Annotated in this window: 22 protein-coding genes and 2 pseudogenes (1 of these 24 only partly in view); 17 read left to right on the top strand and 7 right to left on the bottom strand. The window is 71.8% G+C overall.

Going from position 1 to position 46,594, the window contains the following annotated elements; all coding sequences use genetic code 11:
- Both AB0K82_RS15105 and AB0K82_RS15100 read left to right on the top strand, forming a co-directional pair.
- Positions 1-380 (top strand): annotated as a pseudogene (locus AB0K82_RS15105) (cobalamin-binding protein); the annotation flags it as partial.
- 110 nt (positions 381-490) lie between these two features.
- Positions 491-2,326 carry a glycoside hydrolase family 76 protein gene (locus AB0K82_RS15100; RefSeq protein WP_364397021.1) on the top strand — a complete coding sequence of 612 codons (1,836 nt, stop codon included), beginning with the start codon at positions 491-493 and terminating at the stop codon, positions 2,324-2,326.
- A gap of 70 nt (positions 2,327-2,396) precedes the next feature.
- Here AB0K82_RS15100 and AB0K82_RS15095 read toward each other — a convergent pair whose 3' ends face one another.
- The 3 genes from AB0K82_RS15095 to AB0K82_RS15085 form a co-directional block, all read right to left on the bottom strand.
- Entirely contained in the window at positions 2,397-3,932 is a 1,536-nt protein-coding gene (locus tag AB0K82_RS15095) for a cellulase family glycosylhydrolase (protein ID WP_364397018.1), read from the bottom strand.
- Between the two features lie 427 nt (positions 3,933-4,359).
- Positions 4,360-4,905, bottom strand: coding sequence for a DUF1990 domain-containing protein (locus tag AB0K82_RS15090; RefSeq protein WP_364397015.1), 546 nt, complete (start codon positions 4,903-4,905; stop codon positions 4,360-4,362).
- Entirely contained in the window at positions 4,892-5,815 is a 924-nt protein-coding gene (locus AB0K82_RS15085) for a YndJ family protein (RefSeq protein WP_364397013.1), read from the bottom strand. The genes AB0K82_RS15090 and AB0K82_RS15085 overlap by 14 nt, the downstream gene beginning before the upstream one ends.
- A 131-nt stretch (positions 5,816-5,946) precedes the next feature.
- Here AB0K82_RS15085 and AB0K82_RS15080 point away from each other — a divergent pair, with 131 nt between their 5' ends.
- Entirely contained in the window at positions 5,947-6,552 is a 606-nt protein-coding gene (locus AB0K82_RS15080; RefSeq protein WP_364397031.1) for a response regulator transcription factor, read from the top strand.
- On the opposite strand, the gene AB0K82_RS15075 is transcribed toward AB0K82_RS15080, so the two are convergent.
- Complete coding sequence (locus AB0K82_RS15075) at positions 6,478-8,355, bottom strand: histidine kinase (protein ID WP_364397011.1); 1,878 nt, start codon at positions 8,353-8,355, stop codon at positions 6,478-6,480. The two genes, AB0K82_RS15080 and AB0K82_RS15075, sit on opposite strands and share 75 nt — an antisense overlap.
- A gap of 66 nt (positions 8,356-8,421) precedes the next feature.
- On the opposite strand from AB0K82_RS15075, the pseudogene AB0K82_RS15070 reads away from it, so the two are divergent.
- Both AB0K82_RS15070 and AB0K82_RS15065 read left to right on the top strand, forming a co-directional pair.
- Positions 8,422-9,078, top strand: a pseudogene (locus AB0K82_RS15070) (ATP-binding cassette domain-containing protein); the annotation flags it as partial.
- 52 nt (positions 9,079-9,130) lie between these two features.
- Positions 9,131-9,382, top strand: coding sequence for a hypothetical protein (locus tag AB0K82_RS15065; protein ID WP_364397034.1), 252 nt, complete (start codon positions 9,131-9,133; stop codon positions 9,380-9,382).
- 33 nt (positions 9,383-9,415) lie between these two features.
- On the opposite strand, the gene AB0K82_RS15060 is transcribed toward AB0K82_RS15065, so the two are convergent.
- Positions 9,416-10,867: an aminotransferase class V-fold PLP-dependent enzyme gene (locus AB0K82_RS15060; RefSeq protein WP_364397008.1), complete on the bottom strand. Its 1,452-nt coding sequence runs from the start codon at positions 10,865-10,867 to the stop codon at positions 9,416-9,418.
- Positions 10,868-11,105: 238 nt separating this feature from the next.
- Here AB0K82_RS15060 and AB0K82_RS15055 point away from each other — a divergent pair, with 238 nt between their 5' ends.
- Complete coding sequence (locus tag AB0K82_RS15055) at positions 11,106-11,669, top strand: hemerythrin domain-containing protein (RefSeq protein WP_364397006.1); 564 nt, start codon at positions 11,106-11,108, stop codon at positions 11,667-11,669.
- A gap of 4 nt (positions 11,670-11,673) precedes the next feature.
- Here AB0K82_RS15055 and AB0K82_RS15050 read toward each other — a convergent pair whose 3' ends face one another.
- Positions 11,674-14,991, bottom strand: coding sequence for a right-handed parallel beta-helix repeat-containing protein (locus tag AB0K82_RS15050; RefSeq protein ID WP_364397003.1), 3,318 nt, complete (start codon positions 14,989-14,991; stop codon positions 11,674-11,676).
- 157 nt (positions 14,992-15,148) lie between these two features.
- Here AB0K82_RS15050 and AB0K82_RS15045 point away from each other — a divergent pair, with 157 nt between their 5' ends.
- Both AB0K82_RS15045 and AB0K82_RS15040 read left to right on the top strand, forming a co-directional pair.
- Positions 15,149-16,405, top strand: a complete 1,257-nt coding sequence (locus AB0K82_RS15045) for a S8 family serine peptidase (protein WP_364397000.1) — start codon at positions 15,149-15,151, stop codon at positions 16,403-16,405.
- A 291-nt stretch (positions 16,406-16,696) separates the two neighbouring features.
- Complete coding sequence (locus AB0K82_RS15040; protein WP_345350311.1) at positions 16,697-17,254, top strand: sigma-70 family RNA polymerase sigma factor; 558 nt, start codon at positions 16,697-16,699, stop codon at positions 17,252-17,254.
- Positions 17,255-17,335: 81 nt separating this feature from the next.
- Here the strand turns inward: AB0K82_RS15040 and eccCa are convergent, their stop codons facing one another.
- Positions 17,336-21,283 (bottom strand): type VII secretion protein EccCa, encoded by a 3,948-nt coding sequence (eccCa, locus tag AB0K82_RS15035; protein WP_364396997.1) that lies wholly within the window; start codon positions 21,281-21,283, stop codon positions 17,336-17,338.
- Positions 21,284-21,619: 336 nt separating this feature from the next.
- Between eccCa and eccD the strand changes: the two genes are divergently transcribed.
- The 9 genes from eccD to AB0K82_RS14990 form a co-directional block, all read left to right on the top strand.
- Positions 21,620-23,017, top strand: coding sequence for a type VII secretion integral membrane protein EccD (eccD, locus tag AB0K82_RS15030; RefSeq protein ID WP_364396995.1), 1,398 nt, complete (start codon positions 21,620-21,622; stop codon positions 23,015-23,017).
- Positions 23,018-23,050: 33 nt separating this feature from the next.
- A complete protein-coding gene (eccB, locus tag AB0K82_RS15025) occupies positions 23,051-24,607 on the top strand; it encodes a type VII secretion protein EccB (protein ID WP_364396993.1) in 1,557 nt (518 codons plus the stop codon).
- Positions 24,608-24,766: 159 nt separating this feature from the next.
- Entirely contained in the window at positions 24,767-25,093 is a 327-nt protein-coding gene (locus AB0K82_RS15020; RefSeq protein WP_364396991.1) for a WXG100 family type VII secretion target, read from the top strand.
- A gap of 49 nt (positions 25,094-25,142) precedes the next feature.
- Positions 25,143-25,466, top strand: a complete 324-nt coding sequence (locus tag AB0K82_RS15015) for a WXG100 family type VII secretion target (protein ID WP_345350326.1) — start codon at positions 25,143-25,145, stop codon at positions 25,464-25,466.
- 126 nt (positions 25,467-25,592) lie between these two features.
- Positions 25,593-26,060 carry a type VII secretion system-associated protein gene (locus AB0K82_RS15010; protein WP_364396988.1) on the top strand — a complete coding sequence of 156 codons (468 nt, stop codon included), beginning with the start codon at positions 25,593-25,595 and terminating at the stop codon, positions 26,058-26,060.
- A 58-nt stretch (positions 26,061-26,118) separates the two neighbouring features.
- The gene (locus AB0K82_RS15005; protein ID WP_364396985.1) at positions 26,119-29,514 is read left to right on the top strand and encodes an AAWKG family protein; all 3,396 of its coding nucleotides are present in this window, start codon (positions 26,119-26,121) and stop codon (positions 29,512-29,514) included.
- 59 nt (positions 29,515-29,573) lie between these two features.
- Positions 29,574-30,059 (top strand): YbaB/EbfC family nucleoid-associated protein, encoded by a 486-nt coding sequence (locus AB0K82_RS15000; RefSeq protein WP_364396982.1) that lies wholly within the window; start codon positions 29,574-29,576, stop codon positions 30,057-30,059.
- Positions 30,052-30,411, top strand: a complete 360-nt coding sequence (locus AB0K82_RS14995; RefSeq protein ID WP_364396979.1) for a hypothetical protein — start codon at positions 30,052-30,054, stop codon at positions 30,409-30,411. The genes AB0K82_RS15000 and AB0K82_RS14995 overlap by 8 nt, the downstream gene beginning before the upstream one ends.
- A 9-nt stretch (positions 30,412-30,420) precedes the next feature.
- Positions 30,421-46,594 carry the 5' portion of a protein-glutamine glutaminase family protein gene (locus tag AB0K82_RS14990; protein WP_364396976.1) on the top strand. Its footprint extends 32,042 nt past the window's final position, so 16,174 of the gene's 48,216 nt are visible here — the first part of the coding sequence; the start codon lies at positions 30,421-30,423; the stop codon falls past the right edge of the window.

Here is a 46,594-nt window from a genome sequence, read left to right as displayed (position 1 = left end):
AGCCGGTGGACGACCTGCCGCATCTGGCCGACCAGGAGTACACCCTGGTCACCCGCAGCGCGCCCCGGCTCGTCGCGGCGGTCCTGACCGCCCTGCAGGAACGCTTCCCAGCCATGGCGAACTACAGCGAACGACAGCGCCAGCACACCGCAGAGGACATCGCCCATATCGCCGAGTTCCTCGGTGTGGCCCTCTACCTGGACGACTCCGCACTGTTCACCCGTTTCATCTCCTGGACCGGCGACATCCTCACCGCACGCGGCGTCCCCGCGCATTCGGTCGCCCTGGGTCTGGAACTGCTGGCCGAACAGCTCAAGGACTTCCCCCGCGCCGTCGCCCTGCTCCGCGAGGGCCGCGCCGCCGTCCCGGCTCCCCGCTGACGAGGCGCGGGACGCGGAAATCCCACGGAATCCAACACGGCGATTCGGTCGATTCCCACAAGCTCGCCAGCTTATTGACGGAATTGACCATTTCGTTTTACTAACGTCAGATGCGACGTAATTCGCTCGGCCGTCTCGCCGCCGCCATCGCCGGACTGGTCCTGCTCTGTGTCGTTCCCGGCGTGCGCGCGGCACCGGCGGCCGCCGCGTCCCAGGTGTGCTTCCTGTCCTGCGACACCCTCGACCCGTCGCGGGCCGGGCAGGAGACGTTCCCGGTGCCGCAGAAGAACCTCAACGGCCGCAAGCTGGTGCTGCACGTGTCGGACGCCGACGGCATGGCCTGGGGAAGCATCGACGACGGCACCACCGGCGACGCCGTGTGGCTCGACCGGTCCTGGGACGGTGGACAGACGTGGGAGGGCCTGCTCGGAAAGGCGAGCATCCCCAGCACGTGGACCGGCACGCGCACGCTCATGTACAACATCTCCGACCCGCGCGGCCACCGTCGCGGCCTCATCCGGGCCTGCGGTGACGCCGACGCGGTCGCGTGCACGGACTGGGTCTACCCGACGGTCTGCGACGTCCGCTGCGACCGCACCGACGCGGGCCAGGCGAACGGCGACAGCCGGCCCGTCCCGGCGACCACCCTCTCCGGCCGGGTGATCCGGTTGCACGTCGATCAGAACGGGATGGCCTGGGCGAGCATCGAGGCGGGGGCCCCGGGCGACGAGGTGTGGCTCGACCGCTCGTGGGACGGCGGCGCCACCTGGCCCGACGGCTCCTCGCTCGGCCGCCTCTCGGTCGCGAGCGGCGCGACCGGCACCCGTACCACGATGTTCGCCACCCGAGACCCGCGCGGCCGGCTCTACGGCGGAGCCGTCCGCGCCTGTGGCCGGGCGGTGTCCGGACAGAACGGCAGCTGCACGGCATGGGCCCGGCCCGCGCCGTCCCGCGCCCCGGCGGCCGCGGACGCCCTGATGTACTCCTACGACCCCTACACCGGCTGGTGGCCGAGCAGTTGGTGGAACTCCGCGGCGACGCTCACCACGCTCATCGACCACGGCGACCACCAGTACGACTGGGTCATCGCCCGCACGTTCGACCAGAACAAGGGGGCGTTCTCGGCCGGGCAGCGCGGCACCGACCCGATCGAGGGCGACTTCATCAGCCGCGCCATCGACGACAGCGCCTGGTGGGGACTCGCGTGGGTGGCGGCGTACGACCACACGGGCGACCAGCGTTACCTCGCCATGGCCACGACGATCGCGAACTACGTGAACCAGTACTGGGATCCGGGCACGTGCGGCGGCGGGGTCTGGTGGGACCGGGAACGCACGTACAAGAACGCGGTGACGAGCGGCCTCTACCTGCGGCTCGCCGCGTCGATCCACCGCCGCACGCCCGGCGACACCGTCTGGCTGCAGCGGACCCGTACGGCGGCGACCTGGTATCTGAACAGCGGCCTGATCAACTCCGCGAACCTCGTCAACGACGGCCTCACCCAGGACTGCCGCAACAACGGCCAGACGGTCTGGACCTACAACCAGGGCCTCGCCATCGGCGGCCTGGTCGAGGCCTGGCGCGCCACCGGCGACGCCGCACTGCTCGCGGCCGCGCGGCGACTCGCGGACGCGGCCATGACGGGTCTCACGCAGAACGGGATCCTGGCCGAATCGTGCGACGTCGGCCAGAGCACCTGCGACGACAACCAGAAGCAGTTCAAAGGGATCTTCAGTCGATACTTCGCCGATCTGGCGGCGGCGACCGGAGCCTCCGCCTACCAGTCGTTCGCCCAGCGGCAGGCGGACTCGATCTGGACCGCCGACCGCGACCCGCTCAACCGGATCGGCCAGCGCTGGGCGGGCGGCAGTCCCAATCCGTCCGACTGGCGCACCCAGGCCAGCGGCCTGGGCGCCCTCACCGGGCCGCCCCGCACCGGCCCCTGAGCCGGTTCGCCGGCGGTGTGGCGTGGCGGCCGGTGGCCGCCACGCCCCACGCGCGGTGTCCTCTCCGGAATCAGGTGGCGGCGCAGGTCGGGGTCGGGGCGGGGTTGGAACCGGAGTAGGTCGCCTGGAACCCGAACGACGTCGAGGCGCTGGGGTTCAGGGCGCCGTTGAAGGAGGCGTTGGTCGCCGTGACGGCGGCGCCGGACTGGGTGACCGTGGCGCTCCAGCCGTTGCTGACGGACTGGTTCCCGCCGAAGGACCAGGTGACCTTCCAGCCTCGCGTCGCCGCGGTGCCGGAGTTCTTCACGGTCACGGTGGCGGTGAAGCCGTTGCCCCAGTCGTTGTCCACGTGGTAGGTCGCGGTGCAGGCCGAGGTGCCGCCGCCCCCACCGCCGCCTCCGCCTCCGCCGCCGCCCGAACCGCCGCCGACCGGGTCGAAGGCGGTGGACTTGACCGAGGACAGGTAGGCGTCCTTCGTGGTGTTGACGGTCGTCCAGTCGTCGTTCAGGATCCCGCCGGTGTCCCCGGAGTTCGGGTTCAGGCACCAGAAGGTCCACTGGAATGAGTCGGTGCCGGTGCCCATGTATTTCACCAGGGCGGCGAGCCACTGCTGGTCGATGGTGGACTGCAGCGTGGTGCCGAACTCACCGACCCAGACCGGCGCGACGTTCTGTTTGAACAGGTAGCCCCAGAACCTGTCCCACACGCCGGGCAGGTTGTTGGGGAAGTCGGAGGCGTGGAACCAGGTCTGGTCGGACACGCTCGTGGCGTAGTCGTGCGCGGAGTAGACCAGGCGGTTCGCCACCGAGAGGCGGACCGGGTAGGTGCCGGCGCCTTCGAGGTTGCCGCCCCACCAGCCGGAGTCGCCGTTGTAGGTCTGCACGCCCTCGACGAAGATGAGGAGGTTGGGGTTGACCGAGAGCACCGCGTCGCCGCCGCGCTCGGCGGCCAGCCGCCAGTCGGTCGAGGTGTCTCCGCAGCCCCAGCAGGCCGGATCGTGCGGCTCGTTGTGCAGGTCGATGCCGACGACGGCGGGGTTGTTCGCGTAACGGCTCGCGATGGCCTTCAGGTTCGCGATCCAGGTCGACTCGGGGACGCTGGAGGTGTACCAGAGCGCGGACTGGCCGGAGGAGTCGGGGCGGTGCCGGTCCAGGATGACCCGCAGGCCGATGGACCCGGCGTAGTCGACGATGTGGTCCATGACCTGAAGCGAGTTCAGGCCCTGCAGGTCGGCGTTCTTGCCGCTCGAGAAGTCGATGCTGTTGGGCACCGTGCCCGGCTTGAAGATGTCGTCGGAGTACGGCAGGCGCAGCGTGTTGTAGCGCAGCGACTTGATCTGGTTGAGCAGGTCCTTGTAGTCCCTGCTCCACAGCCCGTGCACCACGTAGTTCGCCGTCTCGAAGCCGAACCAGTTGATGCCCGCGATGCGTACCGGATCGCCGTTCGAATCGAGGATCCGCCGGCCGCTGGTGTGCCAGTAACCGGTGCCCGCGGCGCGTGCCTTCGGAGCGAGGGAGACGCCGCCGGTGAGCGCGGCGAGGAGGGCGAGGAGTAGGACGACCAGCGGGATGGATCTGGCTTTCAGGCGTGCTCCATGGGCGAGCATGACACCACCTAACGTCGTTCACTTCGTGCGGTTCAGACCCGACGCCCCCGATCTCCCGGATTATGGGAGCGCTCCCAAAGCTCCGTCGAGGCGACCCTCCACGACGGTGCGGCGGAGGCCCGCGCCGCGATGTCCGCGCCGGCGCCCCCGGGCCGCGAACCGCCGGGGGTGACCTGCGGCCCGACGCGAGCACGCGCCGCGCCGTCGCCCGCCTCCGCCGGGCCGCGGTGCGGGCGGCGCACGCCCGTGAGCATGAAAGTTTCGCCCCACGCCGTCAGTCCCACGCCGTCAGTCCCACGCCGTCAGCCGCGCGCTGTCAGCCGCGCGGCGTTGGTCACGCGCCGACTGGTCACGCGTGGTCGGCCACGTGCCGGTCGGTCGCGCGCCGTCGGCTCCGCGGCCGGCGCCGATCCGCTCGGGCGATCGGTCACCGCCCAAGGGGCGGCCGGCCCCGCTTCGTGGCGAGACGGCGCAACGCGCTCGCGTACGCCCGCGCGTACGCGCGCTGCAGCAACGGGGCGGCCGGCCCCGCCAGGCGCGTCATCCAGCGGGCGGGCCTGCTGAAGGCGGTGACCGTGAACCATACGGCGTCATCGTCGTCGCGTTCGAGGACGAAGCTCTCCTCGCCGCATTCCGGGTGCCCGGGCAGGGTCCCGTACCCGAAACCGGCGCGGCGCTCGCCGTCCTCCGCCCAGACGACGAGGCACGGCGCGACCAGCCGCAGCGGCCCGATCCCGAGGGAGATGCGGACCTGGACGCCGGACCGGGCGCGGGGGGCGGCGCCGCCGACGCGCGCGCCCGTCGCCCGGTGCATCCGCCACTCCAGGAGGTCGTCCGTCGCCGCCCGCATGACCTCCGGTCCGTGGCCGATGAGGGCCCGGTGACGCAGGTGGTGGTAGCCGGGCGGCAGCGGGCCGCGCCACGTGGCGCCCACCTCGGCGTAGGTCGGTTCGGCGGGGTCATCCTGCGGCATGGGAGCCTCCGATCGCCGAGTCCGGTCCGGCCGGCCGCAGGCGCCGCCAGGCGAGGACACCGCAGAACGCGAATCCGAACGCGTTGAGGGCGCCGTGGGTCGCGGCCATCCAGGCGATCGGCAGGTGCGGCAGGCCGGTGGCCTCGCCCAGGGCCCAGTCCAGTGCGAGCAGCATCGTCACGGCCAGCACGGAGGCCGACAGCGCCAGCAGCCCGCGAGCGACCGGATCCGTCTCCGCCCCGCGTACGTCCCGCCAGGTGAGCCAGCCGACCAGCCACATCCCGGCGGTCAGGATCGCGGCCCCGGCCAACTGGACCCAGTCACCCACGAAGAATCCGACGAACACCACCGCGGTCCCGCCCGGGACGGTGAGCGCCGCCGCCCGCGCGGGTGCGCTGTCGCCTTCCGCCCGGCAGACCAGCCCGGCGATCAACGCCGCCGCGAAGCCCGCGAAGTGGAAGTGCGCCTCGGTGAGCCGGAGCGTCTCCAGCCGGAAGCCGAACAGCCGGAACCCGGAACGCTCCGCGACCATGGCCGTGCCCGCGACCGCGGGCGTGACGAGGGCGGTCAGGAAGGCCAGTTCACGCGGGAGCGGCGAGCGGCCCGGCGGCGGGCCGGAGCCGGCCGCCGGCGGAACGGACCGAGCGGCCGTCCGGCGACGGACGATCCGCCAGGGTGCCTGCAGGGCGAGCGCGGCGGTGAACAGGGCGTACGCGCCGGCGAGGACGCCGGCGGTCGCGCCGCGCGGCAGCCATAAGGCGATCGAGCCCAGTGCGGCGCCCGCCGGCCACAGTCTGCGGAGTCGGGTCAACCCCGGCCCGTCCATCAGGGTCAGTCCCATCGGAACGACGACGAGCATCCCCACCGTGATCACGATGTCGACGAGCGCGATCATGTCGATCGACCCCACATTTGAACGTGTTCAACGTCGCGCCCAGCCTACACCCCGAATCCGCTGGATCGACGGGCTCCCTCCGCCGGGTCCCCAGGCGTTTCGCATAATTGGATCTTGGGAACGTGCTGACAGATCGGGGTGGGCGAGTGATCCGGGTCCTCATCGCGGAGGACATGCGCCTGCTCCGCGAGGCGCTGGTCGAGCTGCTCCGCTATGAAACCGACATCGAGGTGGTCGCGCAGGTCGCGGTGGGCAGCGAGATCGTGCCGGCCGCCGAGCGGGAGCGGCCCGACGTCGCGGTGATCGACATCGACCTGCCCGAGCTGGACGGCGTCACGGCCGCCGAGCGACTGCGTGAGCGGCTGCCCGGCTGCCAGGTGCTGATCCTCACCGCGCTGAGCAAGCCGGGTGTGCTGCGCCGGGCGCTGAGCGCGCAGGTGGCCGGGCTGCTCGCCAAGGACACCCGGCCCGCGGAGCTCGTCACCGCGATCCGTACGATCTTCGCGGGCGGCCGCGTGGTCGATCCGGCCCTGGCGCTGTCGACGATGCAGGCTCCGGAGAGCCCGCTCACCCAGCGGGAGACCGAGGTGCTGCGGCTGTCGGCCACGGGCGCCCAGCCGCTGGAGATCGCCGAGCGGCTCTTCCTGACGTACGGGACGGTCCGTAACTACCTGACGTCAGCGGCGACCAAGCTGGGCGCCCGCAACCGGATCGACGCGATCCGGATCGCCACCGAGGCCGATTGGATCTGAGCCCAGCTCGGCCACGACCTCGAACCCGCCACCCGGACGGTGTCCCGCGCTCAGCCGCCCCCCGGTGCGCTCGGCCAGACCGGCCAGCCCAGAGCCGCCCGGCGACCGCGCCGGGCCCGCGCCGTCGTTGCGGACCCGCAGCCGTACGGCGCGGTCCGTGCCGGTGACGGAGATGGCGCAGGTACGCGCCTTGCTGTGCCGGAGGATGTTGGTGACGCTCTCGCGAAGGACGGTGGCCAGCGCGGTGTCGAGATCGGCCGGGAGCGGGCCGACGTCGACGTTGGTCTCGACCGCGACGCCGGCCGCGGCCAGCACTTCCAGCGACGCCTCGATCTCGGCGCGCAGTGACAGCCGGATCCGGCCACCGGTGATCGAGCCGAGCTCCACCTGCGCGCGCTCGGCAAGGGCACAGAGGGCGCCCGACTCGGCGGCGGCGCGCTCGGGGTCGTGGTCCAGCAGCCGCAGCACCAACTCGCCGCGGAGCACCACCGCCGACAGGCTGAACCCGAGCACGTCATGCAGGTCCCGGGCGATCCGGGAGCGCTCCGCGGCGATCGCCGTCTGCGCCAGCTCGTGTCGGGTTCGGTCCAGCAGCACGACCAGGTCGGCCAGCCGGGTCAGACAGTAGACCAGCCACGCCAGGATCACGTGCGAGATCAGCTCTTCCGGCATGGCCGTCCACGGAGACACCGGCGGGTAGGGGAGCAGCGCCGCGAAATGCCCGGCGAGCAGCAGACCGACGACCGCCCAGGATCGCGGCGGCCGCCAATGGGCGAGCACCGCGCCGCTGAGGAACCCCCAGACGGTGGCGAACCCGTACAGCACCGGCACGAAGTAGCTTCCGGGCAGCGCCGCGGGCACGAGCAGCAGTCCGAGGAGCAGCAGCCGGGCCCGGGTCGGCCGCCGCATCAGCGTCATCTGCAGGACGACCATCCCGGACAGCAGGGGAAGGCCGAGGATGAGCAGGGAGGGATGGCCGATGTCCGGAGTCAGGCTGATGAACGCGAGTACTTTGACGCTCTGGAGGAGCAGGATCGCCAGGAGCATGGCACGGGCGAGCCGCGGCGACTCGATGACCGCGGCCGGCGGCGTGGCGCTTCGGTACTCGCTCGCGGTGGCCCTGATGCCGGCCATCGTGCGACCGGCGGTATCGATCGCGGCCTGAACCTCGGCCCGGGCGGCGTCCGGAGCGACACGGCGGGCCCGCGCCAGGCGGTCCGCGATGGTCCGGAGGCTGTCGCCCACGACCTGGCGCAGTTCGCCGTCCAGCCGCAGGCGTTCCCGGAGCGCGGCGAGCCGGGACAGCTCACTGCGCGCCAGGTGCACGTCGCGCACCATGCCCACGAGCCCGTACAGGCCGAAGAAGATCAACGCGTCGGTGCCGGTCGCGGTGATCTGCCAGAGCACGAACTTGGCGTTGTCGCCCTGTACCAGGCCGCCCACGCCCGCACCGGCCATGATCAGGCCTAGCAGAGGCCAGGCCGCCCGGCCCGGAAGCAGGCACAGCACCGCGACGGCCACCGGCCAGGGCAACCAGGCCCACTGCGCGCCGAGCAGGAGGAACGGCAGGGCGTAGAGCACGCTCACCGCCGCGAGCAGCAGATATCGGACGCCGGGCCGCTGGTACCGCCGCGCGAGGACCACGACCAGCGCCGGGTACGGGGCCATGGTGACCAGAAGGTGCGGCCAGCCGAAACCGTTGGACCACCCGTTCATCAGCCGGATGAGGAACAGCAGGCCCAGCGTCGCCCACATCATGGCCTGGGCGAGCCTGGGCGGAAGGTCCTCGGAGTCAGCGACCACGTCGGCCCCGGCCCTCCCCCGCACCGGTCAAGGGTCCCAAAACATGACGATCTTCGCTACTCGGAAATGTCGCGGGTACCGGGCGTCTTCCCACCGTCGCCGCCGTGTGTGAGAGTGACCGCGGCAGACCACCTCGAACACGAGCGCATCAGCAGCGCGACGGACGCGATCGCCCTGATCGCCTCGGCGCACGGGGATGGGGGAGACGTGCGGGACGACGTGGACGCGCGCACCACGGGCCCGGTCGCGGTGGACGGCGGGTGGCGTGCGGTGGGCGAACGCCTGCGCGTCCTGCGGCGCATGCCCGAACTGGACGGTCTGCCCCGGCGGCGGCTCCGCGAGCTCGAGCCGGAGCTGCGGCTCGTGGAGGTCGGCGCCGGAGACGTCGTATGCGAGGAGGCCGGTCCGGCCGACCGGCTCGTGGCGGTGGCCTCCGGCGAGCTCGACGGGCCGGTGACGACGGTCGACGGCCGTTACGGGCGTACGGTCCGCGCGCTCACCCCGGCGCGGCTGTGGACGCTTCCCGCCGACACCGCGCGAGGCGCGCTGCGGGCCACGGCGGAGACCGGCACGGCGGGGCTGCGCCTCGACGTGCGCGGGATCGGCCGGCACCTCGGCGGCCGGCGGACGCTGCGGGACATCTCGCTGACCATCGAGCCGGGCGAACTCGTCGCGATCGTCGGCGCCAGCGGCAGCGGGAAGACCACCCTGCTGGACGCCGTCTCGGGCGTGCGCCCGCCGACGACCGGCGAGGTGCGCCTCGACGGCCACCGCGGTGACCGGCCGGGTGCTCAGCTACGGGATGTCGAACCGGTGGGCGTTCGAGCCGCTGGGCCACGGCCTGGGCGTGGCGCGGCTGTGGGCCCACGGGCGGTCGCCGCTCGGGCCGCCGCTCCTGGCGTCGTACGGCGCGACCTTCTCCCGCCCGGTCGCCGTGGACTGGGCGATCCTCACCGGGTTCACCGCCCTCTTCCTCGCGCTGGCCTGCGTCGTGCTGGCGCGCGGGACTGCGTACGGCCGGCGGTAGCCTCCCTCGAAACCCTGTCGCCGCCGGAGGCGGTCAGCAGCGCTCCCGTGCCTTCAGCCCCCGATGCGACGGGTGACGGTCGCGGTAGGTCTGCTCCGCGAACCGCACGAACCGCTCGACGTCGGCGAGGTTGGACGCCAGCCCGATCGACACGCGGACGGCCCCGCCGCTCGGCAGGCCCAGCGCCCGGAGGTGGTCGTCCAGCGTGTCGACCCTTCGACCGGCGGACCTCACGAGGGCGTCCCGGTCGATGACGAACGCGGCCTCGCCCGCACCGGGGTTGCAGAAGCAGCCGGTCCGCAGGGAGATGCCGAGCGCGGCGCTGTCGCGTTCGACGACGCGTTCGTCGACGATCCGGCCGTCCGGGTCACGGAAGTTGAACGCGACCGTCCCGCCGCGCCGGACGGTGTCGCGGGGGCCGTAGACCTCGACCATCGGCCGGCCGTTCGTGTGCCGCAGCCCGTGGAGGCGGTCGAGCAGCCGGCCGGTGAGGCACCTGACGCGCCGGTGGATCGTGTCGACGCCGATGCCCTCCACCCAGTCGATGCCGACCGCCACGTCCGGGATCGCGAGGAAGTTGAGCGTGCCGTCCTCGAACGCCGTCTCGTCGTCGGCGAGGGCGTGCCAGTCGCCCTGGGCGCTGACCGCCTGGATCGTGCCGCCGGCGAACCAGGGTCGCCGCAGCCGCCCGAGCGCCTCGCGGCGGGCGATCAGGCACCCGACCCCGGTCGGGTAGCCGAACACCTTGTACCAGCTCACCGTGACGAAGTCGGGATGCGTGACGCCGAGGTCGAGCCGGTTGGTGGGCACGTACGCGGCCGCGTCGAGCAGCACGTCGTAGCCGTTCTCACGCGCGAGGTCGATCCACTCCAGGGGATGCTGCACGCCCGTGAAGTTGCTCTGTGCCGGGAACGCGAAGAGTCCGCCGCGGCCTTTCCCGAGTGCCGCGCGGACGTCGCCCGTTTCGGTCCGCAGGTCGGGGCCCCGCATCGGCACGTATTCGGTTCCAGCACCGCGTTCGCGGGCGAACTCCCGAATTCCGTTCACCGAATTGTGGTTATCGAGGGTGAGGACGTAACGACTTTCCCGGTCGAATCGGTAGGATTCGCCTATCAGTCGACACGCGCCGCTCGCATTCGGCGTGAAGATCACGGCGTACTCGTCGGCGGACGCGTTGAAGTGGGCGAGGATCCGCGCTCGGGTGCGCTCGATCAGCTCGGTGGCGCTCGCCGAGGTCGGGTTCGCCGAATGTGGATTGCCGAAGCAGTTCCCGCGCATCCGGGCCGCGTGCGCGGAGATCTGGCCGTCCGCCGGCAGGCCCGCCCCGCCGTAGTCCAGGTAGAGGTGGCCGCCCGCGTCGAGGTACGCGTAGTCCGTGGCGCGTAGCTCGTCCAGCCGCCGCGTCAGCGGATAATCCGGATAACGTGCGAGAAAATCGCCATCGATATTGTCGTCGCTGATCTGCTCGGTCTTGAGCTCGGTCATGGCCGCACGCTCCAAGAGATCATGACAGTCCATATCACCAGATCTGTCGCATATCGCCGCATTCAACCGCGATTGCCGGTAAACGACAAGTGCATTGCAGGCCGTATTACCGCCGGTCAGTCGCGGACCGGTCCGAGCGGCCCCCCGGCCGCCGCTCGCCGCGGAGGCGTTTCGGTGCCCGCATCCGGGGCAGGGGGCTCGGGGTAAGCGGTCGCGAGCGGCTCCCGAGGGGCCGGCCATGAACGAGCCCGAAACCTTGATCAGCGTCCTCCAAGAGGACCACAATGACCTACGGCAACTGCTGACCGAGCTCGGCTATCTGATCGAGTTCGAACGCCTGCGGCGTTCGGTGACCCAGTTGCTGATCGCCGAGATGGTCCGGCACGCGGTCGCCGAAGAGACCTACATGTACCCGGTGGCCCGCACCCGTCTGCCCCAGGGGACGCGGATCGTCGAGCGCGAGAACGCCGGGCACGCGGAGCTCGAACGCGTCCTGAGGAGGATGGACCTACCCGACCTGACCAGTGCCGAGTTCTCCACCCTCCTGGTGGAGCTGAACGCCGAGGCCGGTCCGCACGCGCGTGCCGAGGAGCGCCAACTGTTCCCGATGCTGGCCGAGTACCTGACGCCGGAGGAACTCGTCGCGGTCGGGAAGAAGGCGGCGGAGGCCAAGGAGAAGGCGTCGCTCCGGCAGTACCTCGCGGACCCGGACTGCTCCCTGCGGGGCAGGCTCGTCACCTCCGGGACGACCATGGTCGAACGGGTCCGCGTGTATCTGCGCGGCGGCGCCTACCCGCTCTGACCGGTCAGCGCGCGCTGGGGGTGTTCGCGGAGGGCAGGTCCTCGGGCAACAGGAGGCGCAGGTCCGCCACGCCGGGCGACCGCATCCCGCCGAGCCGCCTCGCCTGATAGGTGATCATCGTCTCCAGCATCTGCCGGACGAGGCGCGCGTTGCCGAAGGTCCGGTCCCGCGGCAGGGCGTCGAGGTACTCGCGCACCGCGGCGAGGGTCTCGGGAGCGCATTCGTAGCCCGCGGTCACGGCCTGGTTCCGCGTGATGGCGACGAGCTCGTCGGTGCTGTAGTCCTCGAACTCCACCTGCCGCGAGAACCGGGAGGCGAGGCCGGGGTTGGAGTTCAAGAAGCGCCGCATCTCGTCGGTGTAGCCGGCGACGATGACCACGATCTCGTCGCGGTGGTCCTCCATCAGCTTCAGCAGGGTCTCGACCGCCTCACGGCCGAAGTCGTTGGACGCCCCCTCGGGGGTCAGGGTGTACGCCTCGTCGATGAACAGCACACCGCCCAGCGCGCGCTGGAACACCTCCCTGGTGAGCTGCGCCGTGTGGCCCACGTAGCGGCCCACGAGGTCGGCGCGCGCCACCTCCACGAGCTGGCCGCGCGGCAGCACGCCCAGGCTGTGCAGCAGTTCGGCGTAGAGCCGGGCAACGGTGGTCTTGCCGGTGCCGGGCGATCCGGTGAAGACGAGATGCCGGCTGAGCCGGGGCACGGGCAGTCCGGCGGCCTCCCGCTGCCGGGCCGTCGCGAGGAGGTCGACGATGTCCTTGACCTCGCGTTTCACGCCGGCCAGGCCGATCATGTCCGACAACCGGGCCAGCAGCGTCTCGCGCTCCGCGCCCACCGCGCCGTCCGTGGCCGCGGCGTCGCTGACGTCCTCCGGCAGCAACAGGCTGAGGTCGCCCTCGGCCGGGTCGGTCATGGACGCGAGCCGGAACGCCTGCCGCTCGATCATCTCCTCGAAGACCAGGCGCGCCGTACGGCCGTTGCCGAAGGTGGCGTCCCGCGGCATCCGCTCGTAGTGCGCGGCGAGCGCCTGACGGGTGGTCGGGTCCAGCTCGTAGCGGTGGCTCTCGCAGATCTTCTCGGTGATCGTGACGAGCTCGTCGACCGAGTAGTTGGTGAACTCCACGGTCCGGCTGAACCGCGAGGCCATGCCCGGGTTGGCGGACAGGAAGGTCTGCATCTCGGCGGTGTATCCGGCCGCCACCACGACGACCTCGTCGCGGTGGTCCTCCATCAGCTTCACGAGGGTGTCGATGGCCTCGCGGCCGAAGTCGTGCGAGCCGCCCCTGCCCTCGGTGACCAGCGTGTACGCCTCGTCGATGAACAGGACGCCGCCGAGCGCCTCGTTGAACGCCTCCGTCGTCTTGATGGCGGTGGCGCCGACGTACTGCGCGACCAGGTCGGCGCGGGAGACCTCCACCAGGTGCCCGGAGGGCAGCAGGCCGAGGGAGGCGAGGATCCCGCCGTACAGCCGGGCGACCGTGGTCTTGCCGGTGCCGGGCGGGCCCGCGAAGATCAGGTGCCGGCTCATCGGAGGGGCCGGCATGCCGAGCCGGGCCCTGCGCTGCGAGAGCTGGTTCAGGTTGACGAGCGCGCGCACCTGGCGTTTCACGCCCTCCAGGCCGATGAGGGACTCCAGCTCCTCCAGCGGCCCGGCGGACGCGGGCGCGCGGGTGTCCCTGCCGTCCGGCGCGCCGCCGGCCTCCGCGGCGGCCTCGTCGCCCCAGGAGTCGGGGACGGCGTTCCCGGAGCTGTCCAGGTCGCGCACTGTCAGCCGGCCGCCGGGGCGGGACTGCCGCAGCCCGGCGCCGCGGTTGTCGCGGACGGCACAGCCGGTGACGGTGACGGCCTCGGCGGTGTCGACCCGGACGCCGTCACCGACGCTCCCGGTGATCTCGCAGTCGCCGAACGTGCCCCGCGCGCCGGCCATGAGGAGCACGCCGTGGGCGCCGGAGTCGCCGATCCGCGCGCGGGTGAGGCTCAGGTCACCGCCCTCGCGTACGACCACGCCGGAGGCGTCGCTCCCGGAGACCGCGCAGTCCTGGATCGTGGCCATCCCGCCGGAGTCGACGGCGATCCCCGCGTCGCCGGGGGAGCGGAGGTCGCAGTCGCGGAAGGAGACGTTGGCCCCGCTCGCGACGCGCACGGCGGCGCCGCCGGCCCGCTCGACGACGCAGTGCTCCAGCCGTCCGCGCCCGTCCTCGGTGATCTCGACGCCGGTCCCGCCGGCCGAGGTGATCGTCGCGTTGCGAAGGAGCGGATTGGCGCCGGACCGGATGGCGATCGCGGTGCCGGCGGCGTCCACGACCTCCAGCCGGTCGAACTCCGCGACGGAGTCGTCCGCCAGCAGCACGGACGCGGACGCGTCGGCGCACTCGCGCACCGTCGCGTCGATCAGCGTCGGCGAGCTGGACCCCACGACGCTGATCGCGGGCGCGGCCGACCCGGCGAACTCGCAGTTCTCGAACGTGCCGCGCGAGCGTTCGGTGACGGACAGCCCGCTGTCCTTCGTACGGGCCGTCCGGCAGCGTCGCAGCAGCGGATCCGCGCCCCCGGCCAGCACGATGCCGGAACCGGCGGTGATGTCGGTGACCGAGACCTCCTCCAGCGCCGGGCGCGACCCGCTGGTCACGTACACGCCGGTCGCGCAGTCGCGAACGCTCGTCCGCACGATCCGGGTGGCGCTGTCGCCCTCGAGGGCGATGGCCGGCTTGGAGGTCGTGGAGATCTCGCAGTCCTCGATCACGCCCTGGGCCTCGCCGTTGGCGAGCACGCCGTTGCCGCGGGCGTCCCGCAGCCGGCAGCCCCGGATCGTCGACCGGGACTTCTCACCCAGCACGACGGCGGAGGTGCCGAGGTTCTCGATGAGACAGTCCTCGATGACGCTGGCCGCGTCCGCGGTGTCGACGATGCCCGCGCCCTCGGCGTTGGTGATCCGGCACCCGCGCATCGCGAGCGAACCGGACCCACGGGCCAGCACGGCCGTCCAGCCGGAACCGGCCACGGTGCAGCCCTCCATCGCGACCTGCCCGCGCGCGGCGTCGACGACCGGCACGTCGTCACCGCCACCGCGCAGCGTGAGGTCGGTGAGCATCACGGCGTCCGCCACGAGCATCACCGCGGTGCCGCTCCGCGGGCAGATCTCGACGCTGCCCCGGTCCCCGTCGGCCACGATCGTGACCCGGGTGCGGATGAAGAGGCTCTCGGGGTACCGGCCGGGCCGGATACGGATCACCGACCCGGTACGTGCCGCCGCCAGCGCCTCCTCGATTGTCCGGAAAGCGCCTGGCTCATCCGGGGAGACCGTGAGCAACTGCCGAGACACGCTGAACCCTCCTCGGGTCGGTGGGGGTGCCGACGAGACAACCATCATGCCGTTCGCGCGGGCCGCTTGACACCCTCGCCCGCAAGGCCTCTGACCAGCGGGGATACTTGTCCCGGGCGACAAGAGAACGACAAGATCGGATCTCTACGCTGAGCGCATGCGACGTGTCCCCCGGCGCCTGCGCGCCGTGGCGTCGGTGGCCGCCGCCATGGCCTCGCTTCTCGTCTCCGCCTTCCCCGGAGCCGCGGCGGCCACGGCGTACGAACGGCCCCCCGGCGCCGCCCCCGGCCCCGTCGGCCTGCCCGTCATCCCGTCGGCGCTCGCGTCCGGCCGGTCGTGCACCGGCGCGTCCCCGACCCCGGCCCACGCGCAGCCGTGGACGATGAGCGCGCTCGGAGTGGCCCGCGTCCGCGAGCTCAGCGACGGCGCCGGCGTCACCGTCGGCGTCGTTGACACCGGCGTCGCCGCGAACGTCCCCGCGCTGGCCGGCCGGGTCACCGCGGTGGCGGACGCCGGGCAGGACTGCGTCGGGCACGGCTCCTTCGCGGCCGGCCTGATCGCGGGGCGTGCCGAGGACGCCACCGGCGGCGGGATCGCGCCCGAGGCACGGATCCTCGCCGTCCGCGGCACCGGCAAGAACGGCGTCGCCTCGCCGGGCACGGTCGCGGCGGGCATCCGCGCCGCCGTCGACCGCGGCGCCCGCGTCGTGTACGTCGGCGCGGCCCTGACCGAGGGCAGAGCGGAGCTGACGGCCGCGGTCGCCTACGCCACCCGCGAGGACGCCGTCGTGGTCGCGCCCGCCGCGCCGGACGCCGTGCCCACCACCGTCGGCGGGACGCCCTCGGCGCCGCCCGCGCGGCCCTACTTCCCCGCCTTCATCCCGCAGGTCGTCGCGGTCGAGGACTTCGGGCCGGACGGCTCGCGTCCGCAGGAGGCGCCGAACGTCTTCGCCGCCGACCTGGCCGCGCCCGGTGACGCCGTCGTGAGCATCGGCCCCAAGGGCGCCGGGAACTACATCGGGTCCGGCTCCTCGCTGGCCGCCGCGTTCGTCGCCGGTACGGCCGCCCTCGTGCGCGCGTACCAGCCCCGGCTGACGGCGGCCGAGGTGGCGAACCGGCTCGTCGCGTCCGCCTACCCCGCGACCAAGCCGGTCCTGGACCCGTACGCCGCCGTGGCGGCGGTGTCGTCCCCGGCGGCCGCACGGCCGACGCCGGCGGCCGCCATGCGGTTGCCGGCCCGGACCGCCTCACACGCCGCCCGCACCCGTGCGCTGGTCGTCGCCTCGGTCGGAGGCGGGCTCGTGGCCATCGTCGCGGGCGCGGCGGTGATCGTCCCGCTCGGCCGGGCCCGGGGCTGGCGGCCGGCCGGCGGTGACGCCTCGAAAGAACGACGGAAGGTGTCCACTCCGGCGTGACGACCCCTGCTCGGGGCGGTCTCCGGCGTCCTCCCCGGCGGTCCGGCATCCGAGCCGGAGCCCCGCGCCGGGAGGGCATCGGAGGGGTCACCTGACTCCGGCCGGTCAACAGCGGCAAGTCGGCGGCAAGGAGTCGCCAAGACCACGGCTGAATCGTTGAAGCTTCATTAACGGCCGAGGTCAAGTAGCGCCGTGGCCGGTCCGCAATGACGAATCGTGAGAATGGGGTCGCCTTCCATGACGCGCAGCCGAGTGCTGGACCGGCCGTCCGCGGCCGCCCAGAGAGTAGCCGTGCCGCGACGGCATGACGCCCCGCGTGTTCCGGCCCGGCCGCACGATCCGGCGCACGACGACGCCTTCTCCCGCGCGCTGTACGAGCGGCACGGCGCCGTGCTGCTCAACTTCGCCCTCCGGCTCTGCAACGGTGACCGGCACCGGGCCGAGGACATCGTCCAGGAGACGGCGGTACGGGCCTGGCAGCACCGCGAGATCCTCGACCCCACGACGGACCGGGTCCGCACCTGGCTGTTCACCGTCGCGCACCGGCTCGTGATCGACCACTACCGCGCCCGGCAGGCCCGGCCGAACGAGGTCGGCGACGGCGAGTCCGAAGAGCGCGCCGTGCCCGACCCGGCCGAGCGCGTCGTCACGCTCCGGGCGGTGCTCGAGGTCATGAACGAGCTCACCGAGCAGCAGCGCGAGATCCTCATCTACACCTACTACCTCGGCCACAGCGTGGAGCAGACGGCGGCCGCGCTCGGCCTCGCACCGGGGACCGTCAAGTCCCGCGCGCACTACGCCATGCGCGCGCTGCGGGCGTCCCTGCGCGACCGCGCCGTGATGGACTGAGCGGCGCCGCTCGGGTCTCCGAGCCCTCAGGCGGGCCATCGGTACCCGGCCCCGGATCGAGCGCCGTTCGTGCTCTCGCCCTCAGTCGAGCATGGCCGTCTGGACCTGTACGGCCTTGCGCCGGGCGATCCGGATCGCCCGGCCCGGCGGCAGGATGCGGCCCTTGATGTTGCCGAAGAGGTATCCCTCGTCCGGCGGGCAGGACATCAGCAGGGACGGCGTGTTGACCTCCTGCAGGCGGCGCATCATCATCTCGCCCATGCCGCGGCCGGCGCCCGCGGCGGAGCGGGCGACGACCATGTGCAGCCCGACCTCCCACCCGAGCGCGAGGTGGTCGACGATCGGGTCGAACGGGTGCTGCATGGGGCCCGCCCCGACCATGTCGTAGTCGTCGACCAGGATGAACAGCCGGGGCCCGTTCCACCAGTCGCACAGCTTCATCCGGGCCGGGGTGATGTCCGGTCCCGGCACCCGGGCCTTGATCGCCTGGCCCGCGCCGACGACCAGGTCGCGCAGCGCGTCGATGGAGACCGCGTGCCCGAGGCGGTACTCCTCGGGCACCACCTCGACCAGCTCACGGCGGTAGTCCACCACCATGATGCGCGCCTCCGCGGGCGTGTACCGCTCGGTCACGGCCCGCGCGACCAGGCGCAGCAGGTTCGTCTTGCCGCTCTCGGTGTCGCCGACGACCACCATGTGCGGGGTCTCGGCGAAGTCGTGCACCACGGGGGAGAGCCGCTCCTCCTCCAGGCCGATCGCCACCCGGAAGTCGCCCTCGGGCGCCGGCAGCTCCCGCACGCTGAGCTGGGCCGGCAGCATCCGCACCGGAGGCGCGGGCGGGCCGGCCCAGCTCTCGCGCACGGCGGCGACCAGGCTGGCGATGCCGTCGGCGAGGTCGTCGGCGCCCTCCACCGAGTCGATGCGCGGCAGCGCCGTGAGGTAGTGCAGCCTGCTGTCGCGGGTGATGCCGCGTCCGGGGGCGCGCGGCACGCTCGCCGCGCGACGGGTGTCGACCTCCGAGTCCATCGGGTCGCCCATCCGCAGCTCCAGGTGGGTGGCCGCCTGGTCGCGCACGGCCGCCGTGAGCTCCACCCACCGCGCGGTGGTGACGATCAGGTGGATGCCGAAGCTGAGGCCGCGCGCCGCGATCGCGCTGAACGTCTGGATGTACCGGTCGAAGTCCTGGCGCACCGTCGACCAGCCGTCCACGACGAGGAAGACGTCCCCGTGCGGCTGGTCGGCGAACTCCCCGGCCGCGCGGCGGCGCCGGTACGTCGCCATGGAGTCGATGCCGCCCCGGAGAAAGAACTGCTCGCGGTCGGCGAGCAGCGCGGTGACCTCCGCGACGGTGCGGCTGACGCGCTCGTGGTCCAGGCGGGTGGCGACCCCGGCGACGTGCGGCAGGCCGGCGAGGCCGGCGAGCGTGCCACCGCCGAAGTCGAGGCAGTAGAACTGCACCTCGCGCGGCGTGTGGGTGAGCGCGAGCGCGGTGATCAGCGTGCGGACGAGCGTGCTCTTGCCGCTCTGCGGGCCGCCGGCGATGGCGACGTGCCCGCCGGCCCCGGACAGGTCGACGACCAGCAGGTCGCGGATCTGCTCGAAGGGCCGGTCGACGATGCCGACCGGCACCGTGAGCCCGCCGCGCCGCTCCCAGTCGGCGGTCGTCAGGCCGAACGCGTCGTCGGGCGCGAGCGGCGGGAGGATCTGGTCGAGGGTGGGCGGCAGGTCGAGCGGCGGCAGCCACACCTGGTGGGCCGGCGGCCCGGCGTCGCGGAGCCGTTCGACGGCCACCGACAGCAGGGTCTCGGCGGTCTCGTCGGGCTCTTCCGGCGTCACCTCCACCGGGGCGGGCCGGACCTGGGCGACCCGGGACGCGGACCAGGGGACCACCTGGCTCGCCACCCGCGCCTGGTCGGTCTTGCCGCGTCGCCGGTAGGGACCGGAGGAGTAGGCGGCGCGGAACCGGGTCAGCGCCTCCACGCCCGTCTTGAGGAAACCGGCGCCGGGCTGCGGCGGGAGCTGGTGGGCGTCGGGCACGCCCAGCACGCCGCGGCTCTCCATGGCCGAGAACGTCCGCAGGCCGATGCGGTAGGACAGGTGACTCTCGAGCTGGTGCATCCGGCCCTCGTCGAGCCGCTGGGACGCGAGCAGCAGGTGCACGCCCAGGCTGCGGCCCAGCCGGCCGATCATGACGAACAGCTCCATGAAGTCGCGGTGCGCGGCGAGCAGCTCGCTGAACTCGTCGACCACCACGAAGAGGCTGGGCAGCGGCTCCAGCGCGGCCCCGGCCGCGCGCGCCTTCTCGTACTCGAGGGCGGAGACGTAGTTGCCGGCCGCGCGCAGCAACTCCTGACGGCGCATGAGCTCACCGTGCAGCGCGTCGCGCATGCGGGCGACGAGGGCCGCCTCGTCGGCCAGGTTCGTGATGACCGCGGAGACGTGCGGCAGCTCGTCCAGGCCGAGGAAGGTCGCGCCGCCCTTGAAATCCACCAGGACGAAGTTGAGCGTCTCGGAGGAGTTGGTCAGGGCCATCGCCAGCACCAGGGTGCGCAGCAGCTCGCTCTTGCCCGAGCCGGTGGCGCCGATCAGCATGCCGTGCGGGCCGGTGCCGCCCTGGGCGGACTCCTTGATGTCCAGCTCCACCGGCTTTCCGTCGGCGCCGACCGCGATCGGGACCTTCAGCCGTTCCGCGGCGGTGCGCTTGCTCCAGAGGGCGTGGGGGTCGTGCCGGTACAGGTCGGGGATGCCCAGGAGGGCGGCCAGGTCCGTGGTGGCCGACAGGGGCTCGGTGTTGTCGGGCCCGACGCCGAGGCGGTACGGCGCGAGTCGCCGGGCGAGCGCGGTCGCCGTCCGCACGCCCAGGCGGTCGGGGCGGCCCAGCAGGGTGAGCTGCTCCTTGCGCTCCCGGTCGGTGCGGACGAGCCGGGTCTCGCCGTCCTGCACGTCGAGGCGGAGGGTGGTACGGCCGGGCCGCCACGTCAGCGCTCCGGACAGGTCGAGCACGACGACGTTGCGCATGCCGGGGCCGTCCAGCGCGTGCCCGGCGGGCACGGTGCCCCCGTCGACGATGAGCACCGTGTAGGGCTCCTCCCGGGCGGGCATGGCCTCCGGGTCGTACGCCGGCCGCTCCCAGAACTCCGCGCCGAGCATGCCCTCCAGCTCCGGGAAGTCCGAGGCGATCATGCGGACCTGGCCGGCGGCGTCGCTGTCGTGCGGGTTCAGGTTGTGCGGCAGCCACTTGACCCATTCCCACTCCGCCAGCCGGTCCGGGGCGACGCACAGCGCGATCCACAGGTCGTCCGGAGAGTGGAAGAGGGCGAGCTGGGCGACCAGGGCGCGGACGGCGCCGCGGATCTGCGCCTCGTCCCCCCGGAACAGCACGCGCGCCCAGGACTGCAGGTAGACGGCGGTGGGCTGGTCGGGCACGGTGGAGTAGGCTCGGACGAAGCCGCGCAGCGCGTGCGCGGTGAGCGGTTCGAGGTCCTGGACCGGTTTGGTCGTCGTCGGCGCCAGCCGCAGGCCCAGCTTCTGGTCGCCGACCGCCAGCCGCGCCTCGGCGAAGTCGGGGTCCGAGGGGCGGCGCTCCCACATCCGGGTGGTGCCGACCATGGACCACAGCGTCTGCGGCGCCGGATGCCGCCAGGCCAGGGCGCGCTGCTGTTCCCGTACGGCCGCGCGCACCTTGCGCCTGGTCTGGGAGAGGTAGCGCAGGTAGTCCCGGCGGGCGCCCTTGAGCTTCTCCTTGCGCTCGCTGCTCTTGCGCATTCCCTGCCCGACCAGCATGGCCCCGGCGGCGAGGACCATCAGGCCGAGGGAGAGCGGCAGGAAGCTGTTCTTGGCCCCGCTGCCGCGCGTCATGTACATCATCACCATGGCCACCGACATCAGCGCCATCGGCAGGTACGTCCAGACGGCGGAGTTGTCGGGCACGGTCTCGGGCAGCGTGGGAGGCTCCTGAAGGCTGAGCTCCCCTTCGGGCATCTCGGGCGGACGCCGGCGCATCGGCCTGCGGAACAGCACGAAACTCAACGAACGGCCTCCTGGCGTGGTACGACGAAGCGCCGCGCCGGCGGACGGTGGTCGCCGGGCGCGCTCGGCGGAGTGGAGAGCCGCGGAGGGGACCTGCGGAGCAGGCCGGTTGCGTCACCGCGAATCGTACAGCGCGGCGTGCCCCCGGCGTCGCCGATCGGCCCGCGCGGAACTTTCGTGCGGTGATTCGTGAATCGGGGTGAACCGCTCGGCCGTCACGTGCGTATGCCCGAGTGGAGAGCACTGCGCAGACGGACCGACGTGGAGTAATGACCCATTCACGCGCCCCCGCTCGGCGACGGCGGCGGGTGTTCGTGGAAAGAACGAGTGAGCCCCATGAGCAAGAGCTCGGCGGCGGACCTGTGCCGGCTGACGGTACGCGCCCCCGCCAAGACCATCGACCTGGCCGTACCGGCCGACGTCCCGGTCGCGGACCTGCTTCCCGCCGTGCTCGGCTACGGCGGGGACGACCTCGGCGAGACCGGGATCGAGCACGAGGGCTGGGTGCTGCAGCGCCTGGGCGGACCGCCGCTCGACGAGGACGCCACCCTCGAGTCGCTGGACCTGCACGACGGCGACACGCTCTACCTGCGGCCCCGTACCGAGACGCTGCCCGAGGTGCGGCTGGACGACCTGGTGGACGGCATCTCCACCACGATGAAGGACAGCCCGTACGGGTGGAGCCCGCAGGCGAGCCGGCGGCTGCTGCGCGGCCTGGCGGTGTTCGTGATGGTCGCCGTCCTGGCGGTGCTCGCGCTGCCGAGCGGACCGGCCGAGCAGCGGATCGTGACCGCGGGCGCCGCCGCGCTCCTGCTGCTCGCCGGGGCCGCGGCGGCGAGCCGCGCGGTGGGCGACGCCGCGTCGGCCGCGCTCCTGGGCGTCATGGCCGGTCCGTTCCTGATCCTGGCCGGATGGCTGCTGCCCGGCGGCCGGCTGTCCGGGCCGGACGGTTTCGAGGTGGCAGGCGCCCGGCTGCTCGCCGCGTCCGCGGCCGAGGCGGGCGGGGCCGTGCTCGCGCTGGCCCTGGTGGCGGCGTACACGGCGCTCTTCGTCGGCACGACGGTGCTGGCGGTCGCCGGTGCCCTCGCCGGTGCCCTCATGATGGTGGCGGGCTTCCCGCCGGAGGAGGCGGCCGCGGTGGTCGCCCTGCTCGCGGTCGTGTTCGGCGCGTTCGTGCCGGCCTTGTCGTTCCGGCTGTCCGGGTTGCGCATGCCGCCGCTGCCGACCAACCCGGACCAGCTCCAGGAGGGCATCGAACCGCGCTCGCCGAAGGCCGTGGCCGCCCGCGCGGTGCTGGCGGACGGCTGGATGACGGGGCTGTACGGCACGGTCGGGCTGGCCTGCACCGCCTGCCTGGCGGCACTGGCCCACCAGGAGGACCTGGCGCAGCTCATGTTCGCGGCCGCACTGTCGCTGCTGCTCGTGCTGCACAGCCGCGGTCTGGGCAACGTCTGGCAGCGCCTGTTCATGGCCCTGCCGGGAGTGTGGGGGGCGGCCACGATCGTCGCCGTCGAGGTCGCCAGGACGGGGTCGACCGGCCGGGTGATCATCGCCGTGGCGCTGATGGGGGCGACCGCGGCGCTCATGATCGCCGGTTGGACGGTGCCCGGCCGCCGGATGGTGCCGTACTGGGGCCGCGCCGCCGAACTCCTGCAGAGCCTGGTCGCGATCAGCATGCTGCCGCTGACCCTGTGGGTCCTCGGCGTGTACGGCGAACTGCGCGCCATCGGCTGACCAGGACACGAGAGCACGACGGAAGAGGCGCCGATGCAGTCCCGCCGCGACCAGGTTCACGCCCACATGTTCGTCATGGGCCGCATCACGTCCGGAATGCTCCGGGCGGATCCGGACGCCCCGGAGAGCCCCCAGGGCCGGACGAACCGGGGGGTGATCATCGGCATCGTCATCGCCGTGCTGCTGTGCGGCGGGGCGTTCGTCTGGGGCCTGATCTCCCCGGGCCGGTCCGCCTCCTGGCAGAGCGCGGACAGCCTGATCGTCGACCAGGAGACCGGCGCGTCCTACCTCTACGTGGACGGGCGGCTGCGCCCGGTGCAGAACTACGCGTCGGCGCGGCTGATCGGCGGCACCAAGCTGACCGCGCACCACGTCCGGACCAAGTCGCTGGACGGGACGCCGCACGGCCAGCCGGTCGGCATCGTCGGGGCGCCCGACGCGCTGCCGTCGGCCGGCGGTCTGGCCGGCGGGGCATGGGCGGTGTGCTCCGGCACCGGGGTGGGGGGCTCCGCGGCGCCGGTCACGACCCTCGCCGTCGGAGTGGGAGACGCCGGCGGCGACGGCGCGCTGACGGCCGGGCAGGGACTGCTGGTCACCACGCCCGACGCGCACGTGTACCTGGTGTGGCAGGGCAGCCGGCTGCGGCTGGACCCGAAGGGCGGAGCGGCGGCACTCGGCTACGGGGGCCGGACACCGACCCCGGTGTCCGCGGCGTTCGTCGACGCGCTGCCGGCCGGGCCGGACCTGGCCGCCCCCGCCGTACCCGGCCTGGGCGGTGCCGGGCCGTCGCTCGACGGGCACGCGACCCGCATCGGGCAGGTCTTCAAGATCGGGGTGCTCGGTTCGAAGCCGCGGTACTACCAGTTGCGCCAGAACGGCCTGGCGGAGGTCACCACGACCGTCGCCGCCCTGATCCTGGCCGATCCCGCAGTGCGCACCAGGGCGTACGGCGGCCGGACGCCCGACGCGATCGGCCTGGCGCCCGACGCCATGAACGGCCGGCTGGCACCGGACACGGTCGCCGCCGGCACGCTGCCCGAGACGCCGCCGCGCCTGGTCGGCCCTCAGCCGGACCAGAACGCCTGCGTCCGGGTCCAGCCGACCGCCGTGGGGCCCCGGGTCAGCGTCGCGCTGCAGGATCCGGCCTCGCTCGGCGTCGTCGCCCAGGCGGCGACCACGTCCGCGTGCGTGCCCGTCGACCGGATCACCGTGCCGCCCGGCGGCGGCGCGCTGGTGCGCGTCCTGCCGGCGGCGGGCGGCACGGTCGGCGGCACGACCTACCTGGTGACCGACACGGGCACCAAGTACCGCGTGGCCTCCGCCTCCGACCTGGCGGCGCTCGGGTACTCGACCGGCCAGGTGGTGGCCCTGCCATCGCCGCTGCTGAACATGCTGCCGACCGGACCGGACCTGAGCACGGCGGCCGCGCAGGCGGGGATCTCCTCGAGCACCGCGCCGCCGTGCGCGGGTCCGGCCGCGGCCCCGACGCCGGGGCCGGGCAAGGCGACGACAACAGGTCCGGGCAAGGCGACGACAACAGGTCCGGGCAAGGCGACGACGCCGGGGCCGGGCAAGGCGACGACAAGTTGACGGCAAGTCGGGGTCATTACCACGGAGTACGGAAGGAGACGCGAACCGGTTGGCGGCGGCGCGCCGATGGCGGTGCCGGCCGGGCGAACCTCGACGCACGATCTCGCTCTCGGTTTCCCGTGAGCACCGAACCAGAGAGGCAGGCGCAGCGTGGCAGGCATGCAGCAGTCAGAGGTCAGGGCGACCAAGAACGGTATCCAGGCCCTGGAGATGGCGTACACCGGGATCACCAAGATCAAGCAGGACGTCGAGTCCACCCGCTTCAACCTGGCCTCCGGATACAAGGGCTCGGACGGCCAGGCGTTCCAGGACCTCGTCAACTCCTGGGAGCAGCAGGCGGACGTCATCCTCAAGAACCTGCAGGACATGGTCGACAAGCTGAACCAGACCCTCACTTCGCAGCACCAGCAGCAGGGCTCCAGCAACGACCAGATCAACCAGGGCTACCAGCAGGCCCAGGCCGTATTCAACGCCCTGCACGGCTGACCCCGGAACGACCCCGGCTCTTTCCTTCTGACGCGAAACGAGGACATCGATGAGCGAGGACTTCACCGACGGTTTCATCTACGTCGACTACAACCACATGGGCAACGCCGCCGACGACCTGGTCTCCCAGACCAAGGCCATCGCGCAGACGATCTCCAACATGGAAATGGAGCTCGCCGAGCTCAAGAAGCAGTGGATCGGTGACGACGCCCAGACCTACAACCAGAAGCAGCAGGCCTGGGACAACGCGATCAAGTCGATGGAGCAGATCCTCACCAGTCACTCGCAGCTGCTCGACGAGATCTCCGGCAGCTACAAGTACAACGAGAACAGCCTCAGCCAGATGTGGTCCGAGGTACGGATCGGCGGTTGACCGCCCGCCTTCGGCCGCCCGTGAGCGGGCGGCCGAAGGCGGACGGCATACGGACGCCGGAACACCCGGCGGCGACGGACCGGACCGACCGGCCCTGGAACTGACAGACCTCAGGAGAGCGGAGCCATGGCGGACAAGACAAAGCTGGCGCTGGACAAGACCTCGCTGCAGAACTTCGTCAACCACGACATCGCCAACTTCAAAGACTCCATCGACAAGGTCGCGCACAAGACCGACACGAACAACGTGCCGCCGATCGACGTCCTCCTGGGCAAGGGCCAGACAGCCCCGGGCGAGGAGTTCTACCAGAACCACGCACCCCTCGCGATCGGCGCGCTGGGCAAGGACTCGGGGACCGGCGGCAAGGCGATCATCGATGCGATCAACACGTCGGCGCAGTCCATCTCCGACATCTACAAGAAGCAGCTCAAGCTCTTCACCGATCTGGACAAGTACCTGAACACCACGATCACGAAGCTCATGGACGGCCAGCACGACTCACTGACGAAGATCGACGGCAAGATCTTCCTGGACACCCTGGGCACGGTGCCCAGCGACTTCCAGACCACCGGCGGCGACTCCACCACCACCTGATTTCACCGAGTCCCCTCCCTTCTTCCGACGCCAAGCCTTCGATGGAGAGCAGCAGATCATGGCGGACCCCGCAGGAGACAAGGCTCCAGCCTCTTCGGCGAACGACCACTGGTTCGACGCCATAAAACTGCTCACCGGCTACAAGCCGTCCCTCCCGCGAGGCGAGATCTTCAAGAGCCTCTACGGCAACGACGACATCCCGCTGATGAAGGTGGAGATCGACACCTCGGGCGCCACGCCGACGAACGCGGAGGCGGAGGCCATCAATGACATGTCCTGGCGCTCGCGGAACTCCGGCTGGCGCATCAACGACACCGACTTCGTCGTCCCCTTCTACGGCCCGACCGACGACTCGTCGGTCAGCACCCTGTCCAAGGGCACCGAGGTGCACATGCGCAGGGCGCGCATCACGCTGCTCGGCACCGACTCCCTGCACACCATCCCGCACGGCGGTGTGGCCCCCGGCGGGAAGTTCGGTAAGGGATCGCACCTCATGCCGGACGGTTTCGAGGGGTGGGATTCCGCGCCGCTCGCCCAGTACAGCTACGGCGGTGGCCTCGCGCTCGAGAAACTGATGAACCCGCCGTACTCCACGCAGGGATTCTCCTTCAACGACGTGTCCGTCCTCGATGACGACGCCGTCGACCTCACGACCTTCGACCGGGCCGCGAAGGCTTTCAACCGGGCGGCGCTCTTCTTCTTCACCTCCCGGGCCACGATCCAGCAGTGGGAGGACGCGCTGGGATCGGAGGACGCCGCCTGGCGCGGACAGGCAGCCGGCGTCTTCTGGGACATCATTCACCAGCTCGGCATCAACTATCAGAATTACACGGATGCTCTTTCGGTCGGTGGTCTGGGAATCTCCAAGGTGGCCGCGAACCTGCTGACCGCGAAGTCGGGTTTCCAGAAGGCGATCGAGGATCTCTATTGGGTCTGGAGCGACTGGGCGCTCCGATTGGGCAACCCGCTTCGCTGGCTGTACGACATCCTGTTCGACGTCACCGACCAGATCTGGCTGTACAACATCACCAAGGTCCGGTGGTACGAAGACTACGGCTATGAGTCCTACAGCAGTTGGAACCAGGTCGATGAGGACGGGTGGAGTGGTGACGCGACGACGAAAATCGGTGCGAAGAATTACGGTCCCCTGAACTCTCTCACCACGTGGAAGGCGATCGGTGAGGAGGCGATCGGCCGCTGGCAGAACTCGGTGAACGACTACTTGGGGAAGGCCGCCGAAGAGGCGCTGCGCGTCATCCATAACTCCTGGGTCGACGTGCCCGACAGCATTCCCAAGCTCACGACCGTCGAGATCAACCTCGCGGCGGACCTCCAGGCCGACAAGGCACAGGCCGCGCAGGACAAGGCCGACAAGGCCGCCGCGGACGCCAAGAAGAACCAGGACGACTGGGAGAAGAAGCAAGAAGATTGGCGCAAGGAGGATCTGGATCGCCAGAAGCAGCTCGAGGACGAGCAGCGCAAGCAGCACGATGAGGATCTGAAGCACCAGAAGGAGCTGGAGGACGAGCAGCGCAAGCAGCGCGAGGACGATCTGAAGCACCAGAAGGAGCTGGAGGACGAGCAGCGCAAGCAGCGCGATGAGGACCTGAAGCACCAGAAGGAGCTGGAGGACGAGCAGCGCAAGCAGTACCAGCAGCAGCAGGACGAGGCCAGGAAGCAGTACCAGGAGCAGCAGCAACAACAGAAGGAGCAGCAGGAGGAGCAGAGGAAGCAGTACGAGGACCAGCAGAAGAAGCAGGAGGAGCAGGAGAAGCATCAGGAGGACCTGCAAAAGCAGCAACAGGACGAGGCCAGAAGGCAGAACGAGCAGCAGATGGCCCTCCAGCTCCAGATGCGGAAGGAGGACCAGAAGAAACAGGAGGAGCAGGAGCGGAAACAGGAGGAGCTGCAGAAGCAGCAGCAGGACGAGGCCCGGAAGCAGTACCAGGAGCAGCAGCAACAACAGAAAGAGCAGCAGGAGGAGCAGAAGAAGCAGTACGAGCAGCAGCGCAGGGATCAGCAGGAGCAGGAGAAGAAGCAGGAGCAGCTGCAGAAGGAACAGCAGGAGGAGCAGCGGAAGCAGTACGAGGACCAGCAGAAGAAGCAGGACGAGCAGGAGAAGCATCAGGAGCAGCTGCAGAAGGAACAGCAGGACGAGGCGAGGAAGCAGTACGAGCAGCAGCGCACGGATCAGCAGGAGCAGGAGCGGAAACAGGAGCAGCTGCAGAAGGAACAGCAGGACGAGGCCAGGAGGCAGTACGAGCAGCAGCGCACGGATCAGCAGGAGCAGGAGCGGAAACAGGAGCAACTGCAGAAGCAGCAGCAGGACGAGGCCAGGAAGCAGTACGAGGAACAGCAGCGACAGCAGAAGGACATCGCCAAGCAGTACCTGCAGCCGGGGTCTCATCAGCTCGTACAGCAGCCGGACTCGTACCAGCTCCAGCCTAGCCAGCTGAACAGCCATGTGGTGCAGAATCCCGACGGCAGCCTCACGACCGTCTACGACCACAACCCGGTCGGCTTCGACTCGCAGACGGGGCATCTCCAGCCCGGCCAGGTCCAGAGCCACTCGTCCCTGAATCCCGACGGCAGCATCACCACCGACTACAGCGACGGCAGCTCGACGACCATCAACCCGCACACGGGCCTGGAGACGACGACCCACCCGGACGGGTCGACCACCACCGACCACCTGACCCACGGCCACACACTGACCAACCCGGACGGCAGCCAGACGACGGTCAACCCCGACGGGACCGTGACGACCCGCTACCCGGACGGCAGCTACACCACGATCAACCCGAAGGCGGGCAGCGCGGTCACCCACGAGCCGAATGGCCAGACCATCACGACCCCGCTCGGCCGCGACGGCGTGTCGCTTCCGAACGCGTCGTACCTGGGCACCCCCCTCGGCAACGAGACGGCGGGCTACTACGAGGCCGCCCTGCACGACCTGCCGAGTTCCGGAAATCCGCTCGGAGCCCCCTCGGCGTCGCTCGGAGGCCAGACCGCGACCCCCAACACGTTCCCCGTCGGCCAGTCCGGCGGAGTGCTGCCGCCCGCCACGCGCCTCGACGGGACCACCACCGGCGGTGCGCCCGCCGGGCAGACGGGCGGGTACCCGCCGCCGATGGGCGGCATGGGTGGCATGGGCGGCATGGGCGGCGGTGACAAGAACGGCGCCAGCGAACGGGTGCGTCAGGTCTACGAGGACGAGGACATCCTCCCCGCGGACGGCGGGTCCCTCGGCCGGCGCGCGCGCCGGAACCGCGGCTACGAGGAAGCGGTGCCCGGGGCGGGCCGCACTCCCACGAGTTCCGCGTACAACCCGTACTCGGGCGGCGAGGACCACCGCCAGACGGAGAGCGGCGACCGCGAGCGCGATGCGTGGGCGCCGGAGGAAGAGGACGTCTGGGGCACGGACGAAGGCGGCGCGCCGGCCGTCATCGGCTGAGAACGGCGGATTCCGCCGGACTGTACCCGGTGTGACCCGGTAGGGGAGGAGAACAGGCGATGGAGACCGAAGAGTCGATGGAGAAGCTCCTCGCGGAGGCGAGGGAGCGGCTCGAGTCGACCAGGGCCGCGGTGGCCCGGGCCCGGGCCGACCTCAGCAGCTCGTCATCGACCGCGCGGTCCAAGGACCGCTCGGTGGAGGTGACCGTCGGCCCGCAGGGCGAGTTGCAGCGGGTCAAGTTCCTGGACGAGCAGTTCCGGACGATGGAGGCGTCGCAGTTGGCCGCCTCGATCGTCGAGGCCGCGAACAAGGGCCGGGCGGCCATGGCGCGGCGCGTGATCGACACCTTCTCCGCGCTGACCCCGCCCGAGGACAACGCCGACGGCCTTCCCGGATTCAAGATCGACTTCGAGGAGATCTTCAAGTCGGCCCTGGCGGGCGGACGGCGCGGACGGGGCACCGGCACGCCCGGGCGCACCTCGCGCGGCGCCCGGCCGGCCGCGAACCTGCACGACGAGATAGTGGAGGACGGCAGCGGTGAGTGAGACGAGCAAGTACACGGCGGATCCGGCGAAGGCCGAAGCGGCCGTCGAGGCCATGGAGAACCTCGGGACCCACGTCTTCAACCTGGCCACGCGGTTCCGCAACGGCACCAACCTCGAGGTCCTCGGCAACGACAAGTCCTTCGGCGCTCCGGCGAAACGGGAGGCGATCCGGTTGGTCGACGAGATCGCCACGGGCGTCGAGGCGGCGAGCCGGCTGCTGCTGGCCGTCCCGATGGCGCTGCGGGCGAACCAGGCGAGCGTCCTGAACCAGCAGCGGAGGGTGCTCACGGCCGTCCACGACGCCGGGGGCCGGGGCGGCTGGCGGACGCCGGGATCCGGCGGCAGGAAGTAGCAGACGCCCGTGTCCGATGAGCCCTGGGGCGGTTTCGTCTTCAACGAGGACGAACGGCGGCTGTTCCTGTTCCTGATGGGGATGGAACCGCCCGAGGCCGTTCCCGGGCAGGTCTTCGGTCTCGCGCAGGGCCCGAACGACCTGGCGGCCGAGCTGGACGCCCTGGCACAGCTCATCGAGGAGACCCTCGACAAGGTCGACGGCGCGCTCCCGGACGAGGTCATCGCCCAGTACAAGGCGATGCTCCGGGAGCTCACGGGCGCGAACGGCTACGGCAGCCACATCGACGAGATCCGGAACGGCGCCCTCGCCGCGGCGACGCAGTTCGGCAACTGGGCGCGCAGCCTGGGCCAGGCGCAGATCCAGATCATCTCGACGCTGATCGCGATGCAGATCCAGCTCGCGATCATGGCGGCGATGGCGTTCTTCACCGGCGGGGCCTCCCTGGGGGAGGAGGCGATCGCCTACAACTCCGCGCGCCTGACCCTGACGATGATCCTGCAGCGGCTGGCGTCGCTGATCGAGTTCATCATGCCGACCGCGATCCAGGCGGCGATCGGCGCGCTGATCATGATGGCGGCGAGCCTGGTCTCCACCGCACTCGGTTACGGCGACCCGAACAAGCCGATCAACTGGACCTGGGTGGCCGAGGGCGCGGTCGGCGGCGCCCTCGCCGACCTGGGAATCCGGGGCATGGGCGCCGGGCTCAGCGGCCTGGGCAAGTGGTTCGACGGGCTGGCCACGGGCAATTTCAAGAACTTCCTCGACAACAACATCGTCACCGAGCTGAAGAACATCGGCGGCGACTTCATCAAGATGGGGGTGGGTTCGGGGATCGCCGGGACGATGGCACCCGGCCTCGTGGAGGGCTACTGGCAGTTCGATCCGATGATGATCGTCGGCGGTGGCATCGGCGGTGCCCTGTTCGGCTCGATCACCCGGGGCGTCCATCTGGGCACCGGCGGGTACCAGACGAAGAAGATCGGCGGGCCCGGCGGTATCTCCGACCTGCTCGCGCACGACCGCCTCGGCGACCCTCCCCCCGAGCACAGACCCGGCGATGCATCCGGCCCCGGCGGTCCGGGCGGAGGACGGCCGACACCCGTACCCGAGTCCACCCTTGAGGTGCCGCCGACACAGAGCACGCGTCCCTCGCCGCCGGCGCGTCCGACGACCGTCGAGTCTCCCGAGCGGATCGGAACGGTCGAGGAGAACGCCCCGATCCCGCGGACCGGTCTGGAAGACCCGCTGACCGTCAACGGTTCCCACCGCCCGGACAACCTCAACGAGGCCCCGCCGCCGCTGCCGAGCCGGAACCTCCAGCCGTCCGTCGATCCGGTCCTCCCCGAGACCGTCCACCCGATCGGCGAGGACGGCGCACCGCTCCCGTCGCAGGTCCCCGCCCCCGTGTCCGAGCACTCTCCTATTTCCACGAACCAGCCGGTACGGCCGACGGCCCCCGCGCCGAACCCGGCGCGCTCCACCCGGCTCACCTCGCAACCGGAGAACCTCGTATCCCATCAGGACTCCGCGTCCCCGATCGAGAGCCTCGCGCCGGAACCGGGCCCCGTGTCGCCCGTGGAGAGCCTCGCGCCCCGGACGAGCCTGACGCCGCCCGCCGAACCGCCCGCCTCGCGGAACCTCACGACACCGAACGGCGAGGTCCCGGCGGCCCCGCACGAGGAGATCTCCGACCCGGCCCTTGGGCGCGGGCGCGTCGAACCGGGCACCCCCGGTGCGGCCCCGTCCCGGTCCACGAACACCGAGACCCCGGTACAGCCGCCCCAGGCGGCGCCGCGCGGATCGCAGCACGCGCCGACCGTCGAGGAGACCGTGACGCCGCCGTCCCGGCCGCAGACGACATCGACGACACCACCCGGGACGCCACCGCGATCGGAAGCGAACACCGACGCCACCGAGCCGCCCGTCACCTCCCCGTCCACCTCGGTACGGAACGCGGCCCCCGGCGGCCGCCCGGCACCCGAGGCCGTACGGCCGAACGAGACGACGACGCGGACGAACGGCTCCTCCACGCCCGCGGAACCGCCCGCCGAGTCGCCCGCCGTTCCGGTCCGGACGGAGTCCGGCCGGCCGCCCGCCCCCGGCGGCCGGGAGTCCGGACCGCAGCTCGGCAGAGGGCCGGGCGCGGCCACGGGCACCGGCCCCCGGTCCGACGCGGAGACGCCTCCGGAGCCCGTACGGACCGAGACCGGTTCCACCACGAATCCGGTGCGTCCCGACGAGCGGCCGCAGGACCCGCCACCTCCCGGCGAGGAGGAGACGCCCCCGACGCCCCGGGAGGCGAACACTTCCACTGACGAGCGGCCCGCGACGCCCGTACGAACCGAGTCCACCACGGAGCCGGCGGGTCACGATGCGTCTCCGCAGGACCCGCCCGCGCCGCACGAGCATGACGGACTCCAGACGGACGACGTCACGCCCGGCGGCCACCGGCCGGACGAGGTGCTGGTGGACCCCATGGCCCTCGACCACGGGGACGTCACGCCTAACTTCCGGTTCGACGCCGCCGATCCAGTGGCGCAGGGCCGGCTGAACCTGGACCAGGCGGAACTGACGGAGCGGCACGAGGGGCTGCTCGGTGACGAGGACCGCCGGTTCTGGCAGCAGCGGGAGGCCGATCGGCGGGTCGACGCGGCGATCGCCGCGTACCACGAGGGTCCGAACACCTTCGGCGTGCCCGACCGGGGGGCGAACTCCGACCCGAGGATCCGTCTCCGCGAGGCGGGCATGCCCGACCATCTCACCCGCCCGATCAGCGAGGCCTACCGCGCCGCTCTGGCCGAGGACGACAGGGCGCGGGCGAAGCCGCCAAGAATCATGCTCGGCGGAGAGCAGCACCTCACCGACAAGCCGCCGACGCTGCACCAGCGGCTCACCGCCAAGCTGGAGACGGTGCTCGAGGACAACGAGTACTCCGCGTCGCCGTCCGAGGTGGCCGAGCTGCTGCTCCGGCGGGATCCGGCATCCGAGCCGGAGGGCTGGGCGCGGAAGGCGGGCGTGCCGGACGATCTCGTCTCCACGGTCGCCGAGGCGTACCGCACGGCCCGTGCGGAGCACAACCAGGCCCCGACGGACGAGACGAGGCCCTTCGAGGAGCGCCTGACCGACGCGCTGGAGTCCAGGCTGTACGGACTGGACCACGACCTGTCCATCCCCGCGGTGGCCGACCGGATGATCCGCGAGCAGGCGCGGCTCGACGCCGACCGGACGCGGCCGTGGACCTTCGAGGTACGGGACCGGTTCGACTCGCGGTGGAAGCCGGAGTTCGACCGCTACCTGCGCGGCGAGCTGACGCGGCCGCAGTTCGAGCGGTCGTTCCGGGAACTGGTCGACGGGCTGCACGATGAGCTCGAGCTGGAGGCGGCGGCGCGCTCGGCACGGGCGAGCGCCGAGGAGGCCTTCGACGCGGTCGTGAACCGGGATCGCTTCTCACCGGCCGAAGAGGCGCGCGCGCTGACGCGGTTCGTCGAGGCGAACGACGCCGAGGTCCACCGCATCGCCGAGAAAGTGGGCCTGCGCGGCGGGGCACACCGCGAGAACGCCCTGTACGACTTCGCGGACGAGGCCGGCGCCCGCGCCGCGGAACTGACGCGGGGACTGTGGACGCGGCTGGAGCTCGAACACGAGGCGGATCTCCACTTCCGGCGCCTGGCGGAGGAAACGGGCCTGGACTCGGCCTCCGACCGCGGCCGGAGCCTGCGGGCGGACTACGGCGCGCACTTCGAGGCCTACACGCGGACCCTGCCCGGCGGCCGGGAGACGCGCACGCTCACCCCCGAGGAGTTCGAGCGGCACGCGGCGGAGCTGGAACCGGCGCTGCGGGAACTGGACGCCCTCTTCACCGCCCGGATGCGCGCCGAGATGGCCGAGGACGTCCTGCTGACCGACGCTGAAGACGCGCTCGGCGACCACGACCTTCCCTGGCGGGAGATGTCGGACCGCCCCCGCGCCGAGCGCGAGGCCGTCGACTACGACGCGGTCCTGGCCGAGTTCCGGACCGACCTGCGCGCCGAGAGCACCCGGCTCCTCGGCGGCCGTTCGCCGGGAGAGCTGACCGCCCGCGACTGGGAGGAGCACACCCGGGAGCTGACCGCGGCGTACGAGCGGCTGGTCGCCGAGCTGCCCGGGCGGCTCGACGAGCACGCGGGCCGGGCGGCGATGCTGCGCCGGGTGGACCGGGCGCTGGAGGGCACCGGCAGGCCCGACCAGCACGTCGAGCGGGTCGGCGCGGACTTCCGCGCGGCGATGACCGACGCGTACAAGTCGGTGGTCGGCCGCCCCGGGGAGGGCGTCTGGTCCTACGACGAGCTGATCAGCCGGGAGGAGGCCTTCTACCGCGACCACTTCCTGCCCTACCTGCATTCGGTCAACGAACGCCTGCGGTTCGAGGCGCGTCTCGAGGACGTGCTCGGCGAGGGGGCCGGCCGGTTCAACGAGCTGACCGCCGAGGTGAACGAGCTCACCGGCCGGGCACAGCGGCGCTTCACGATGAGCGAGGACAGGTTCGAGGAGCTCGCGAACGACTTCCGGGCCGACTGGGCGAGGCTCTACCACGAGCACTTCGGCCCGAGCGACCGGAAACTGGCGAACTGGCTGGAGCTGGAACGGTCGCAGGGCGACGTCTTCGGCGTCACGCTCCGGGAGGGCTGGGAGGCGTTCCAGGCCGAGGCCGACGCGCCACGGCTGGCCCGGCTGCGCGAGCAGGCCGCGGCGGAGAACGCCCGGACCCGGGAGCGGCTGGCGGCCATCTTCGGCGACATGATCCGCAGGGCGAACGCGCTGGAGAACCTGGAGCGGGTCTTCCAGGAGGGACGCCCGGACCTGCGGTCGCCGAACGCGCTCGCCGACTACCGAGCCGGCCAGGAGGCGCTCCGGACCCGTCTCCGCATCGCGATGGAAGCGGCCGCGAGCGAGGAAGAACGCACCACGGTGCTGACCGAGGGGCGCGAGGGCCTCGCGGCCCTCCGTGAACAGGTCCAGGCCAAGGAGGATGCCTATCGGGACTGGAGCCAGAACCCGGAATGGACCCTGGACCTCCGGCGGCTGGAGCTGACCCGTACCCCGCTCGCGGAGTACGAACGGCGCGCCGGGCTCGCGCCGGAACCGGAGCCCGTGTCCGCCGTCTCGCAATCCCCGGTGAACCGGCGGCCGTACGTCGAGGACGTCCCGGACGAGGCGAACGCGCCCGCCGAGCACCTCGAGCAGGCCCAGCTCCTGCTCGAGGAGACGCCGATCGAGGTCCGGGAGACGCCGCCGGAGGTCCGGGAGGCGCCGCCGGCGCTGCGTCCGGAGACGCTGGCGGCGATCGAGGCCCGGGCCGCCGAAAGACTGGCCCGCCTGCGCACCGAACTCGAGCAGCGCGACGAGGCGCACCTGGCGTTCGACGCGGTGCTCGCCGAACAGCCGGACCGCGGCTTCGTGTTCGGGGTGCTCGAGCAGGTCGCGAGCGCGCGCGACTGGTTCGTCCAGCAGTGGACCACCACGGAGGCGGGCAGCCGCAGCGGGCTGGAGGCCGAGCTCACCCGGCGGCTGGACGAGGCGCGGGCGGTCGCCGACGCACGCGACGCGTTCGCGCGGGAGGTCGCCTACTCAGGGCCGATGGTGCGCAACGTGGACCCGGCCTTCCACCACAGTCCCCAGGCCACCGCGCTGCGGGACGAGTTCGTCCAGGCGCTGACCGCCGGCCCCGCCCCGACGGGGGACGTACGGACCCGGCTGGTGGAGGACTTCCGGGGCAGGTACGACAGCGCGGTGCGCGCGTGGCGGCGGCAGCTTTTCGCCGACCGGGCGTCCGAGACCGCGCCGCCGACCCAGGACCCGCAGCACGCCGCGGACCTGGACGGTGCCGAGGGCCAGCGAGACGCGGCACCGGAGCCCCCGGTCCGGACGGTGACGACCGACCGTTCGCCCGATCCGGAGTGGACGCCGGAGACGGCATCCTGGTACCGCCAGGAACAGGCCGCGCTCGCCAAGCGGATCACCGACTTCGTGGACGGCCGGACGCTCGACCTGTTGACGCAGGCCCGGCTGGCGTCCGACCACGCGCGGCAGCTCGACGCGCTGCATGAGATCGCCGAGCGCCGCGACGCCGCGCATCGGGAGTTCACCCGCTTCCTGGCCGAGCAGAGCGACGGCCAGGTGACGCTGCGGTCCGCGACCACGGCGAGCTGGGTCCGCAGCCACATCGAGGACCTGCGCCGCCAGGTCGACGACCTGCGCACCCCCTACATCGACGAGCACCTGGCCGCCACCGCCGCGCAGGAGGCGGAGGAGCATGGATGGACGCCCGTCGCCGAACCGTCCTACGCGAAGCCCGGCGACTGGCGCACCCACGGGTGGCACGCCGCCGAGGCGCGCCTGTACGAGACCCTCGAGGCCACTTTCGCCCGGCACGACGCCGAGGTCGTCGTGGAGACCGCCACCGCCGCCGACCGAGCGGCGTTCGACGAGATCTTCGAGTCGTGGACCCCGGAGGGCGCCCGGGAGACGGCCGGTGGGCACCTCGACGCGGTCCGCGACCGGGCGTGGAAGGAGTTCGACCGCCGGATCCTCTCCGGCGACCAGGAGCGGCAGGAGATCCTCGACGGCCTGCCGGACGAGCTGGACCGGGAGGCCGCCCGGCAGGTCGCCCTCCAGGTCGGCCGGGACGCGTACGAGCGCGCCTTCCAGAGCTGGTACCGGGACCGCACTCACCGCCTGGGCGACGCGGACGAGGCCCTGCCCGTCACGTTGACCGAAACCGTGGCGGAATCCGTGCGTGAGGGACGCCGCCCGGACTTCGAGCGCCAGTGGGAGACCGTCGTCGGCGAGTTCCTCGCCGGCGTCTCCGACTTCCGCGCCGCCCTGCCGCGGATCCTGCCGGACGTCCAGCGCGCGGCCGATCATCGCCTGCGGGAACTGACCGGCGACGACCTGTGGCAGGCCTTTGACCGGCACGCCGGTTACGTGTCCGAACAGGAGCGTTTCACCGAGCTCGTCTCCTCCACCGCCGGGTCCTTCCGGGAGAACCTTCCCGAGCCCGACCGGGACCTGCTCGCCGCGCTCGCCCCTGAGGACGCCGTGCCGTCGGAGCCCGGGCGCGCACAGGTCCTGGCCGACGGGTGGCGCGAACTCGACACCGCGTACACCGAGATCTTCCCGCCCGGGGCCGAGGTCACCGCCGAGATGCGGCAGCAGTGGAAGACGAGGTTCGACGCGGCGGCCGCCTCCCTGCCGTCGCGGCTGGCCCGGCAGACGGCCCGGGAGGGCGCGCTGACCGGCACCCTCGCCGACGTGGACACCGCGATCAAGGCCTGGCGGACCGCGCCGCCGGAGACGCTCGAGGAGTTCCGGCAGCGGTTCGGCGTCGAGTTCGGCGGCGAGCTGCCCGGCGGCGTACGGCGGTCGCTGGAGCAGTCCATCGCCCGGTCGGTGAACGACCGGTTCGGCGAGCTGTTCACCGGCGAGCGGACCGAGACTCCGGCGGAGCGGCTCGAACAGTGGCGGTCCTGGTACGGCGAGACCACCGGCACGCCCCGGCTCCATACGTTGTTCGCGCGGGAGACGGCCCGGCAGGGCGTGGCCGCGAAGGCCGCGGAGGTCTTCGCGGCGGCGTACGAGCGGTGGCGGCAGGAGCACCCGGAGCCGGTGCTGTCCGGAGACGACCTCGCCCGCGCGCGTACCGGCCTGACCGAGCGGATGACGGCGGCCTTCGACGAGGCTTTCGGCGGCACCATCGACAAGCCGGAGGACCTGGCCGAGCGGGCCGCGTTCTGGGACCAGCGGGTCGAGCGCCTCACGTCCGAGCTTCCGGCCCATTTCGCCTTCGAGGCCACCGTCCCGGCCGCGCTCAGGACCGCGGGCCGCTCGTTCCAGACGGTCGGTGAGGGCCACGACCTGGACGACGCCGAGTGGGTGAACGAGACCGCCGAGTCCTTCCGCGAAGAGTTCTTCGACGAGTGGCGCCGGTGGTGGGCGCCGCTGGACCGCGCCACGACGTCCTCGGCGGACGAGACCACCGCCGACCTGTTCGAGGCCGGCCGCGCCGAGGCCATCGCCGAAGCGCAGTCGATCATCGGCACCGACACCGAGTCGATCTTCAGTATCGAGTCGACCGCCAGCACCGAGACGGCCATCAGCACCGAGTCCGACTCCGTGGTGGGCCGGCGCATCTCGCGGACCGACCCGGCCGAGGCACCGGTAGACGCCTCCACCGCGGATCCGGGTAAGCGCGTTGAGCAGCCGGATCCGGACCTCTCGGCGCTGTACCCCCTGATCGGTGGGCCGGAGCAGGCTGATACGCCGTTGCATTCCGCCCCGCTCGCGCCATCGTCCAGGCGCCACCGAACCGTCGACCCCATCGGGGACTGGCTGGAGCTGTCCTCGGTCTCCGGCCAGTCGCGTTCGTCCGCTCTGCGCGCCATCGACCAGGCGGTGGACAGGTTGCCGCGCGAGCCGAGTGCGCGTGATCTGCGCCGGGTGCTGCGTGCCGTGTCGGATTGGAAGGCCGGTAAGTCCTCGCGGAGCAGCCGCTGGGACGCGGTCGTCCGACTGGAGAGAGCGATTCGCGAACGGCTCGCGGCGAACGAGGCGCTCTCCTCCGCCTCCGGCCCGGCCGGCTCACCGTCGTACACGTCCTACGGTGAGCCGTTGGCATCCGCGTTCGGAGTGACGCAGGGTGCGTATCCGGTCGCGGGGCAGGGGCGTGCGGTCACCGTGGAGGGCGAGGCGGGGGCCGGCGGGTTCGAGGCGGAGCTGCATGGGTTCCGCGTCGTTGTTGCTCCCGGCGTTCACCCGGACAGCTACGACACGATCGTGACGAGGCCTGGCCTGTTGAAGATCGTCTTGGACCTGGCCGGGGGTGCGCCCGTCCTGGAGGTCGTCACCGAGCCGGCTCGGGTTCTGGTCGGAGCTCGGGACGATGGTCGGGCGGAACGCGCCGAGGTGCTGGCCGCGTTTGAGGATGTGTTGCGGAGGCTGGAGGGGGCGCCCAACGGCCGACTGCTTTCCCGGATCTTCACCCGGGAGGGCGGGTACGAGGTCGACCCGTTGGCGGCCGATCTGCCGATTCGGCGGCACATGGCCGGGTCTCCGATGCGCGTCCATCACACGACGACCGCTCCCTTGAGCGGGCTGGTCGAAACCATGCGGCACGTGTCCCGGCGCATGCGCCAGGACACGCTTTCGATCCAGATCGCGCACCAGGATCTGCTCGCCGGGATCGACTACGGCGAATGGGGGATCTCCCGGTATGAGGCGTGGCTGGTCGCGAACCCGGAGTACGCGGCGCTGTCGCGGCCGGTGGATCGCTATGAGCTGGAGGGGGCCCTCGCCCTAGGGTTCACGCAAGTCGCCGCCACCGCGCGAGGAGCGCGTTCTCGGGATGCCCTGCCGAAGAACTATTCGGCGGTGACCTCGCGGGAATGGCTGGGTGCCGTGCGGTCCGGCCTCGGGCCGGCTCCTCAGGCGTTCTTGGAGCACATGGCGCGGGTTCTCCGCGACGACTTCGTTCAGATGTTCACGGAGCGAGCGCAGGTCGGGGATTCGACTCTGCTGTCCTGGAGGCTCCGGCGCGACTGGGGAGGCAGCTGGGAAGAGCCAAGGGCGACGCTCGGCCAGTACCTTGACAACCTTCTCCTCCGAACGCCGGAACGGGTGGTCGACCAGTACGAGGCGCTGGCGGTCCGCACCAGTTGGTGGCAGCTGGACCATAACGTGGTGAACGGGGTGCCGCTGATCGACCCGCCGGTCGTCCGGCTGGAGACACGGCCGTACGCGTCCGCGCGCTCGACTTCGGCGACCGTTCGCGCCGAGGCCGACACTCTGGCGGACGTCTCCATCCGCCAGTTCAACCGTGCCCGGGAACTGTACGGACTGCAGCCGGTAGGCGGACCCCTCCGTGCCATGACGTCCCCGGATCCGTACGCCGTGGTGAGTGGGTGGAACGAGAACCCGTTGTACCCAGGGGCCTTCGCCCCGCGGGCCGAGGACCGGCTCGCGGCGGAGGCCACCCACGACGCGCTGGACCTGGTCGCTCGGCTTGGCGAGGAGTCCGTCGGGTCCTTTGAATGGTGGGGCGACTCGCGTCTCGACCCGGCCGATGGGTTCCGGATGACCGAGACGAACCCGTCCGGCCGGCCGGGCGACTTCGTGCGCTGGATCCGGGGGACCGGCCCGGAGCCGACGTCGGTGGGTTCGATGAACTCGGAGCAGGCGGTTCTGTTCACGGCCTACCGGGCCGGAGCGGTGGATCGGGAGTGGCTGGTCCGTGTTCATGACGCGGCCGCGCACGCCGCCTTCGCCGCCTTCGAGGCCGCGCGAACCTCCGGGCGCGATCCGGCCGAGGCGTACGGACAGGCGCATCGGGCCTACACCGAACGGCTTCTGATCCTGTCGAGTTCGGGCCGGCCCACCGAGCACCGCCTCGGTCCGGACCTGAGTCTCGTGCCGCCGATTCCCCGTGGTCACTGGGTATCGATCGGCGGCGCCCGCCATGTCGCCCTCGCGCTCGGCACGCGCGACGCTGATGGTCGCCAGCAGGTGCTGAGCCACTCGCGCCCCTCGGCGGCGGAACTCCCGGGGCAGGGGCACCTCCGGCTGACGACGGTCGAGGAGTTGCTGGAGGAGTTCGGCAGCGAACCGACGGTCACGTCGGTGGCGCCCGCCTGGGCCGTACCGGGTGCCACCAGCGGAGTCTCCGAGCCGGGCGCGCAGGTCGCCAAGCCGGCGCCGTTCGCGACCTGGAAGGATCTGCGGCGCGACGCGCCGGTGACCTCGGTGGCGACGGAACGCGCGTTCGACGCGGGCCCGGACTTCCTGAAACACGCCGCTCCGGAGGGTGGCGATCCGAGGATCGGGCGTCAGGTGCTCGTCCGGGAGCATGTGCAGCGGATCCAGGCCCCGAACGGCCAGTGGGTCCGCTACCACGTCACGGTCATCCCGGTGAAGCCGGTCGGCGGCCTCCGTGCCGAGGATGTCGCGGCCCTTCAGGACGAGCTGAACCGCGAGCTCACCCACTACGTCAACGAGCGCTACTACGCCCTGCCGAAGTCGAACGACCAGTTGCATGTCGACCTGAGACTGGTCGTCGCCCCCGAACACGGGGAGGCCGTCGAACTGGGACCGGGCGTGACAGCGCGTACGGCCGCCCGGCAGTGGGGTCGGCGCGACGACGTCCTCCTCCTGCTGCACGAGGTGTTGCACTACCTCGGACTGGTCGATGAGTACCGCGACCTGCTGTCGGTGTTCCGGCGGTCGGCGACGTCTCCGGCGGTCAAGCGCGACGGCATCATGTCGGCGGCGCCGTTCCATCCGTCCCAGCAGATGCCGGCGCGTCATCTGGCGACGATCGAGGACGTCGTCGACACCACCGTCGTTCTACGCGATCTCCCGCTGGCTCCGGCCTCGGAGTACACGGACCAGGAGCCGGGGCGAGAACCGCGCGGCCCGCTGACCGCCGATCCGCTGGAGCGGACGTCCGCTACGGATCCTCGAACCGCCGTTCCGGACCTGGACGTGGTGGGCCGTCAGGACGACGCGCCGCCGCACGCCGCCGCCCACGCCCCGTCGTCGGGCTCGGAGCCCTTCGTCCCCGAGGACGCCCCGAGACCGATCCTGGCCCGGATCCGGTACCTCCAGGAGGCCATCCGGTACGAGGAGCGCCTGGCGGTCTACCTGTCAGAGCATCCGCTGGTCAACGAGCACCTCGGCCGGATCGTCAAGGACATCTGGGACCGCACGCCGGAAGGCCGCCGGTCGCAGTACGGCAGCGATGACATCTGGCTGGCCGGCGCCGTGGGGATGTCCGCCGAGCGGCTGCAGGAGGTGGTCGACTCGGGCAACCTGCGTGAGCGGGTGACGTTCCTGTTCAACGGGGTGAGCAAGGGCCCGATCCCGCAGCTGCTGAAGGGCGACAACCTGCAGCACCCGGAGATCGAGACCGAGCGCGCCGACCGGGTGGACACCCCGGCCCGTGTCGAGTATGAGAGACGGCTCGCGGAGATCGGGGCCTCGGACCTGGATCCCGACGCCAAGGGGGCCGCCATCACGGCGGCGATGAGAGAGCTCCTGGCCACCGATCAGCCCGCTTCGCAGGTACGGCCGCCGCTCAGCGACGCCGAACGGTCGTTCGTCGGCGAAGGGGAGTCCCTGCCCTGGATCCCCGCCTCGAGCAACCACGAGCTGCTGATGAAGAGCGGCTTCCAGCAGCGGTCGGAGGCCGGCGGAGGACTGGTCATGACCGGCACGTCGGGCTCCGCGTACCTGTTCGCGCACAACCTCCTCCGGATGCCCCGCCGCTGGCGGGGCGTGACGATCGACCTCGGCCTCCTGCGCGCGGCCCTGATCGGCGCGATGCTGCAGCAGAAGCACCACAGCTTCCACGAGGTGATGCGCGGCTTCCAGTTCGCCCTGAACGAGCTGCGGGACCACGACCCGAAGCTGGACTACGTGGACAGCTGGGACCGGTACCAGCACCTGGCCCCCTTCGGCGAGGACGAACTCCGCACGTCCGTGGCCCACGAGGGGAGGTTCCCCGACGAGCACGCTCGGGAGCTGCGAAATCGGGCCGCGGGAGAGGGGCTCGGCCTGACCCGTACGGGTCCGCCGACCCACGCCGGTCCGTCCGCGCCCCTGGACCTGCGGCCCGCGGCGAGCGCCGCGGCGGAGGACGTCCTTCCGCTCATTCCGGCCACGGACCTGGACTGGAAGCGGCGGGTCCTGGAGGCCACGCGGCAATCGGTCGGTCTCTACGAGTGGTCACAGTCGGGGCCCGATGGGGAGGACGGCTTCAAGCTCCTGATGGAGCCGGCGGGCCTCACCAACGACTTCGCCCGGTGGCTCCGCGGCGAGGAACCGGCGCTGTCGTCCCAGAGCAGGATGAACTGCTGGGAGGCGCTCCTCTACACGGCCTCCTGGACCGGTGCGGTCGACCGGACGTGGGTGGAGGGCATCCATCAGCAGGCCGCCCGGGCGGCGATCGGAGTGGTCTACCGGGCGCGCCAGGCCGGGGAGTCGGATGACGAGGCGTTGGCGGACGCGCTGGACGAGGCGTACTTCGGCACACTGAAAGACCTCATGACGGCCGGCGGCTTCACGCGTCATCCCATCGATCCCCGGACGGGACTGACGACGCGGGACATCGCGCCCGGGCATCTCGTGGTGTTCGGCGACATGAACCACGTCGCGCTGGCGCTGGGAACCCGCGACGCTCAGGGCCGCCAAGAGGTCCTGAACAACTGGAACTTCCCCGAGAGAGAGCCAGGGCGGCCGACGACCTTGCCGTCCGGTCCGGGGTTCCTGCAGCGGACCACGGTGGAGGAGATCCAGGAGGCGCTGGCCCTCCTCGACCTCCCCACGACCGTGACCTCCGCGGCGCCGGCGTGGCCGGTGACCCGTACCGACGCCGACCCCCGGAACGGTATGCCGGTTCCGGTGGAGGAGCCGGGCGCGAAGGTCGAGCGGCCGGCGAGTCCCGATCAGTGGCTGGACCGGCGGTTCGACGCGCCGGTGGTCAAGGTCGCGACCGAGCGGTACGACCCGAAGGCGAACTTCCTCGCGGGCGAGTCGGGGAAGAACTCCGCGTGGGAGACGCTGGTCCGGGTCAACGTGCAGCGCGTCCAGGCGGAGAACGGGACCTGGGTCCGCGTTCATGTCGTCACGCTGCCGGTCAAGCCCATGTTCGGCGTGACCGAGGCCGACGTCAGGGCGCTCCAGTCGTCGCTGAACCGCGTCTACGACAAGCACGTGAACCGGGGATACGCGCTCCCGCGGTCGGGTGACCAGCTGTTCATGGCGGTGAAGCTGGTCGTCGCCCCCGATCACGGGGAGGCCGTCGAGATCCGCCCCGGGCGTACCGCGGAGGCCCCGGACCTGAAGCTGACGCGTCCGGACGCCCGGCACTGGGGCCTGCGCGACTTCCTGGTCGTGCTCGCGCATGAGTCGTCGCACGCCGGTGGGCTGCGGGACGAGAACCTGGACTCGGAGTCGTTGTTCCGGCGGCTGGCGACGTTCACCGTCGTCGGAAGCGACGGGATCCGGCGGACGGAGCCGCGTTCGGCGGTCAGGTTCGACGGGCTCATGGCGGGCGGACCGTTCGACCCGGCCCAGGAGATGCCGGCGCGGTACCTGGAGACCATCGAGTCGGTGGTGGACGCGACCGGCGTGCTGCGGGACCACCCGCTGGAGTCGTCCGGCGCGCCGGCCTTCGCCATGGTGGTGACCACCGAGCAGAGCGGCGCCGCGGACACCGTCGCGGCCTCGTCGATCTACGAGGTCGTCGGCGGGCCCTCGAGCCTCCACCTGACGCCGGCGGGGGATGAGGGCGGCCCGGCCGTCCTCATCCCGCTCTCGGACCAGACAGCGCCGCTCTCCGCCCGGCCGGTCAGCGCGTCCTCCCCGGCCCATCCTGTGGTCCTGACCGGCCCGTCCGAGGAGGGTTACGCCGATCGCCTCGCCTCGCTGCTGGCCGCCGACCCGGTCGACCGGTCCGCGGTCGTGGAGCAACTGCGCCTGCGCCGCTCGCTCGGGGACGGCCGGACGGCCGAGTCGCTGGACGCCGCGTTCCAGGAGCGGACCGGGGGAACCTCACTGGCCGAGGCGATGGACGACGCGGTCGTGGAGGGACGCGCGCCGGAGGAACTCGTCGAGGACGTCCTCCGGATGCTCGGCCTGGTCTCGGAGTTCACCCTCGGGGCTCCGCCGCCCGGCCCGATCGCGGTCGCTCCGAAGACGTCGCCGGCCTCGCTGCCCCAGGTCCAGGCCTTCGCCGAGAACCTGCACACGGTGCTGGTGGACCATGAGGACGCGGAGGGCGCGTTCGCTCTGCTGCGCCTCCTCGGCGAGGACCTGCCGCAGGCATGGGCGGTGCAGGACGCCTACCAGGCCCGCTACGGCGCGTCCATCGACCGGCACCTGAACGATCTTTGGGAGCGGGAGCACGGCGACGCCCCATGGCACCGCTGGAACGAGGTCTGGCCGCTGGCCGCCGCCCACAACCTGTTCGGCGCGACCCGGCCGGAGCCGGTGGCGTACGAGCAGGTCGCGCGATGGTACGACCTGCTGACCGAGCTGACCTTCCAGCACTCCGAGCTCGGCGCCGTCCGAGTGCCGAGCGACCACGTCGCCGACGGCTGCTACCTGCGCGCTCATCTGGCCGCGCTGCGACTCCTCCAGTGGGGCGCGCCCGTCGGCAAGATCATGGTCACCCAGGCGGAGGCCGGGTACGGGGCACTGGGCCTGCGCTCCGGCGACCTGCCGGGCCACCTCGGCCCGGTGCGGATCCCTTGGGCGTATCACATCGCCGTGGTGGTGTGGGCGCACGACGTGGCGGGCCGTCCGGAGTGGATGGTCCTCGACACGGCGCTCGATCGCGGGCCGCTGACCGCCGGCGAGTGGCTCACCGCCATCGGCGTCGATCCCGACAACCCGCGCAACCTCTTCCTGACCGGCGATCTGGACGACGTTCAGGCGGCGCTGTGGGAGGAGTTCGACAAGGCCCCGGCCTCCTGGTGGTTCTCCGACGGGGTGCCGCACCCGACGGGCCGGGCCATCGCGACGGTCACGGAGGCGCACGCCGAGGCGCATCCCCTGTTCTCCGGCGCGGGGAACCTGGCCCATGCCGACGCGAGCCTGCGCGAGCAGGCCGGGACTCTGGTCCAGCACGCCGTGGCGATGCGGGAACTCCGGTACGCCCGGCACGCGGGGCGCGTCCTGGAGGAGCTGCGGAGCGCGGGCACACCGGCCGAGGAGGCGGCACTCCGGCTGGAGACCGAGCTCGGGGGCGCCAGCCCGCGTCGCGGTACGCTCGCGCGCTACGCCGACCTCGACCGATCGCTCCGCGACGTGCTCGGCGCACGGCATGACGACCTGGCCGGCAGACTCTTCCCGCCGGAGGAGGACGGCCGACAGCCGTCGGTGGACGAATTGGCCGACGCGCTCGCCCGTACCTCCCTGTCCGCGAACGCCGGCGAGGCGATCGTGCCGTCCGAGACGACGGTGGAAGAGCCCGCGCCGGTGCCGTCTCCGCCGCCGGACTGGCCGCGGTGGACGAGCGCGCCGCAGGCCCGGCCCGCGACCGCCGAGGACATCCCGGCGGACCTGACGCGCCCGGAGGACACCGACGACCTCCCCGAATCGCCGGTCAGGTTCGGGCATGTCTACGACTCTCCCTCCTGGGCCTCGGCGC

Origin of the sequence: Actinoallomurus sp. NPDC052274 (genome assembly GCF_040679475.1) — a bacterium.
Taxonomy (GTDB): domain Bacteria; phylum Actinomycetota; class Actinomycetes; order Streptosporangiales; family Streptosporangiaceae; genus Actinoallomurus; species Actinoallomurus liliacearum.
This window is presented reverse-complemented; position numbering and strand designations above follow the sequence as displayed.

What these genes read in the sequence shown, in the direction of transcription:
- eccD (WP_364396995.1), top strand. Translation starts at nt 21,620, where the DNA reads ATGAGCAAGAGCTCGGCGGCGGACCTGTGCCGGCTGACGGTACGCGCC.
- AB0K82_RS15095 (WP_364397018.1), bottom strand. Translation starts at nt 3,932, where the DNA reads ATGCTCGCCCATGGAGCACGCCTGAAAGCCAGATCCATCCCGCTGGTC.
- AB0K82_RS15055 (WP_364397006.1), top strand. Translation starts at nt 11,106, where the DNA reads ATGAACGAGCCCGAAACCTTGATCAGCGTCCTCCAAGAGGACCACAAT.
- AB0K82_RS15090 (WP_364397015.1), bottom strand. Translation starts at nt 4,905, where the DNA reads ATGCCGCAGGATGACCCCGCCGAACCGACCTACGCCGAGGTGGGCGCC.
- AB0K82_RS15045 (WP_364397000.1), top strand. Translation starts at nt 15,149, where the DNA reads ATGCGACGTGTCCCCCGGCGCCTGCGCGCCGTGGCGTCGGTGGCCGCC.
- AB0K82_RS15005 (WP_364396985.1), top strand. Translation starts at nt 26,119, where the DNA reads ATGGCGGACCCCGCAGGAGACAAGGCTCCAGCCTCTTCGGCGAACGAC.
- AB0K82_RS15015 (WP_345350326.1), top strand. Translation starts at nt 25,143, where the DNA reads ATGAGCGAGGACTTCACCGACGGTTTCATCTACGTCGACTACAACCAC.
- AB0K82_RS15000 (WP_364396982.1), top strand. Translation starts at nt 29,574, where the DNA reads ATGGAGACCGAAGAGTCGATGGAGAAGCTCCTCGCGGAGGCGAGGGAG.
- eccB (WP_364396993.1), top strand. Translation starts at nt 23,051, where the DNA reads ATGCAGTCCCGCCGCGACCAGGTTCACGCCCACATGTTCGTCATGGGC.
- AB0K82_RS15020 (WP_364396991.1), top strand. Translation starts at nt 24,767, where the DNA reads ATGCAGCAGTCAGAGGTCAGGGCGACCAAGAACGGTATCCAGGCCCTG.
- AB0K82_RS15100 (WP_364397021.1), top strand. Translation starts at nt 491, where the DNA reads ATGCGACGTAATTCGCTCGGCCGTCTCGCCGCCGCCATCGCCGGACTG.
- AB0K82_RS15060 (WP_364397008.1), bottom strand. Translation starts at nt 10,867, where the DNA reads ATGACCGAGCTCAAGACCGAGCAGATCAGCGACGACAATATCGATGGC.
- AB0K82_RS15010 (WP_364396988.1), top strand. Translation starts at nt 25,593, where the DNA reads ATGGCGGACAAGACAAAGCTGGCGCTGGACAAGACCTCGCTGCAGAAC.